Source organism: Nocardioides mangrovi (genome assembly GCF_020073815.1).
Taxonomy (GTDB): domain Bacteria; phylum Actinomycetota; class Actinomycetes; order Propionibacteriales; family Nocardioidaceae; genus Nocardioides; species Nocardioides mangrovi.
Window position 1 is genome coordinate 57672 of sequence record NZ_JAIQZJ010000011.1, and the last position, 55284, is coordinate 112955.

The following is a 55284-nucleotide window of genomic DNA, read 5'->3' on the forward strand; positions in this document are numbered from 1 at the left end:
GACCTCGCGGTACGGCGTCAGCGGGCCGGCGCCGGCGACCAGGTCGGCCCATTCCTCGGTCGAGGTGTCGAGGACGCGTACGTCGCCGAGGTCGAGCCCGTCGAGCAGCGGCCGGTGCTCCGCGTCGGTGACGAGCAGCTGGGCCTCGGATCGACGTAGGTCCTTGAGCAGGCCCTCGCCGCGGCGGGTGTTGTTGATCCCGCAGAGCGTGTAGCCGCCCAGGCCGGCGGCGGCCATGGCGCGCAGCATGTCGGGGGTGTTCCCGAGCAGGGTGCCGACGTGCGCCGGCCGGTCCGGGTCGACCAGCCCGAGCAACGCCGACGCGACCGCGGTCGCCTCCGCGACGTGCTCGCGCCACGTCCAGGTCTGCTCGCCGTGGCGCACCCCGGTGCTGTCGTCCTCGGCACGCTCCCGCAGCAGCTGCTGAAGGGTCTCGGCCACCCTGCCTCCCTCGGTTAGTTGACGCGCGTCAAGTTACGAGACGCCCGCCGAAAGTGCAACGTGTTCCACTTCCGCGTGTCTGACATGATGCTCCTGTGCCAGTCACCCGCGGCTTCCTCGGCAAGCGACGCGCGTCGCGCCCGGACCGGCTGCCCCCGGGGCAGTACGACACCGGCAGCTCCTGGCCCACGCTGACCGCCGAGGCGACGCCCGACCTCGACGTCGAGCGGTGGCAGATGACCGTCGACGGTCTGGTCGAGCAGCCCCACAGCTGGTCGTGGCGGGAGGCGCACGCGCTGCCGTCCTCGACGTACTTCGGCGACATCCACTGCGTCACCACCTGGTCGAAGTTCGACATGACCTTCACCGGCGTCAGCGTCGACACCCTGCTGGAGGTGGCCCGCCCGAAGCCCGAGGCCCGCTTCGTGATGGCCCACTCGACCACCGGCTACACCACCAACCTGCCGCTCGAGGACCTCACCGGCGGCAAGGCCTGGGTGGTCTGGGAGGTCGACGGCAAGCCGCTCCCTCGCGGCCACGGCGGCCCGGTGCGGCTGCTCGTGCCGCACCTCTACTTCTGGAAGTCCGCGAAGTGGGTGACCCGGCTCGAGCTGATGGAGCGGGACCGTCCGGGCTTCTGGGAGCAGAACGGCTACCACGACCGCGGGGACCCGTGGCTCGAGCAGCGCTACCAGGGCGATCCGTGACGGCTGCGGCCGCCGGTGGCGCCCCGGCCGGCGACTGGACGACCGGGACCATCATCGAGCTCGACCACCCCACCGACCGGCTGGTCCGGCTGCGCTTCCACGTCGAGGACCGCGTCGACCACCTGCCGGGCCAGCACTACGTCGTGCGCCTGCGCGCGCCCGACGACTACACCGCCCAGCGCTCCTACTCGATCGCCTCCGACCCCGACGACCCGCTCCTGGAGCTGATGGTCGAGTGCCTGCCCGGTGGCGAGGTGTCCGGCTTCCTCCACGACGTCGCCGAGGTCGGCGACGTCCTCGAGCTGCGCGGCCCGATCGGCGGATGGTTCGTCTGGGAGGGCGACGTGCCCGCAGTGGCGATCGCGGGCGGCTCGGGTGTCGTGCCGCTCGTGGCGATGGCCCGCTACGCGCGCCGGATGGGCCTGCAGGACCAGCTCCGCATCATCGCCGTGGCCCGCACCTGGGACGACCTGCCCTACGCCGCCGAGCTCGAGAAGTACGGCGCCTTCATCGCCCTCACCCGGCAGAACCTCGGTGACCGGGTCGCGGCCCCGCCGTACCCGGAGGAGGTCGTGCCGCTCGTCGCGGGCGCCGAGCGCGGCTACGTCTGCGGGTCGGTCGGCTTCGCGTCGTACGCCACCCGCCTGCTCGGCGAGGCCGGGCTGCGCACCGACACCATCCGGGTCGAGCAGTTCGGAGAAACCGGGTGACCACCCGGGCCGCCGTCGCCCTCTAGGATCTGGCCATGCTCATCCTGGGTCTCATCCTCTTCGGCATGCTCATCGGCGCCGGCGCGCAGCTCATCCTGGGCCGTGACGGCGGCAGCATCGACTGGACCATGGCGATCGTCGCCGGCCTGGTCGGCTCCTTCGTGGGTGGCCTGCTCTTCAGCCTGATCGCGGGTGACGGGATCGAGCTCCGCGCCAGCGGCATCATCGGCTCGCTGATCGGCGCGGTCATCGTGACCGCGATCTGGCGTGCGGTGGCCGCGCGCTCGAAGACCGCGTGATCGGGTGAGCGAGGCCTTCGGCCACTTCCGGGTCGGCTTCGTCACCGGGGCGACCCCCGACAAGTGGGCGCGGACCTGGCGGGAGCGCTACTCCCGCGACCCGCTCGAGCTCGTACCGCTGGCCGAGGAGGAGCAGGAGCACCGGGTCCGCGAAGGCACCCTCGACATGGCGCTGGTCCGGCTGCCGGTCGACCGCGACGGGCTCCACTGCATCCCGCTGTACGACGAGCTGCCCGTGGCGGTGATGGGCGCCGAGCACCTGCTGACGCTCGCCGAGGAGGTCACGACCGCCGACCTCACCGAGGAGCAGCTGGTGCTGCCGGAGCGGTCCGGCTGGACCCCGGACGTCGACCAGCTGGCCTGGCCCCCCATGTCGGTCAAGGATGCCGTCGAGGTGGTCGCCTCGGGCACCGGCGTGGCCGTCGTACCGATGTCGATCGCGCGGCTGCACCACCGCAAGGACGTCACCTACCGCGTCGTCACCGACCTCGAGCCGACGAAGGTCGGGCTGGCGTGGTTGGTCGACAACGAGGACCCGTGGGTGCAGCGCTTCATCGGGATCGTCCGCGGCCGCACGGAGCGCAGCTCCCGGGGGTGAGCGGGCTCACGGGTTTCGCCCGCCGAGCGCCCCGGGTAGGGGTACCCGGTGACTCTGCAGGCAGACCGTCCACCGCACACCCACTCCCCGGGGCGCTCCCCGGACCCCGCTGACACCCACCCGGCCCTCGAGCCGGTGATCGAGGAGGCGGTCCCCGACCGTCCCGGGGTCGACCGGGTCGTCTTCGGCGTCACCGCCGCGATCGCCGTCGGCTTCCTGGTCTGGGGCTTCCTCAGCACCGACTCGCTCGCGACCGCCTCCGGCAACGCCCTCACCTGGGTCATGGAGGACACCGGCTGGCTCTTCGTGACCACCGCGAGCGCCTTCGTGGTCTTCGTGATCTGGCTGGCGGCGAGCCGCTTCGGCAACATCCCGCTCGGCCGGGACGACGAGGAGCCGGAGTTCAAGACGGTCTCCTGGGTGGCGATGATGTTCAGCGCCGGCATGGGCATCGGGCTCATGTTCTACGGCGTCAGCGAGCCGATCACCCACTTCGCCACCCCGCCGCCGGGCACCGGCGAGGCGGGCAACCCGGAGGCCGTCCAGCACGCGATGGCCACCACCCTCTTCCACTGGACGCTGCACCCCTGGGCGATCTACGCCGTCGTCGGCCTGGCCATCGCCTACGGCACCTACCGCAAGGGCCGGCTCCAGCTGATCTCCGCGGCGTTCGAGCCGTTGCTCGGCAAGCGGGCCAACGGCGCGTGGGGCAAGGTGATCGACATGCTGGCGATCTTCGCCACGCTCTTCGGCTCCGCCGCGTCCCTCGGCCTCGGCGCGCTCCAGATCCAGAGCGGCCTGGAGATCGTCGGTGGCATCGGGAAGGTCGGCAACGGCGTCCTGGTCGGGATCATCGCCGTCCTCACCGTCGCGTTCATCCTCTCGGCCGTCTCCGGCGTCGCCAAGGGGATCCAGATCCTCTCGAACGTCAACATGGTCCTGGCGCTCGCGCTGGCCGTCTTCGTCTTCGTCGTCGGCCCGACCGTCTTCATCCTCAACCTGGTGCCCACCTCGATCGGCAGCTACTTCCAGGACCTCGCCATGATGTCCGCGCGCACCGGCGCCGAGGGCGACAAGACCAACGCCTGGCTCGAGTCGTGGACCGTCTTCTACTGGGCGTGGTGGATCTCGTGGACCCCGTTCGTCGGCATGTTCATCGCCCGGATCTCCCGTGGGCGGACGATCCGCCAGTTCGTCAGCGGCGTCCTGCTGGTGCCGAGCCTGGTCAGCCTCGTCTGGTTCTGCATCTTCGGCGGCGCCGCCATCGACCAGCAGCAGGGCGGCACGGACATCGCCGGTGCCGGCGGCATCGAGTCGCAGCTGTTCAGCACCCTCGAGGCCTACCCGGTCGCGACGATCGCCAGCGTCGTGGTGATGGTGCTGGTCGCGATCTTCTTCGTCTCCGGCGCCGACGCCGCGTCGATCGTGATGGGCACCCTCTCCGAGCGCGGGACGCTCGAGCCGTCGCGGAAGACCGTGATCTTCTGGGGCGTCGCCACCGGAGCCGTCGCCGCGGTGATGCTGCTCGTCGGCGGCTCGGACGCGCTGACCGGGCTGCAGACCATCACCATCGTGGCCGCGCTGCCCTTCGTGCTGGTGATGATCGGCCTGGCCGTCTCGCTGGTGAAGGACCTGCGCTCCGACCCGATGATGGTGCGGCGCCGGTACGCCGCGGAGGCGGTCGAGCAGGCCGTCGTCACGGGCGTCACCGAGCACGGCGACGACTTCGTCATCGCCGTGGACCGGGATCCCGCTACGTCCAGCTCGTCGACAGCGGACGACCCTCGGTGAAGCCCGCGGTCGACTGAACGCCGATGACCGCCCGCTCGTGGAGCTCCGCGAGCGAGGCGGCACCGGCGTACGTGCAGGCCGAGCGGACCCCCGAGCAGATCTGGTCGATGAGGTCCTCGACTCCGGGACGCGCGGGGTCGAGGTACATCCGCGAGGAGGAGATGCCCTCCTCGTAGAGGCCCTTCCGGGCCCGGTCGTACGCCGACTCCGTGCTCGTCCGGTTGGCCACCGCGCGGGCGGAGGCCATGCCGAAGGAGACCTTGTAGGAGCGGCCGTCGGAGTCGCGCATCAGGTCGCCGGGCGACTCGTGCGTGCCGGCGAACCAGGAGCCGATCATCACCGACGACGCGCCGGCGGCCAGCGCCAGCGCGACGTCGCGCGGGTGGCGCACGCCGCCGTCGGCCCAGACGTGCTTGCCCAGCTCGGCGGCCGCGGCGGCGCACTCGAGCACCGCGGAGAACTGCGGACGGCCGACGCCGGTCATCATCCGGGTCGTGCACATCGCCCCGGGCCCGACGCCGACCTTGACGATGGAGGCGCCGGCCTCGATCAGGGCACGGGTGCCGTCGGCGGAGACCACGTTGCCGGCTACGACCGGCACCTGCGGGTCGAGGGCGCGTACGGCGCGCAGCGCCTCCAGCATGCGGTCCTGGTGACCGTGGGCGGTGTCGACGACGAGGCAGTCGACGCCGGCCTCGAGGAGCTCCTTCGCCTTCTGCGCCACGTCGCCGTTGACGCCCACCGCGGCGGCGATGCGCAGGCCGCCGGTCGGGTCGACCGCCGGGGCGTAGAGCGTCGCGCGCAGGGCGCCGGTGCGGGTGAGCACCCCGACCAGGTCCCCATCGCGGTCGACGGCGACCGCCAGCGCGGCGTGGGCGTCGTCGAGGGCGTCGAAGACGGCGCGCGGGTCGGTCGTCGAGGGCACCAGCACTGCGGGCGGCTGCATCACGTCGCGGACCTGGGCGAAGCGGTCCACCTCTGCGCAGTCCGCCTCGGAGACGACGCCGACGGGCTTCCCGCCGTCCACCACCACGGCCGCGCGGTGGGCGCGCTTGGGGATCAGTGCCAACGCCTCGGCGACCGTCTGGTGCGGAGTGAGGGCGATCGGGGTGTCGAAGACCAGGTCGCGCGACTTCACGAAGCGCACGACCTCGGCCACCACCGGCACGGGGATGTCCTGCGGGATCACCGTCAGGCCGCCGCGGCGCGCGATGGTCTCGGCCATCCGCTTGCCGGCGATCGCGGTCATGTTCGCCACGACGAGCGGCAGGGTGGCGCCCGTGCCGTCGTTGGTGGCGAGGTCGACGTCGTAGCGGCTCGCGACCGCGGAGTGCCGCGGCACCATGAAGACGTCGTCGTAGGTCAGGTCGTGGGTCGGCGAGGGGCCGTCGAGGAACTGCACGTCAGAGCAGTCTACGGTTCCTGACGTGCCGTCCTCCTCCTTCGTCGCTCCCGGAGACCCCGCCGCGCTCCTCGAGGAGGTGCGGGCCGCGTTCGCGTCGGCGTACGCCGCGCCGCCCGCGGTCGTCGCGCGAGCGCCGGGCCGGGTCAACCTGATCGGCGAGCACACGGACTACAACCGCGGGCTGGTGCTGCCCGTGGCGCTCCCCCACGCCACCTACGCGGCGGTGCTGCCGCGGACCGACGACCGCGTGCGGATCGCCAGCCGCGAGCAGGACGAGCCCTGGGCCGGGACCCTCGACGACCTCGAAGCGACGACCGGCTGGGCCGCGTACGCCGCCGGTGCCATCTGGGCGCTGCGCGAGGCCGGGATCGACGTACCGGGGCTGGACCTGCTGGTCCACGGGACCGTCCCGCTCGGCGCGGGCCTGTCCTCCTCGGCGGCGCTCGAGTGCTCGGTGGCGGTCGCGGCCTGCGCGCTGGCCGACGTCGAGCTCGACCGGCGCACCGTCATCGACGCCTGCATCCGCGCGGAGACCGAGGTCGCCGGCGCGCCGACCGGCGGGATGGACCAGACGGTGTCGATGCTCGCCTCGCGGGACGCGGCACTGCTGATCGACTTCGACTCCGGCGAGAGCCGGGACGTGCCGCTGGACCTCGCCGGCGCCGGGCTGGCGCTGCTGGTCACCGACACCCGGGTCTCGCACGCCCTCGTCGACGGTGGGTACGGCGCGCGCCGGGCCGACTGCGAGCAGGCGGCGTCGGAGCTCGGGCTGCCGTCGCTGCGGGCGGCCACCGCGGAGCAGGTCGCGACCCTGACCGACGACCGGGTCCGGCGCCGGGCCGCCCACGTGGTCTCGGAGATCGGCCGGGTGACGGAGGCGGTCGCGGCCGTCGAGGCGGGCGACTGGACGGCCGTCGGTGGGCTCTTCGCCCGGTCCCACGTCTCGATGCGCGACGACTTCGAGATCTCCTGCCCCGAGCTCGACCTGGCCGTCGACACCGCCGTCGAGGCCGGCGCGATCGGGGCGCGGATGACCGGCGGCGGGTTCGGCGGCTCGTCGATCTCGCTGGTGCCGGTCGAGCGGGTCGAGGCCGTCGCCCGGGCCATCGACACCGCCTTCGCCGCGGCCGGGTTCCGTTCCCCCGCCCACCTGCTCGCGCCGCCGTCCGCGGCCGCCGGGCTGGTCGACTGACCGCTCGCCGTACGGGCGGGATTGGTCACCAACCCCCTCCTGGGAGCGCTCCGAGAGCAGGTTGGTGACCAATCCACCCCCTGGGGGCGCTCAGGTCGCGGAGACGCCGATCCGCCCCTCCCGGAACGCATCGACGAAGAGGGCGTGGTCCTCGCGGACCCGGTCGGCATAGCTGATGCCGAAGTCGGTCACCCAGGCGATGAACTCCTTGCGCCGCCGGTCGAGGCAGTCGGCGATCGCGTCCTCGACCTGGAAGTCGACGAGGTCCTGGTCGCTGTCCTCGTCGGACGCACAGTGGATCTTGGCCGTGGCCCGACCCAGCTGGTCGACGACCGACGCGATGTCGTCGGGCTCGGTGAGTCCCGACCAGTCGAGATCGATCTCGTACGGCGAGAGCTCGGCGACGACGTAGCCGACGCCGTCGATGTCGGTGTGCCCGAGCAGCGGGTCGGTGTGCACCTGCAGCGCGCGCTGGCTGACCACGGTCCGGTGTCCCTCGTGGTCGAAGTAGCGCTCGACGGCCGCACTGTCCACGAAGCGGCTGACCGCGGGGACGTTGGCCTGCTTCATGGTCAGCACGACGTCGTTGTCGAGGGCCTGGCTGAAGCCCTCGACGAGCAGGTTGTAGGCCGGCAGCCCGGCGCTGCCGATGCCGAAGCCACTGCGGCCGACCACGTCCCGCAGCTCGTAGAAGAGGTCCCGGTCGAAGCGCTTCGTGTCCGGGATGGTGTCCAGGTAGGCCGCGAAGGCGCGCTCGACCCTCGCCCGCTCCCGCTTGCCGAGGCGGCGTGCCCCGCCACCCTCCGTGAAGCGCCGCGCACCGTCCTCCACCACGGTGATGCCATCGAGCTGCTCGGCCCGGCGCTGCCCGCGGGCCTCCACGAGCGCGTCGTGGATCGGCCCGTCGGTGTTGTCCAGCCGCAGGGCGTAGTCGTCCTCGTCGGAGCGGCGGTAGTCGTCGACCTGCGCGAGGTAGGACCGCAGGTAGCGGCCGATGAGACGGCGTACGTCGTCCTCGGGCAGCGCCTTCTGCCAGCCCACCAGCGCCAGCGAGGCCGCGAACCGCTGCAGGTCCCAGGTGAAGCGGCCCAGGTAGGCCTCGTCGAAGTCGTTGACGTCGAAGACCAGACGGCCGTCGGCGTTGAGGTAGGTCCCGAAGTTCTCGACGTGGAGGTCGCCGTGGATCCAGATCCGGCCGCTCCGCTCGTCGCAGAAAGGGTCCGCGTCGGCGGTGACGTCGGCGTAGTAGAGGCACGCCGTCCCCCGGAAGAAGGCGTGCGGGTCCGAGGCCATCGTGCGGTACTTGCCCCGGAACGCCGCGGGGTCCGCCGCCACCAGCGGCGCGAACGCCTCGTCCAGCACGTCGATGATCTGGCTCGTCCGATCCGGCATGGACGGAGCATGCCCAGGGGCGTCGGCGGCATGCTTGAATCGCCAGATGGCGAGCAAGAGCGCGTTCGACAGGCTGCAGGAGACCGTCGTCGGCACCGTCCGCGGTGTCGCCAAGGACCCGGTCGGTACGGCGAAGGGGACGATCGCCATCGGTCGCGCCGTCGTCGGCCAGGTCGTCGAGCAGGTGACCCGCGTCGTCCACGACCGCGGCGGCAAGGGCACGCCGCCCCCGTCCGCTCCGCCCGCGAAGCCGGCGCCGCCCGCACCCGTGCCCGTGACCGCCGCGGAGCCTCCGGCGCCCAGTCCCACCGAGGTGGCGAAGGTGGTGGCCAAGAAGGCCCCCGCCACCAAGGCTCCGCCCGCGAAGAAGGCGGCTGCGAAGAAGGCGCCGGCCAAGAAGTCCACGCCCAGCGCCAAGCTGCCGCCCCGGAAGCAGGAGGACTGACGACCGAGCGGCTCCCCGACCCGGCGCTGGTCGTCCTGGTCGGCGCCTCGGGGTCCGGCAAGTCGACCTGGGCGGAGGCGCGCTACCGGCGCGACGAGATCGTCTCCTCCGACGCCCTGCGCGGCGTGGTCGGCAGCGGACCGCACGACCTGGACGCGTCCGCGGACGCCTTCGACCTGCTCGAGCGGATCGTCGCTGCCCGGCTCGGTCGCGGCCTCACCACCGTGGTCGACACGCTCGGGCTCGACCAGGAGCGGCGTACGGCGTGGCTCGCGGCCGCGCGCGCCGCCGGCCTGCCGGCCCTGGTCGTCCACCTCGACACGCCCTCGGACCTGTGCCGGGAACGCAACCGCGGTCGGGACCGCCCGGTGCCGGCGCAGGTGCTCGCCGGACAGCTCCGCAAGGTCGCCGCCGTCGCCACCGCGCTCGACCTCGAAGGCTGGGACGCCGTCCACCGCCTCTCCGAGCCGGGTCGTGCTGCTGAGGGGGCGCCCCAGCGCCCTGTGGGCAGCACGACCGCGGTGGCGCAGCGGCGCAACAGCCAGGGGCTCCGGTTCGTCCTGCAGGTCGGGCGCTTCCCGTGGCGCGAGGATCCGGCGGCGTGGCTGAGCGGGATCGCGCTCGCCGCCGACGAGGCCGGCTTCGCGGGACTGGCGCTGATGGACCACCTCATCCAGATCCCGCAGGTCGGGCGCGCCTGGGAGCCGATTCCCGAGCCCTGGGTGACGCTCGGGCTGCTCGCCGGCCTGGACACCGGGCTCGACCTCGGGACACTCGTGACGCCGGTGACCCTCCGTCCGCCGGGGATCACCGCCAAGGCGGCCGCCACGCTCGACGCGCTCAGCGGAGGCCGCGCGTTCGTGGGCGTCGGCGCCGGCTGGTGGGCGCGGGAGCACGCGGCGTACGGCGTGCCCTTCCCACCACCCCGGGAGCGCCTGGACGACCTCGAGACGGGCATCGCGACCATGCGGGCGCTCTGGGCTCCCGGCACCAAGGCGTCCGGCGACCTGCCGGAGACCACCTGCTACCCGAGGCCAGCGCACGACATCCCGATCGTCGTGGGCGGGTCGGGCGCGCGCACCCTGCGGATCGGCGCCCGCCTCGGGGACGCGGTCAACGTCCGCACCGAGCTCGTCGACCGCGCGCTTGCTGCAACCGAGGGCACCGACGTGCGGGTGACCGTCCTCGACCTGCCGACCATCGGCCTGGACCGCGACGACACCTGGGCCCGGGTCGAGCGCCTGCGCGGCACGACGAAGGCGGCGACGTACGCCGAGCGGTCGCACGCGGGCACCCCGGCCGAGCAGCGCGACCGCTACGGGACGCTGGCCGACCGGGGCGTCGACACGGTGTTCCTGGCGCTCGCGGACCTGGACGGTCCGGAGGACCTGGAGCGGCTGATCCCGCTGACTACTTGAGCTCGGCGCTCGTCAGCCCGAGCACGCGCCGGGCCACGATGAGCAGCTGGATCTGCTGGGTGCCCTCGAAGATGTCGAGGATCTTGGAGTCGCGCGACCACTTCTCCAGCAGCTCGCCCTCGCTGTAGCCGACCGTCCCGGCCAGCTCCACGCACGAGAGCGTGATGTCGGAGCCGACCCGGCCGGCCTTCGCCTTGGCCATCGAGGCCTCCAGCGAGTTGGGCTGCCGGTTGTCGGCCATCCACGCCGCCTGGAGCATCAGGAGGTACGCCGCCTCCCAGTCCGCCTCCATCTGCAGGAACTTGGCAGCCGCGGCGTGCTGCACCTGCGCCGGTCGGTCGTAGTCGACCTCGACGCCGGCCTTCTCCAGCAGCTCGCGGGTCAGGTCGAGCGCGGCGCGGGCGCAGCCGACCGCCATCGACGCCACCAGCGGGCGGGTGTTGTCGAAGGTGGCCATCGCACCGGCGAAGCCCTGCTTCACGTCGATCTCGGGCGAGCCGAGGAGGTTCTCGGCGGGCACCCGGCAGTCCTCGAAGCGGATCGTCGCGGTGTCGGAGGCCTTGATGCCGAGCTTGTGCTCGAGCCGCTCGACGGTCATGCCGGGTGTGCCCTTGGGCACCACGAACGACTTGATCGCCGCGCGGCCGAGGTCCTTGTCGAGCGTCGCCCAGACGACCACCGCGTCCGAGCGGTCGCCGGAGGTCACGAAGATCTTCTCGCCGTTGAGCACGTAGTGGTCGCCGTCCAGCACGGCCGTCGTCCGGATGTTGGCGGAGTCGGAGCCGGTGCCGGGCTCGGTGATCGCCATCGAGGCCCAGACGCCGTCGAAGCGGTCGTGCTGCTCCTCGTCGGCGACCGAGGCGATGGCGGAGTTGCCGAGCCCCTGGCGCGGCATCGAGAGCAGCAGGCCGACGTCGCCCCAGCACATCTCGGCGATCGACATGACCGACGCGAGGTTGGTGCCGTTCTTGACGGAGCCGTCGTCGCCGGCCTTGTCGTCGCGCTTCACGCCGGCGGCGCCGGCGCCCTCGCTCGCGCCGGACTCGGAGAGCCCGTCGATCATGGCGGCGAGCATGTCGAGCTCCTTGGGGTACTCGTGCTCGGCCTTGTCGTACTTGCGGGAGATCGGTCGCAGCATGTTCATCGCGACCTGGTGGGCCTGGCCGACGAGCGGCTTGAACTTCTTCGGGTCGTCGAGCGAGATGCTCATACGAGGACACCGCCTTCCATGACGCCGATGGCCCGGAGGTCGCGGTACCACCGCTCCACCGGGTGCTCCTTCACGAACCCGTGCCCGCCGAGCAGCTGCACGCCGTCGAGCCCGATCCGCATGCCCTTGTCGGCGCACAGCTTGCGCGCCAGCGCCACCTCGCGGGTCGCGTCCTTGCCGGCGGCCACGCGGGACGCGGCCTTCCAGGTCAGCAGGCGCATCGCCTGCAGCTCGATCGCGATGTCGGCGACCATGAACGCCACGGACTGGCGGTGGGCGACGGGCTCGCCGAACGCCTGACGCTCCTTGACGTACGGCGTCACGTAGTCGAGCACGGCCTGGCCGACGCCCACAGCCAGCGCGCACCAGGCGAGGCGGGAGAGGCGCACGCAGGCGGCGTACGTCGACCCGTCGGTGTCGCCGAGGACCGCGTCGGCCGGGACCCGGACGTCGGTGAGCTCGAGGCGGGTCAGACCGGCGGCGCGCACACCCATCCCGGGGTCGGCGACGACCTCCAGTCCCGGCGTGCCGGACTCGACGAGGAAGAGGACCGGGTGGCCGTCGAGCTGGGCGCCGACGACGAACACCTCGGCCTCGGCGCCGCGCGGGACGGCCGACTTCACACCCGAGAGGACGTAGCCGTCGTCGGTGCGGGTCGCGGTCGTGGCGGGGGTCATCGCGTCGTATAGGACCGCGGGCTCGGCCAGCGCCAGGGCGGCCACGGCCGCGTCCTCACCCTCGCCGGTGAAGGCCGGGAGGTAGGTCTGCTGCTGGGCGTCGGTGCCCCAGAGGCCGATCGCGGTCGCGACCGAGCCGGGCGCCAGGGCGGCGACGGCGAGGCCGAGGTCGCCCCTTGCGAGCGCCTCGGCCACCAGGACGCCGGCGACGGCGGACCGCTCGTCGGCGATGCCGCCGAGCGACTCGGGCAGCCCGAGGATCGGCAGGCCGACCTCCTGGCCGGCGGCGAGCACCTCGGCAGGCGCCGCGCACGCGTCGTCGGCGTCGGCCGCGACCGGACGGAAGACCTCGGTCGCGAGCTCGGTGACCACGTCGACGAGCATCTGCTCGTCCTCGGTCGGGGTGAGGTCGAAGACGCCGGAGCGGGGCGCGTCGGTCGGACGGGTGCCGGGGGCGCCCCTCTTGCCCTTCTTGGCGAAGGTGCGACCGGCCGCGGTGATGGTCTTGAAGCCGCTGCGGGTCGTGGTGAAGACCGCCTGCTCGGTCTGCTTGCGCAGCCCGAGGCGGTCGAGGAGGTCGCTCTGGGCGAGGCGGCCGAGGGCGGCGACGGCGTACCCGATCGGGTCGCGGGACTCCGAGGCCGGTACCCCGTTGCGGCCGCCCGGCTTGAGGCTCTGCATCACGGACATGGGCCAAATGTAACTCGGAGTTACACTCAGCGCTACAGCCAACGCTGATCCTGGGCCGTGGAGCGGGTCACACGGTGGCTACCCTCTCCCCATGCCCAGCGAGACCGAGACCGTCCACGCTCCCCACGGCCCGCTCCCCGAGGGTGGCACCGTGCGGCCGATGACCCGGTGGGGCACGCCGGTGATGCACCGCCCGCAGGCCGCGGTGACGGCGTACGACGAGGCGCTCCGCACGCTGGTCGCCGACATGGTCGCCACGATGTACGCCGCGGACGGGGTCGGGCTGGCCGCCTGCCAGATCGGCGTCGACCAGGCGGTCTTCGTCTTCGACTGCCCCGATGCGTCCGGCGAGCGGACCGTCGGGGTCGTCTGCAATCCCGCCGTCACGCTGCCCGAGGGCAAGGACCGCCAGCTCGACGTCGACGACGAGGGCTGCCTGTCCTTCCCGGGCGCGTTCGTCGAGTGCGCCCGGCCCGACTTCGCCTCGGTGACCGGCACCGGCCTGGACGGCGAGCCGGTCGCGTTCGAGGGCGACGGGCTGCTCGCGCGCTGTCTCCAGCACGAGACCGACCACACGCTCGGCACGGTCTTCGGCGACCGGCTGCCGATCAAGCAGCGCAAGAAGCTGCAGAAGGCCCACGACAAGGCGGCGGGCGACTACCCGGCCGAGTGGCCGGCCACCTGACCTGCGGCGTACCCTTCCTTTCGTCGGAAGAGACCCGAGCCAGGGAGGTGAGAGCGGTGCATAGCGACAGTACGCGCGTCCCCCGTCCTCTCCTCACCGACTGCGAGGTCCCGTCATGTCCGACCGCAGCTTCAAGCCGATCCGCTCACTGACCGGCCGGGTCCGCCGACCCGGCTCGCGTCGCACTCCTGCCGCACCCGGCGCCTCGCTCGCCGTCGAGCGCATCGGTGACCGGGTCAGCATCGTCGACAGCGCGATCTACGTCGCCGGGGACCGGGTCGAGTCCCCCACCTCGCTGGCCGACAGCTACCGCTCGCTGCGCGAGCACGAGGGCGCGGTCGCCTGGATCGGGCTCTACCGGCCCGACCACCACGAGCTCGGGTCGATCGCCGACGAGTTCGACCTCCACGAGCTGGCCATCGAGGACGCGATCGTCGCGCACCAGCGGCCCAAGCTGGAGCGCTACGACGACACGCTCTTCGTGGTGCTCCGCGCCGCGCACTACGACGACGCGCGCGAGGAGGTCGACTTCGGCGAGGTGCACGTCTTCGTCGGCCCCGACTTCGTGATCACCGTCCGGCACAGCGAGTCGCCGGACCTCTCCGCCGTACGCCGCCGCCTCGAGAGCAACCCCGACCTGCTCTCGCTCGGTCCGGAGGCGATCCTCTACGCGATCCTCGACCGGGTCGTCGACGGCTACCTGCCGGTGGTCGCGGGCCTGGGGCAGGACATCGACGAGATCGAGACCGAGGTCTTCGGCAGCGCGCCCGAGGTGTCGCGGCGCATCTACGAGCTCTCGCGCGAGGTGATCGAGTTCCAGCGCGCGACGCGCCCGCTCGCGGCCGTGCTCGCCAACCTCAGCGCCGGCTTCGACAAGTACGGCACCGACGAGGAGCTGCGCCGCTACCTCCGCGACGTCGAGGACCACCTCACGCAGGTCATCGAGCAGGTCGACGGCTTCCGCCAGCTGCTCCGCGACATCCTCACCGTGAACGCGACGCTCGTCGCCCAGCGCCAGAACGAGGAGATGCGCGCGCTGTCCGAGGCGAGCATCGAGCAGAACGACGACGTCAAGCGCATCTCCGCCTGGGCGGCGATTCTCTTCGCCCCGACCCTGGTCGGCACGGTCTACGGCATGAACTTCGACCACATGCCCGAGCTGCACTGGGCCGCCGGCTACCCCTTCGCGCTCGTCCTGATGCTGCTGGTCAGCGTCACGCTCTGGGGCGTCTTCAAGCTGCGGAAGTGGATCTGAGCGGGTTGGGGTCGACTGCCGTTGCAACGCCTGAGAAGTGACGGGGTTGCCTGAGAAGTGGCCGGATCCGACCCACGCCGTCCAGCGGGGGGATTGGTCACCAACCCCATGATCTCGGGCCGGATCGACCAGGTTGGTGACCAATCCCCCCGGGGTCAGCGGCGGGCGGTGACGTAGCAGGCGACGGCGGAGGCGGCGGCGACGTTCAGCGAGTCGACGCCGGGGGCCATCGGGATGATGGCGCGGCGGTCGGCGGACTCCTCCCAGCGGGGCGACAGGCCGTGGCCCTCGGACCCCAGCACGAGGGCGACGCGGGCGGCGCCGGCGACGGCGTCCTCGACCGGTACGGCGTCGGGCGCGAGGGTCAGGGCGACGGTGGTGAAGCCGGCGGAAGAGAGAGTCGGCAGGGCGTCGTACCAGTCCGGGAGGCGGGTCCAGGGCATCGAGAACACCGTGCCCATCGCGACCTTGATCGAGCGGCGGTAGAGCGGATCCGCGCACCGGGGAGCCAGCAGCACGGCGTCGAAGCCCATCGCGGCGCCGGAGCGGAAGATCGCGCCGACGTTGGTGTGGTCGACTATCTCCTCCAGCACCAGCACCGACCGGGCGCCTTCGAGCACCGAGGCGACCGACGGCAGCGGGCGTCGCTCCAGGGAGGCGAGCGCACCGCGGTGGACGTGGAAGCCGGTCACCGACTCGATCAGCGCCTCGGGCATCACGTAGCAGGGCGCGTCGGTGCCGGCCAGCGAGTCGGCCAGCCCGTCGAGCCAGCGGGGCGCCATCAGGAAGGACCGCGGGGCGTAGCCGGCGGCCACGGCGCGGCGGACGACCTTCTCCCCCTCGGCGAGGAAGAGGCCGTGCTCGGCCTCGAGGTGCTTGCGCAGCTCGACGTCGCGCAGGTCGCGGTAGTCGGCGAGCCGCGGGTCGTCGGCGTCGGTGACCTCGACGAGCTCAGCCACCGAACGCCCCGGGATGCGCGACCCGCACCACCTCGCCGACCACGATGATCGCCGGCGGCCGCACCTCTTCGGCAACGAGCGCCGAGGCGAGGGTGCCGAGGGTCGCGAGCACGGTCCGCTCGCCGGGCATCGTGCCGTCGCAGACCACGGCGACCGGCGTCGTGGCGGGCCGACCACCGGCGACGAGCGCATCCGCGATCGCGGGCGCGTTCTCGACCGCCATCATCAGCACCACGGTGCCGTGCATCGAGGCGACGGCCGACCAGTTGGTGAGCGAGTCGGGGTGGCCGGGCGGGATGTGCCCCGAGATGACCGTGAACTCGTGGGCCACGCCGCGATGGGTGACCGGGATGCCGGCGACGGCGGGTACGGCGACCGGGCTGGTCAGCCCGGGGATCACGGTGACCGGCACGCCGGCCTCGCGGCAGGCGAGGATCTCCTCGTAGCCGCGGCCGAAGACGAAGTTGTCGCCGCCCTTGAAGCGGACCACCCGCTTGCCGGCGAGGGCGCGCTCGACGATGACCCGATTGATCTCCTCCTGCTGCGCGGACCGGCCGCGCGGGAGCTTGGTGACGTCGACGAGCTCGACGTCGGCGGGCAGGTCGCCGAGCAGCTCGCGCGGCGCGAGTCGGTCCGCCACGACGACGTCGGCGTCCATCAGCGCCTTGCGGCCGGCGATGCTGATCAGCTCGGGATCGCCGGGGCCGCCGCCGACCAGGACCACGCCGGGAGCGTGGTCCCGCTGGCGCCGGGCGGCGAGCGTGCCCTCGCGCAGCTCCTCGACGATCTCGTCGCGGATCCGGGCCGAGCGCTGCGGCTCGCGGTTGCAGAGCACCGCGACCGTGATCCCGTCGTGGCGGCCGGTGGCCGGCGTCCACGCCGTGGCGCGGGTGCCGTCGTCGGCGCGCACGCAGAAGACGCGGCGTACCTCCGCGGCCGCGGAGACCGCCTCGTTCACCGCGGTGTCCGCGGTGGCGGCGATGCAGTACCAGCTGTCGTCGAGGTCGGCGTCCTCGAAACGGCGCTCGTGCCAGGTCAGCTCGCCTGCGCCGACCATGCCCTCGATCGCCGGCGTCACCTCCGGCGAGACGACGTGCACGTCGGCGCCGGCCGCGATCAGGTGGGGCACCCGCCGCTGCGCGACGTGCCCACCGCCCACGACCACGACGCGGCGGTCGGCAAGGCGGAGTCCGGCGGGGTACGTCGGGTAGTCGTCGTCCACGGCCCCATCATCGCGTGTGCGCCAACGGGCCCCTGGGCACGGGTTCGGGGACCGGACTAGGTTCGGTCCCAGCACGCCACTGCGATAGGAGCGACATGACCCTCGACCGTCCCGTGAGCCCTGACCCCTACGAGCTGCTGCCCGCCGTACCGTCGTTCACCGTCACCAGCGCCGACGTCACCGACGGCCAGCCGTTGAAGGACGACCAGGTCGCCGCGGCTGGCAACACCTCGCCCCAGCTGTCCTGGGAGGGCGCGCCGGAAGGCACGAAGAGCTACACCGTCACCTGCTTCGACCCGGACGCCCCGACGCCGAGCGGCTTCTGGCACTGGATCCTGGTCGACCTGCCCGCGGACGTCACCTCGCTGGATGCCGGTGCGGGCGCCGAGGGCGCCGACCTGCCCGGCAACGCCTTCATGTGCCGCAACGACGGCGGCCCGAAGGCGTTCATGGGCGCCGCTCCGCCCGAGGGCGACCAGGTGCACCGCTACTACTTCGTGGTGCACGCGGTGAAGGAGGAGACCCTCGGCGTCGACTCGGACGCCTCGGCCGCGGTCGTCTCCTTCAACCTCGCCTTCAAGACGGCCGCTCGGGCGATCGTCCACGGCACCTACCAGCACTAGCGACCACCGGTGAGCGACCTGCCGGTCGACCTGGTCCTGGTCGGCGCGTCGATCGTCGACATGTCGGGGGGATCCCGCGCGAAGTACGTGCCCGCCGGGCGCCTCGCGAACTTCCGCGCCGCCGGGCTCGGCGCCTCCCCCTCGTGGAGCGTCTTCACCGCGGACGGGGGCATCGCGTTCACTCCCGAGCTCGGCGTCGTCGGCGACCTGCGGATCCGGATGGATCCCGCGGCGCCGCGGGTGGTCGCGCCCGGCATCGGCTGGCTCCCGGGTGACCTCTGCGACCAGGAGGGCCGGCCGACCACGATGTGCGCGCGGAGCCTGCTGCGGCGCACCACCGAGCGTGCGCGCGACGCCGGTCTCGCGGCCACCGTCGGCGCCGAGCTGGAGTGCACGCTGCTGGACGCCGACGGCGGCCATGCGTCGGGAGGCGGCTGGGCGCCGTACGGCCTCTCCAGCTCGCTGGACCGTGCGGCCTTCCTCGTGGACCTCGCCACCGCCGCGGAGAGGGCCGGGCTGGCGCTGGAGCAGGTCCACATGGAGTACGGCCACGACCAGCTCGAGGTCTCCCTCTCCCCTGCCGACCCGGTCCGGGCCGCCGACGACGTGATCCTCGGTCGGGTCGTGATCGGTCGCGCCGCCGCCCGGCACGGCCTGCGTGTCTCCTTCTCGCCGGTGCCCTTCGCGGGCGAGGCGGGCAACGGCGCCCACCTGCACCTCTCGCTGCGGTCCGCCGACGGACCCGTCCTCTCGGGCGGCGCCGGGCACCACGGCCTGACCGACGTCGGCAGCGCCGCGATCGCCGGCGTCCTCGATGCCCTCCCCGGCCTGCTCGGCGTCTACGCCGGATCCGCGGTGTCGGCCGCCCGGCTCCAGCCGGGCAACTGGGCGGGTGCCGCCCTCTGCTGGGGGCTGGAGAACCGCGAGGCGGCGGTCCGCCTCGTCGCAGCCGGGCCGGGCAGCGTCCACGGCGCGAACGTCGAGCTCAAGGTCGTCGACCCGAGCGCCAACCCCTACCTCGCGGTCGCCGCCTTCCTCGGCAGCGCGCTGCGCGGCATCGAGCTCGGCCTCCCGCTGCCGGAGGAGGTCGGGGTGCACCCCTCGGACTCCGACCGCGAGCTCGTCGCGCTGCCGGCCGGCCAGGCGGCCGCGCTCGACGCGCTCGAGGACTCCGCGGTGGCGGCCGAGCTGCTCGGCGCACCGGTGGTCGCGGGCGTCCTCGCCGTACGCCGGCACGAGGTCGCGGCCTACGCCGACCGGCCGCTGGCCGAGACCGCCGAGGCACTGCGGTTCGCATGGAGCTGCTAGAGCACCTCCGCACCGTGCGGCTCGTCGACCACCACGTGCACGGCTGGTTCACCGAGCCCGGCGACCGGGCGGCCTTCGAGGCGGCTCTCAACGAGGGCTCCCCGGGGCCGGTCAGCACCGGCTTCGACCTACCGATCGGGGTCGCGGTCCGGCGCTGGTGCGCACCCCTCCTCGGACTGCCGCCGCTCGTCTCCGCCGACGCGTACTGGGAGGCACGCTCCGCGACGCCGTACGACGAGCTGGTGGGGACGTTCCTGGGCGCGGCCGGGGTCGACCAGTGGCTGGTGGACACCGGGCTGACCCCGGGAGTGGTCACCAACCCGGTCCCGATGAGCGAGGTCGTCCGCCTCGAGACCCTCCTGGAGGAGGCACTGGGCGAGGACGACCCGGTCGGCGCGTTCCGCGAGCGGCTGGACGCCGCGGCCCGGACCGTCGTCGCGACCAAGACGATCGCGGCGTACCGGTGCGGGCTCGACATCGACTGGGCGCGGCCCTCCGACGCCGAGGTCGGGGCGGCGGCCCGGCGGTCGGCGCCGCGGGTGACCGACCCGGTGCTGGTGGCGTTCGCGGTCCACGAGGCCGCTGAGCGCGGGCTGCCGCTCCAGGTCCACACCGGCCTCGGCGACCGCGACCTCGACCTGCACCGGGCCGACCCGATGCTGCTGCTCCCGCTGCTCCGCAGCATCGGCTCACCGGTGCTGCTGCTCCACTGCTACCCCTTCCACCGGCAGGCGGGCTACCTCGCGCAGGCCTTCGACCACGTCCACTTCGACGTCGGCCTGGCCGTCAGCCACCTCGGCGCCCGCTCGGTCGAGCTGGTCGCCGAGGCGATGGAGCTCGCGCCCTTCGGCAAGCAGCTCTACTCCTCGGACGCCTACGGGCTGCCCGAGCTCCACGCGCTCGGGTCGCTTCTGTGGCGGCGGGCGATGGGTGAGGTGCTCGGCGGCTGGGTGGCCCGCGGCGACTGGTCCGAGGCCGACGCCGTCGCGGTCGTCGACCTCGTCGCCGCCGGCAACGCCCGGCGCGTCTACGGCCTCTGAGGTCAGCGACCCTCGGACGCCTGGCGGAGCAGCTCCTCGAAGGGCGTCACCGCGGCGAGCTCGTCGTCGACGGTGCGCCGCTTGGTGACGGCGGTGTCCACCCGGCTGACCTTGCCCATCAGCGCGGCGAGCTCGCCGGCGGCCCGGTCGACCCGGGTCTGGAGGTCGGTGCCGGCGAAGTCGTCGGTGGCCGCGAAGACACCGGTCGGGACGACCACCGCGTGCAGGTAGGCGAAGAGCGGCCGCAGCGCGTGCTCGAGCACCAGCGAGTGGCGGGCCGTGCCGGCGGTCGCGGCGACCAGCACCGGGGTCCCGTCGAGCGTCCCGGTCTCCAGGACGTCGAAGAACGTCTTGAAGAGGCCGGAGTACGACGCGGAGAAGACCGGCGTCACGACGATCAGCCCGTCGGCCTCGCGCACGGCTTCCTGCGCCGCCGCCAGCCCCGGACCGGGGAACCCGGTCAGGAGCTGGTCGGTCAGCTGGTGGGCCAGGTCGCGCAGCTCGACATGGGTCACCTCGACGTCTTCGAGGGCCTCGACGGTGGCGGCGGTGAGCCGCTCCGCGAGCAAGGTGGTCGACGACGGGTTCGAGAGCCCGGCCGAGATCACCACGAGCCTGGTCATACCGTCGCCTCCAGGTAGTCCTCGTCCTGGACGTCGTCCTCGGCCCGGTGGCCGGTGGCGCTGTCGGCCTCGGCGTACACCGTCGAGTCCTTGGCACCGCCCGCGGCCGCGACCAGCGACGCGTGGGTCGGCGCGTCCGGCACGTTCGCCGGGCGGCCCTCGGCCATGCCCTTGCGCAGGTCCGGGAGGATCTCGCCGAGCAGGTCGAGCTGCTCGAGGACCGTCTTCAGCGGCAGGCCGGCGTGGTCGACCAGGAAGAGCTGGCGCTGGTAGTGGCCGACGTAGTCACGGAAGCCGAGCGTCCGCTCGAGCACCTGCTGCGGGGAGCCGACGGTCAGCGGGGTGGCCTCGGTGAAGTCCTCCAGGGAGGGGCCGTGGCCGTAGACCGGCGCGTTGTCGAAGTAGGGCCGGAACTCGTCCACCGCGTCCTGGCTGTTCTTGCGCATGAAGAACTGGCCGCCCAGGCCGACGAAGGCCTCGTCGTACGCGCCGTGGCCGTAGTGCTCGAAGCGGCGGCGGTAGAGGTCGACCATCTGCTGGGTGTGCCCGGCCGGCCAGAAGATGTGGTTGTGGAAGAAGCCGTCGCCGTAGTAGGCCGCCTGCTCGGCGATCTCGGGGCTGCGGATCGAGCCGTGCCACACGAAGGGCGCGACGCCGTCGAGCGGGCGCGGGGTCGAGGTGTAGCCCTGGAGCGGGGTGCGGAAGCGCCCCTCCCAGTTGACGACGTCCTCGGACCACAGCCGGCGCAGCAGCGCGTAATTCTCGATCGCGAGGTTGATGCCCTGGCGGATGTCCTTGCCGAACCACGGGTAGACCGGGCCGGTGTTGCCGCGGCCCATCATCAGGTCGACGCGGCCGTCGGTGAGGTGCTGGATCTTGGCGTAGTCCTCCGCGATCAGCACCGGGTCGGTCGTGGTGATCAGCGTGGTGGCCGTCGACAGGATGAGGTTCTCGGTCTTGGCGCCGATGTAGGCGAGGGTCGCGGTCGGGTTCGACGCGATGAAGGGCGGGTTGTGGTGCTCGCCGGTCGCGAAGACGTCCAGGCCGATGTCCTCGGCCTTCTGGGCGATCGCCACGGTGGCCTTGATCCGCTCGTGCTCGGTCGGCGTCCGGCCCGTGGTGGGGTCCGTCGTCACGTCGCCGACGGTGAAGATGCCGAACTGCATGGCCACTCACTCCTGAGGTAGTTGGTTGAAATCCGAACTATGCCGTCCAACCACGGACACCACACGAGTATTCCTGCCACCAGCCCCCCGTGGAGCGCGTCCCCGCCTGGCTCCCCTTCCTCGTGGTGGTCGGCCGGGGTCGCTGATCGCGCTCGTGGTTGCGCAGTTCTTGCAACCATTTGCAGCCTCGTTGCCGTGCCGTGCACCTATGCTGCCGCCATGACGCGACGACTGGCCGAGGTGGCCGCCCGTGCCGGCGTGAGCGAGGCGACCGTCAGCCGGGTGCTCAACAGCAAGCCCGGGGTCTCCGAGGCGACCCGCAACACCGTGCTCACCGCCCTCGACGTCCTCGGCTACGAGCGACCGACCAAGCTGCGCGGCGAGCGTGCCCGCCTGGTCGGCCTGGTGCTGCCCGAGCTGCAGAACCCGATCTTCCCGGCGTTGGCCGAGGTGGTCGGCGCCCAGCTCGCCCAGAACGGCCTGACCCCGGTCCTGTGCACCCAGACCAACGACGCCAGCGCCGAGGCCGACTACGTCGACATGCTGCTCGAGCAGCAGCAGGTCGCCGGCATCATCTTCGCGGGTGGCCGCTACAGCCAGACCGACGCCGACCACCAGCACTACGAGCGACTCGCCGGCCGCAAGCTCCCCGTCGTCCTCCTCAACGCCGGCATCCCCGCACTGCCCTTCCCCCGCGTCGTCTGCGACGACGCGAGCGCCGCCGAGCAGGCCGTCGACCACCTTCGATCCCTGGGCCACGAGCGCATCGCGCTCGTGCTCGGCCCCCGCGACCACCAGCCGTCGGTGCGCAAGCTCGAGGCGGCACGGGCGGTGCTCGCCGCATCCGGCGCCCCGCTCGACGAGCGGCTCGTGACGCACGGGCAGTTCAGCCTCCAGGCTGGCCAGGCGGCCGCGACCACCCTGCTCGACCGGGGCGCCACCGCGCTCATCTGCGCCAGCGACCCGCTCGCCCTCGGCGCCATCCGGGCGGCGCGGCGCGCCGGCCACCGCGTGCCCGACGACGTGTCCGTGGTCGGCTACGACGACTCGGCGTTCATGTCCTCCGTCGAGCCGCCGCTGACCACCGTGCGCCAACCGATCGAGGCCATGGGGCGCGCCGCCGTGGGCGCCCTGCTCGCCCAGATCCGGGGCGATGAGCTCGGCGCCGAGGAGCTGCTCTTCGAGCCGGAGCTGGTCGTCCGGCGCTCCACGCGGCCGGCAAGTGGGCCCGCTCCCACTGCAAGATCTGAAAGTTAATTACGTGCTGTCAGGTTCTTGCAGCCGTCTGTAAGACAGCCCTAGCGTTCCGGCCGGCGCCGTCGGTGTGACGGTCGCCACGACGACCGGAAGCCGAGGCTGCGCGTGACCCCACCCGACCGACCCACCAGCGGGCCCGTCCCCGAGCAGGACTGGTGGCGCGGGGCGTCGATCTACCAGGTCTATCCGCGCAGCTTCGCGGACGCGGACGGTGACGGCACCGGCGACCTGGCCGGCGTCCGCACCCGTCTGGCCTACCTCTCCACCCTCGGTGTCGACGCGCTGTGGTTCACCCCGTGGTACCCCTCGCCGATGGCCGACGGCGGGTACGACGTCGCCGACTACCGCGCGATCGACCCGCAGTTCGGCAACCTCGCGGAGGCCGAGGGTCTGATCCGCGACGCGGCAGCCGTCGGGATCCGCACCATCATCGACGTCGTCCCGAACCACGTCTCGGACCAGCACGCGTGGTTCCGGGCCGCGCTGGCCGCCGGACCCGGCTCCCCCGAGCGTGAGCGCTTCTGGTTCCGCGACGGTCGTGGCGAGGACGGCGGGCTGGCGCCCAACGGCTGGGTCTCCGAGTTCGGCGGACCCGCGTGGTCGCGGGTGATCGGGCCTGACGGCGTACCCGAGCAGTGGTACCTCCACCTCTTCGCGCCCGGGCAACCCGACATCAACTGGGGCCACCCCGATGTCGTGCGCGACCACGAGGAGATCCTGCGGTTCTGGTTCGACCGCGGCGTCGCCGGCATCCGGATCGACTCCGCGGCCCTGCTGGCCAAGGACGAGCGTCTCCCCGACGTCGTCGGCCGGCCCGACCCGGGCGAGCACCCGTACGTCGACCGGGAGGACCTGCAGGACATCTACCGCTCCTGGCGCCGGATCGCGGAGTCCTACGGCCCCGACCGCGTGCTGATCGGCGAGGTCTGGCTGCCCGACGCCGAGCGGTTCGCCCGCTACCTGCGCCCGGGCGTGCTGCACGCGGCCTTCAACTTCGACTACATGACCGCGCCGTGGGACGCGAAGGCGCTGCGCGCCTCGATCGAGCAGACGCTCGACGTCCACGATCGCGTCGGCGCCCCGGCCACCTGGGTGCTGTCGAACCACGACGTCACCCGGCCCGTGACCCGCTACGGCCGGGAGGACACCGCGTTCGCGTTCGACACGAAGCGGTTCGGCATCCCCACCGATCTGGGGCTCGGCACCCGCCGGGCCCGGGCGGCGGCGCTGCTGGCGATGGCGCTCCCGGGCGCCTACTACCTCTTCCAGGGCGAGGAGCTCGGGCTCCCCGAGGCCGACATCCCGATCGACCGCATCGAGGACCCGATGCACGCGCGGTCGGGTGGGGTCGACCCCGGGCGGGACGGCTGTCGCGTGCCGTTCCCGTGGTCGGGCACGGAGCCGCCGTACGGCTTCAGCCCGCGCCGGGTCGACACCTGGCTCCCCCAGCCCGTCGGCTGGGGCTCGCTGACCGCCGCCGCCCAGGCCGGGGACCCCGGCTCGATGCTCGAGCTCTATCGCTCCGCGCTGCGGATGCGGCGCGAGCTGCCCGAGCTGGGCGACGGCGCGCTCACCTGGCTCGACCTCGGACCCGACGCGGCCGACGTCATCGCCTTCCGGCGGGGCGACCGCTTCGCGGCCGTCACCAACCTCTCGGGCGCCCCGGTGGACCTTCCCGCCGGGGCCCGGGTCCGTCTCGCCAGCGCACCGGTGGAGGGAGGCCGCCTGCCTGCCGACGCCAGCGCCTGGCTCGACCTCGGCTGAGGCCGACCGGACGCCGTACCCATCACCTACCACCACGCAGATCACCACGCACCACCACCAGGGAGAGACCATGAGGATCCACCACCGACGGCTCAGCGCGCTGGCGACCATCGCCTCGCTCGCCGCCGTGTCCGTGCTCGCCGCCGCGTGCGGAAGCAGCGACGACGACAACGAGAGCAGCGGCAAGGTCACGATCACCGTCGAGGGCTGGCGGCCCGGCGACGAGCAGGGCACGATCGACGCGGTCAACAAGCAGGCCGAGGCGTTCATGAAGGAGAACCCCGACATCGTCGTGAAGCCGGTGGAGTGGGAGTGGAACGCCGAGACGTTCGCGACCCAGCTCGCCGGCGGCCAGCTGCCGACGACCTTCCGGGTCCCGTTCACCGACACCAAGGGACTCGCCGAGCGCCAGCAGATCGCCGACGTCACCGACGACGTCAACGCGCTGCCGTACGCCGAGGACTTCAACCCGAGCGTGCTCGCGGCCGCCCAGGGCACCGACGGCAAGATCTACGGACTCCCCACCGACGTCTACGGCGTCGGGCTGCACTACAACCGCGACCTCTTCGAGCAGGCCGGGCTGGACCCGGACCAGCCGCCGACGACGTGGGACGAGGTGGAGGCGGACGCGAAGGCGATCGCCGACAAGACCGACGCAGCGGGCTACGTGCAGATGAGCACCAACAACACCGGCGGCTGGATGCTGACCACCCTCACCTACGCCCTCGGCGGGCGCATGGAGAACGAGGACGGCACCGAGGCGAGCATCGACAACGACGCCACCAAGCAGGGCCTCGAGATGCTCCAGACGATGCGCTGGGTCGACGACTCGATGGGCAGCAACACCAACTTCGAGTGGGGCACCATCAACGAGGCGTTCGCCGCCGGGAAGATCGGCATGTACATGTCCGGCTCGGACGTCTACAACGCCCTGGTGACGACCAACCAGGTCGACCCCGACTCCTACGGACTGGCCGCGCTGCCGCTCTCGGACAGCCCGGACGCCGGCATCCTCGGCGGCGGCTCGGTCGCCGCCGTGAGCGCCAAGGCCTCGCCCGCCGAGCAGGAGGCCGCGGTGAAGTGGAACGACTTCTACCGCGAGCGGAAGAACTACGACCCGGACGCCGCGGTCGCGGACGCCGAGGTGCTCAAGGCGAGCGACCAGCCGATCGGTACGCCGACGCTGCCGATCTTCGACCAGGACACCTGGCAGCAGGTGCAGGACGCGATCAAGCCCTACGTCAACGTGCCGCGTGACCAGATGACGTCGTTCACCGACGGCGTCTTCGACCAGCAGCTCGTCCCCGAGCCGGCGGCCCACACCCAGGAGGTCTACGGGATCCTCGACTCGGTCGTGCAGAAGGTGCTCACCGACGAGAACGCCGACATCGACAGCCTGCTCGCCGACGCCAACGACAAGGCGCAGGCGCTGCTCGGCTGACCGAGCCCCGGGCCGGCCGGACTCACTCCTCGACGAGGGCGGCCGGCCCGGATCCATCCGCGAGCCCGTCTCGAAAGGTCCTCATGTCCTCCCTGCTGGCCCGTGCCCGGGCCGCGGCCCCACCGGTGGTCTTCCTGCTGCCGATGCTGCTCGTCTTCGGCCTCTTCTCGTGGTGGCCGATCGTCCGCTCCTTCGTCATGAGCGTGCAGCAGACCAACCTCGTCACCGACCCGGTCTTCGTCGGCCTGGACAACTTCCGCGCGGTGCTCGACGACCCGCTGCTGGCGACCGCGGTCCAGAACACGCTGTGGTTCGCCCTGCTGGCACTGGTCATCGGCTACCCGGTGCCGCTGGTCCTGGCGGTGATCATGAGCGACCTGCGCCGCGCCCGCGGTCTCTACTCGCTGCTCGCCTACCTGCCCGTCGTCGTACCACCGGCGGTGGCGGTGCTGCTGTGGCGCTTCTTCTACGACGCCGAGCCGACCGGGGTCTTCAACAGCGTGCTCGGGTGGGTCGGCCTCGGGCCGGTGCCGTGGCTCGAGGATCCGTCGTGGGCGATGCCGTCCCTGGTCATCGAGGCCACCTGGGCCGCGGCCGGCGGCACGGTCATCATCTACCTCGCCGCCCTCGTGTCCGTCCCGCCGGAGCTGTACGACGCCGCGGAGGTCGACGGCGCCGGCGTGCTCTCGAAGGTCTGGCACGTCACCCTGCCGCACCTGCGCGGGATCATGCTGATCACCCTGATCCTGCAGATCATCGGGACCTCGCAGGTCTTCCTGGAGCCCTACCTCTTCACCGACGGCGGCCCGGACAACGCGACGCTGACCGTGCTGCTGCTGGTCTACGACTACGCGTTCGCCAACACCACCGGCGGCGACTACGGCAAGGCGACGGCGCTGAGCCTGATGCTCGCCGGCGCGCTCGCACTGATGTCGGTCGTCTACTTCCGGGTGACCCGGAGGTGGTCGGAGTGACCGCGCTGGCCCGGCAGACCCCCGACGTGGCACCCGAGCCGGAGCCCCAGCTCGCAGCGCCGGCGGGCCGCCGACGGCGGCGCCGGCGTACCGAGGGCGAGACCCGCACCATCACCTCGGCCTTCGAACGTCGGCGTGCCGGCGTCCGGTTCAGCCGCGCGGTGCTCAACGGCGCGCTGCTCGTCTTCCTGCTCGTCGTCTGCCTCGGCCCGATCCTCTGGCTGGCGAAGTCCGCGATCACCCCGACCCAGGACACCCTGCGCCAGCCGCTGGCGCTGTGGCCGCACGGCGTCGACTGGGCCAACCTGCGCACCGCGTGGGTCGACATCGACCTCAAGCTCTACTTCTGGAACACCGTCGTGATCGCGGCGGGCTCGTGGGCGGTGCAGATGGTCGTCGCGGTCACCGGCGGCTACGTCCTGGCGGTGCTCCGCCCCCGCGGTGGCCGGATCATCTACGGCCTCGTGCTCGCGACGATGTTCGTGCCCGCGGTGGTGCTGCTCGTCCCGCTCTACCTGACGGTGCTCGACCTGCCCTTCACGCACTGGAACCTGGTGAACACCTACTGGGGCGCCTTCCTCCCGGCGGGCGCCTCGGCGTTCAACGTCGCCCTGGTCAAGCGCTTCTTCGACAACCTCCCGCGCGAGATCATCGACGCCGCGCGCGTCGACGGCTGCGGCGACTTCCGGCTCTTCCTGTACGTCGTCCTGCCGATGTCCCGGCCGGTCCTCGGCGTGGTCTCGGTCTTCGCGGTGCTCGCCGCGTGGAAGGACTTCGTGTGGCCCCTGGTGGTGCTGCCCGACCCGGCCAAGCAGCCGCTGTCGGTGCGACTCCCCCGGTTGGCCGCCGTCACCGAGCTCGACGTCGTCCTGGCGGCGCTGCTTATCTCCTGCGCGCTTCCGATCGCCTTCTTCCTGGTCTTCCAGCGGCTCTTCCTGCGCGGTGGCCTGGAGGGGGCGGTGAAGGGGTGACGGCGGAGTAGCGCGGGAGGCGTCCCTTGATCCGTTCAGGATCGAGTGCTTGTGTCGGAGGACGGGCGGGTACGGCGCCGGAGTACCCGCCAGCCGACTCTCGGAGGACCCCATGACCGACCTGCCCCAGCCCACCGACGGCACCTCGATCGCGACCGGACCCTCGTCGGAGGCCGAGCTGGGCTCGACCACGGACACCGGCGCGCCGGCCCCGAGCGACCGCAACTCCCTGACGGTCGGGCCGGACGGGCCGATCCTGCTGCACGACGTGCACTTCCTGAACCAGATGGCCCACTTCAACCGCGAGCGCGTCCCGGAGCGCAACGTGCACGCCAAGGGGTCGGGCGCCTTCGGTGAGCTCGTCGTGACCGAGGACGTCTCGGCGTACACCAAGGCCGCGCTCTTCCAGCCGGGCGTGACCACCGAGATGCTGGCCCGCTTCTCGACGGTCGCGGGCGAGCAGGGGTCCCCGGACACCTGGCGCGACCCGCGCGGCTTCGCGCTGAAGTTCTACACGACCGAGGGCAACTACGACCTCGTCGGCAACAACACCCCGGTCTTCTTCATCCGCGACACCATGAAGTTCCCCCACTTCATCCGCTCCCAGAAGCGGCGGGGCGGCAACGGCCTGCGCGACAACAACATGCAGTGGGACTTCTGGTCGCTCAACCCGGAGTCCGCCCACCAGGTCACCTACCTGATGGGCGACCGCGGCATCCCGAAGACCTACCGCCACATGAACGGCTACGGGTCGCACACCTACCTGTGGATCAACGAGGCCGGTGAGAAGCACTGGGTGAAGTACCACTTCCACAGCGACCAGGGCGTCGAGGGACTCACCGACCAGGACGCCACGAGGATCGCCGGCGAGGACGCCGACTTCCACCGTCGCGACCTCTACGACGCGATCGCGCGGCAGGACTTCCCGTCGTGGACGCTGTCGGTGCAGCTGATGCCGTACGACGACGCGAAGACCTACCGGATCAACCCGTTCGACCTCACCAAGATCTGGCCGCACGCCGACTACCCGCTCGTGAAGGTCGGCACCATGACCCTCAACCGCAACCCGGAGAACTTCTTCGCCCAGATCGAGCAGGCGGCGTTCGAGCCGTCCGCCCTGGTCCCGGGCATCGGCTTCTCGCCGGACAAGATGCTGCTCGGCCGGGCCTTCGCGTACGCCGACACCCACCGCCACCGGATCGGCGCCAACTACCTGCAGCTGCCGGTCAACCGCCCGCACGTCGAGATCAACACCTACACGCAGGACGGGCCGATGGCCTACGAGCACCGCGGTGACGACCCGGTCTACGCGCCCAACTCCTTCGGGCGCGGCTACGCCGACCACGTCGGCGAGGTCGACCCGGGGTGGGAGACCGACGGGGCAATGGTGCGGCAGGCCTACACGCTGCGCGCGGACGACGACGACTTCAGCCAGGCCGGCACGCTGGTGCGCGAGGTGTGGTCCGACGAGCAGCGCGAGACGTTCGTGAAGACGGTGGCCGGACACCTGCTGGGAGGGGTCGAGGGTGACGTCCTCGAGCGCGCCTTCGCCTACTGGAACGCCGTGGACAAGGAGACCGGCCAGCGGATCGAGGAGCTGGTCCGCGCCGACGCCGACCTCGGCGGTCCGGGCGGCCAGGACGGCAAGGCACGCGAGCACGCCCAGGACCCGGTCGTCGAGTCCGACACCCACGCGGGCTCGTGACGGTGGCGTGACGGCTCAGGAGCGCGGCGTGGCGACCACGACGACGTTGCTCAGGTAGCGCTCACCGTCCCAGTCCTCGCAGGTCACGAGAACGAGGCGGCCGGCGACGTCCTGGCTGAAGAGCCGCTCGGCGTCGTCGGCCACCCGACCCTTGGTGTAGACCCGCTCGGTCCGCACCACGTAGGTCAGGCGGCCGTGGGTGGTGCGCACGACCACGGTGTCGCCGCGGCGGAGCTGCTCGAGGTCATCGAGGGCGCCGCCGCCGGTGTGCACGGTGTGCCCGGCGATCAGCACGCTCCCCCGGGCGTCGCCGGGCCGGGCCCCGTCGGCCCACCAGCCCAGCTCGGTCGGGTCGGACGGCGGCACCAGCGTCCGGTCCGGCGCACGGACCGGCAGCACGGGTGCCGACACGTGGAGCGCCGGGATCGTCACTCGCTCCGGGGCGCCGGGCGTGACCGGGGCGACCTCGGGCGTGGCCGTCGTCCCCGTGGTGTCGGCGCGGCCGGTGGTGCGGGCGTCCTCGGACGCGGCGGACGGGACGGCGGTGCCCGACGTACCGTCCTCCGCCCACCAGACGCCACCAGCGGCCGCCAGCACGACGCCGGCGGCCGCGAGGGCGCTACGACGGAGGTCAGGCACGGGACCGCCGACGGGACAGCACGGCCGCACCGGCCAGGGCGACGCCGCCTCCGAGCAGGGCCAGCGGCAGCGGCGACCGCGCCCACTCCGGAAGGGCCCCGTCCTCACCGGCGTCGACCGACGTCGGCACGGCCGAGCTCGATCCCGCGCTGGTCCCGGCCGTGGTGCCGGTGGTGGTGTCGCTGTCCGGGCTGGCCGAGGCCGAGATCCCCGCGACGTCGCGGTCCGGGCCGGCGGAGGCGTCGGTACCGGTGCCGATGGCCTGGGCCGGGGACGGGGAGGCGGACGGCGCCGGGGTGTCGCTCGCGGTGCCGGTCGCGGTGTCGCACGGCGCGACCCAGAACACCTTGGTCTTGGTGTCGTTGCCGAGCGAGTGGGGCGTCGCGACGGTCACCTTCACGTGGTAGCCCTGCTGCGGGTGCGGGGCGCCGGTGAAGGTGAGGTCGTAGGCCTGACGTCCATCCAGGTCGGTGCCACCGCCGGCGTCATCACCGCCGACGATCACCTGGGACGGCGCCGTGCCGCCGATCGTCACGTCGCCGGTCGGCGCCTGCGGGGTGAAGGTGACGGTCGAGACGACGTCCGAGCCGGCGTCGTAGCCGAACCACTCGATGTCGAACGTGCAGCTCGGGTGCGGGTCGTTGCTCGGCGTACCGACCGCGTCGCCGGGGCCGGCGATCTTCACGGTGCCGTTGTTGCCGGGCGGGTTGTGTCCCGCGCTGCCGCCGTGCGGCGCCTTGCCGTGGCCCGGGTTGGTCGCCCCGTGCCCCTGGCCCTGGCCCTTGCCCTGGCCCTTGGCCCGGTCCGCGTCCTGCCCCTTGCCGTGGCTCTCACCGCTCTTGCCATGGTTCTCGCCGCTCTTGCCGTGGTCCTTGCCCTGGCCGTGCGCGGCACCCTGCTGCCCGGCGTGGCCGGGCGGGTCGACCGCCAGGGCCGTGCCTGCGAGCGGACCGCAGGACAGCGTCACGAGAGTGGCCACGCCCGCCAGGGCGAGGCCGGTGGCCGGCCGAGAGATCGTCATTGCACACTCCGTCGTCGAGGGCCGCACGGGCCCAGTTCCCCCACATCGCGGGGCCGGAAGACCCGGCCTCTGCAGCCCGGTGTGCCCATCGGCCCCGAGCGGCACTCAGGCGGTCTGGACCAGTCGAACGCCACTCGTAACCAGGCGTGGGTCCGGCCGTTGACCCTGCCTCGGTGCACGTTCGTCGCTGGTGGGTACGGAGAGGTCGGAGTAACCCGACGGACCCGAGGAGCAGCGGTTGAGGATCATGCGGACGGCGGCCCTGATCGGCATCGCCAAGAAGGTCTACGACGAGGCGCGCAAGCCCGAGAACCAGGCTCGCATCAAGGCCGCGGTGGCCAAGGTCCAGGAGCGTCGTCGGCGTCGCTGAGGTCCGTCCGACGTACGGTCGGGTCGTGAGGACCTGGCTCGTCGTTGCCGTCACCGCGCTCACGGTCGCCCTGGCACCGGCCGTGGCGGCACCTCCAGCCTCCGCACGCCCCGGGCTGGACCGGCCGGATCGCAAGGAGATCGCGATGGAGCTGGTCTCCAGCGCGGAGAACTCATCGCTGCACTGGCGCCGGCAGTACCGCTACCTCGAGGACATCGGAGACGGCCGCGGCTACACCGGCGGCATCATCGGCTTCTGCTCCGGCACCGGCGACATGCTGCGCCTCGTGCGCGGCTACACCGACCGGCACCCGCACAACCCGCTCGCCCGGTTCCTGCCGGCTCTACGGAACGTCAACGGCACCGACTCCCACGCCGGCCTCGGCCGGCCCTTCCACCACGCCTGGGTGAAGGCCGCCCGCACCGACGGGTTCCGGGCCGCCCAGGACCGGGTCCGTGACCGGATGTACTTCGACCCGGCGGTCAGCCGCGCGAAGCGCGACGGGCTCCGACCGCTCGGGCAGTTCGTCTACTACGACGCGATCGTCATGCACGGGCCGGGCAGGTCCTGGGACAGCTTCGGCGGCATCCGGCGTACGGCGATGAAGCACGCGCGCACCCCGGCCGAGGGCGGATCGGAGGTCCGCTACCTGAAGGCGTTCCTCCAGGCCCGCAAGGAGGTCATGTACTCCGAGGACGCCCACCGCGACACCTCCCGCATCGACGACGAGCAGGCCCGCTTCCTCCGCGAGCGGAACTTCAGCCTGAGCCCGCCGCTGACATGGCACACGTACGGCGACCGCTACCACATCGGCCGCTGAGGGGAACACCCGACTTCTCAGGCTTCCCTGTCACTTCTCGGCCGTTGCGACGCCTGAGAAGTGCAGGATTCACCGGTGCACCGGTGAATCCTGCACCTCTCAGCCGAGCGGCGCCCGCAGCGAGCAGCGGACGGCGTACCGCTCCCCCGCGACGTCGACCTGGAAGCCGCCACCCGCCAGCCAATCGGAGGTCACCGGGCCGTCGTGGCGCAGGTAGCCGAGACCCACGCACGAACCGACGGTCTCGCCCCAGGCGGCGCTGGTCACCTGACCGCACGGCACCCCGTCGCGCAGCAGCAGCTCGCCGCCCCAGAGCATCGGCTCCGGCGACTCGACCACCAGCGACACCAGACGCCGCCGCGGGCCGCCCGCGGCGAGCGCCGCGCGGTGCGCCTCGAGCGCGGACCGGCCGAGGAAGTCCTTCGTACCCGACAGGGCCGTGGCGAAGACCAGGCCGGCCTCGACCGGACCGTAGTCGGGGGTCAGCTCGCGGCCGAAGGCACGGAAGCCCTTCTCCAGCCGCAGCGACTCGATGGCGGAGTAGCCCGCGTCGGTCGCGCCCGCCGCGCTGATCGCGTCGTACGCCGCAGGCGCGTCCGCGACCGGGACCATCAGCTCCCAGCCGAGCTCGCCGACGTAGGTCATCCGGGTGGCGCGCACCTCGACGCCCGCGACGGTCACGAGCCGGCTGGTGGCAAAGGGGAAGCCCTCCTCGGACCAGTCGTCCTCCGACAGCGACGCGAGCAGGTCGCGAGAGCGCGGCCCCATCACGCCGAGCACGGCATGGTCCTCGGTGACGTCCCGCGCCGGGACGCCGTGCCGGGCGAGCCAGTCGAGGTCGCGGATGGTCGTCGCGGAGCTCGAGACGAGCAGGAACGAGTCCGCGGCCGTGCGCGTGACGGTCAGGTCGGCCTCGTAGGTGCCGCGACCGTTGAGGAAGGGCGTGTAGACGCAGTGGCCGACCGGCACGTCGACGTCCGCGGCGCACGCCCACTGGAGCCCGGCGACGGCGTCCGGGCCGGAGACGACGTACTTCGAGAAGGACGTCTGGTCGAAGACAGCGACGTCGGAGCGGGTGGCCCGCTGCTCGGCCGCCGACGCCGCCAGCCACGCCGGCTTGCCCCAGGAGTAGTCGACGCTAGGGGCGAAGACGTTCGGGCGCTCCCAGCCCATCCGGGTGCCGAAGGCCGCGCCCCTGGCGGCCAGCCGGTCGTGCAGCGGCGAGGTGCGCTGCGGCCGCCCGGACTCCATCTCGCGGTTCGGCCACGGGACGGCGTAGTGGAGCCCGAGCACCTCGGACACGCGGGACCGCAACCACGCGTGGTCGCCGTGGAAGGGCGCGAAGCGGCGTACGTCGACCGCGACCAGGTCGTCCTGCGGTTCCCCCGCGACGATCCACTCCGCGAGCGCGCGCCCGGCGCCGCCGGCGGAGGCGATGCCGACCGAGTTGAAGCCCGCGCCGACGAAGTAGCCCGCGAGACCGGGGGCCTCGCCGAGCAGGAACTGGTTGTCGGGCGTGAAGGACTCGGGCCCGTTGTAGAACTTCCGGATGCCGGTCTCCTCCAGGGCGGGGATCCGGACCAGCGCCTGGTCCATCAGCACCGAGAAGTGCTCCCAGTCCTCGTCGAGGAGCTGGAACTCGAAGGGGTAGGGCAGGTCGTCGGGCGAGCGCCACGGCTTGGCCTCGGGCTCGAAGCCGCCGACGACCAGGCCGCCGGTCTCCTCCTTGAAGTAGGTCCAGCCGTCCGGGTCGCGCATGATCGGCAGGTCGGGGTGCGTGCCCGCGACCGTCTCGGTCACGACGTAGAAGTGCTCGGCCGAGTGCAGCGGCAGCGTGACGCCGACCAGGTCCCCGAGTGCTTTGGCCCACTGTCCGGCGCAGTTGACGACGACCTCGGCCTCGACGTCGCCGCGGTCGGTGCGTACGCCGGTGACCCGGCGACCGGCCGGCCCGTCGATGCCGTCGAAGCCGGTCACCCGCACCCGCTCGACGATCCGGGCGCCGCGCTGCCGGGCGCCCTTGGCCAGCGACTGGGTCACGTCGGAGGGGTTGACCTTGCCGTCGCCCGGCAGCCAGATCGCGCCGAGGAGGTCGTCGACCTGCATCGGCGGCCACAGCTCCTGGGCGCGCTCCGGGCCGATCAGCTCGCACGGCATGTCGTAGGCGACGGCGTTGGCAGCGGTCCGCCGCAGCTGCACCATGCGGTCCTCGGTCCGCGCGACGATCACCCCGCCCACGTTGCGGTAGCCGGTCGCGAGGCCGGTCTCGGCCTCGAGGGCGGCGTAGAGCTCCGCGGAGTACTGCACGAGACGGGTGCCGCTCTCCGAGGCACGGAGCGGGCCCACCAGGCCGGCCGCGTGCCAGGTGGTGCCGCACGACAGCGTCCCCTGCTCGAGGAGCAGCACGTCGCTCCAGCCGAGCTTCGTCAGGTGGTAGGCCACCGACGCCCCGATGACACCTCCGCCGACGATCACGACCCGGGCGCGGGATGGGAGGTCAACCACGAGCCACATCCTCCAGGAGCGAGGTGAACACCGGGCCACGGAAGGTCGCCACGGCCTTCTCGAACCGCTCCATGCCCCAGCCGTGGAAGTCGTAGTCGATCGGGCTGGCGGCGGCCTGGATGAAGCCCCAGAGCGACCATCCGTACTCGCTGACCGCCATCTGCAACCGTACGCGTGCGAGGTCGGCCGCGCTCGGCGAGCCGTAGTAGGCCTCGACGTACGCCTCGACCTGCTCCGGTGTCAGGTCGCACTCGGTCGCGGTGTTGCCGAGCTCGAAGGTGGCCTCGTTGTTGCCGGAGTACTCGTAGTCGATCAGGTGGCAGGCCTCGCCGTCGTCGATGAAGTTGGCGGCCAGGAGGTCGTTGTTGCAGGGCACGGTCGGGCGCGCAGCCACCGCGAGGGCGCGCCGCGCGGCTGCCCACGAGTCGGCGTGGTCGTCGTACGTGGAAGGCAGGGCGTAGCCCTCCCGCCTGACGGTCGCGAGGTACGCCGCCTGTCGCGCGAACATGTCGAAGTCGCCGGTGAACCGCGGGCCGGCGTGCAGCCGTCGGGTCGCATCGGCCGCGCGGGCCAGGATCCCGGGGTCCGCGAAGTCGCCGTTGGCCAGCGCCGTGCCCGGCAGGAAGCCGATGACCAGCATCGCCAGCTCAGGGCGGTACTCGACGACCTCGGCCCCCACCCCCGCGTCGTACGCCGCGGCGGTGTTGGCCGCCTCGGCGTCACGGTCGATGCCGAGCAGGCTCGCGTCACCCTTCGACCAGCGCACGACCAGCTCGAGGCCGTCGTCGCACACCACGTGGAAGTTGCGGTTGGTCAGTCCGCCGGGCAGGTCGCCGACCCGCCAGGACCGCCCCGCCAGGCAGGCGAGGCGGTCCAGGGGCGGATCTGCCGCGGAGGCGTCGGTCAAACCGGGTCAGTCGTCGAACGCGTCGACGACGGCCTGGTCGATCGTCTGGACGGGACCGGTGAACCAGTTCCGCGCCGACACCGCCCACCAGATCGCGAGCAGCACGAGCACGCCGACGGTCATGACCGGTGCGTAGTTGACGCTCGCCCAGTCGAACTCGTCGCGCCAGGGCGCTCCGAACGGGGTGGTCGGCATCATCAGCATGACGCCGACGATGATGATCTCCACGACCGCGATCGGGTTCATCCACTTGTACTTGCTGCCGTTGTTCCAGCTGCCGACCTCGAAGCTGTCGCCGGCGCGCCAGCGCAGGAAGATCGGGATCGCGAAGGAGAAGTAGAGACCGATCACGGACACCGAGGTCACCGCGTAGAACGCGGTCGGGATGCCGTTGACGGACTTCAGGGCCGGCAGGGTGATGATGCCGCCGACCACGGCCGCGCAGATCACCGCGTTGGCGGGCGTCCGGCTGGCGTTGACCTTGGACCACAGCTGCGAGCCCGGCACCGCCTTGTCGCGGCTGAAGGCGAACATCATCCGCGAGGTCGAGGTCAGGCACGCGGTCGCGCAGAAGAGCTGGGCGCAGGCGGAGATGAAGAGCAGCGTGCCCGCCCAGTTGGCGCCGAGCGAGGCGTCGAACACGTAGGCCACACCGCCGGCTGGGATGCTGGCGTAGTCGGGCTGTCCGTCGACCTGCGGGATCGCGAAGGTCACCGCGAGCAGCAGGACGTAGCCGCCGACGGCCGAGTAGAAGATGGACTGCCAGATGCCCCGCGCGGCCGTCCTGGCCGCACCCTGGGTCTCCTCCGAGAGGTGCACGGACGCGTCGAACCCGGTGATCGTGTACTGGGTCAGGATGAAGCCGAACGGGATGATCACGAACCAGAAGGCCGCGCCACTGGTCGACCCGCCGTCCCACCCGGATCCGTTGAACTTGTCGGTGAAGACCTGGGAGAGACTCAGGTGCTGGTCCGGCACGAAGATCAGCACCAGGATCAGCACCGACGCGCCGACGACGTGCCACCACACCGAGACGTTGTTGATGATGGCCAGCAGGTGGCTGGAGAAGATGTTGATCAGGGTGATGAGCGCCAGGATCATGATGAAGAAGACGAAGATCCGGTTGAGCGAGAAGGTGTCGTACCAACCCCACTCGAGGAACGTCAGCTCGAAGAAGGTCGCGCACCCGTAGGCCACCGACGCGGTGACCGCCACGAGGCCGATCAGGTTCAGCCAGCCGGTGAAGAAGCCGGCGCGGGCGCCACCCAGCTTGGACGCCCAGTAGTAGATGCCGCCCGAGGTGGGCATCGCGGAGACCAGCTCCGACATGCAGAAGCCGATGATCAGGATGAAGACCGAGATGATCGGCCACGACCACGAGATCGAGATCGGGCCGCCGTTGCCGATGCCGGCGCCGTACGTCGTGAGACAGCCGGCCAGGATCGAGATGATCGAGAACGAGATCGCGAAGTTCGAGAAGCCGGACCAGGATCGGGAGAGCTCCTGCTTGTAGCCGAGCTTGGCGAGATGGGCTTCGTCCTCGCTGAGCGTCGCCACGGGCTCGTGTGCTTCGGGCATGACACACCTTCCGGGGGTGGGTTCGTGCGAATGTGAACCGGACGCTAGACCCGGCCCGATTGGGGTGTAAATACATCTAAGTAAAAATGGTATGAACTCAGACCATTGACCTTGCGCCACGCATTGACTCCGTAGCCGCCGACGACGAAGGATTGATCCCGTGACCGCTTCCCCGCAGGACCACCTGCCGGAGGCGGTGCTGCGCCCGGTGCGCAGCCACCACGCCTTCGAGGCCTGCGTCGAGCAGCTCGCCACGGCCATCCGGCTCGGCGTCTACCCGCTCGGCAGCACGCTGCCTCCCGAGCGCGATCTCGCGGCGATCCTGCGCGTCTCCCGGGCCACCCTGCGCGAGGCCATGGCGGCGCTCCGGGAGGCCGGACTGGTCGAGACCAGGCGCGGCCGCGGGGGCGGCACCGTCGTCACGCTCAAGCCGCGTACGCCGTCCGCGCGGGCCGCCGCCCGGATCTCGCCGGAGCGGCGTGAGGCCTGGCTCGACGCGCTGGAGTTCCGGCGGATCGTCGAACCCGGCGCGGCGTACCTCGCCGCTGGTGCGACGCTCGACGACGAGCAGCGACAGCGGCTCGAGAGGGCGCACGCCGAGGTGCGCGCGGCACGGAAGCCAGCCGAGCACCGGCAGGCCGACTCGCGCTTCCACCTCACCGTGGGCGCTCTCACGGGCTCCCCGCGGACGCTCGAGGCGGTGACGTCGGTCCAGGCCACGCTCCACGAGATGCTGCTGGCGATCCCGGTGCTCGAGACCAACATCAGCCACTCCGACCGCCAGCACGCCGCGCTGGTCAAGGCGATCCTCGCCGGCCACCCGGCACGAGCCCGGGTCGTGATGGAAGAACACTGCGACGACACAGCCGCGCTCCTGCGTGGCCTGGTCGGTTAGGAGACCCATGACCGAGCTGCGCAACGACCGGCACCACACGATGCAGGGCCTGCTGGACCTGATCCAGTCGGGCGACATCGACACCGTGGTGGTGGCGTTCACGGACATGCAGGGACGGCTGCAGGGCAAGCGCCTGCACGCCCGGTACTTCGCCGACGTGGTCGTCGGGCACGGCACCGAGGGCTGCAACTACCTGCTCGCGGTCGACGTCGACATGAACACCGTCGACGGCTACGCCATCTCCTCGTGGGAGAAGGGCTACGGCGACATGGAGTTCGTCCTCGACGAGCGCACCATCCGCCGGCTGAGCCACCTCCCGGCGACCGCGATGGTGCAGTGCGACCTGGTCTGGCCGGACGGCTCGCCCGTCGTCCAGTCGCCGCGGGCGATCCTCCAGCGCCAGCTCGACCGGGTCGCCGAGCGAGGCTGCGTCGCGCTGTCGGGCACCGAGCTGGAGTTCATCGCGTTCGACACGACGTACGAGGCGGCGCACGACGCGGCCTACCGGGGGCTGACGCCGGTGAACCAGTACAACGTCGACTACTCGATCCTCGGCACCACCCGGGTCGAGCCGCTGCTCCGCGCGATCCGCAACACCATGTACGACGCCGGTCTGGACGTCGAGGGCGCCAAGGGCGAGTGCAACTTCGGGCAGCACGAGATCGGCTTCCTCTACGCCGACGCGCTGACCACCGCCGACAACCACGTCGTCTACAAGACCGTGGCCAAGGAGATCGCGGCCGAGCAGGGCAAGGCGATCACCTTCATGGCGAAGTACAACCAGCGCGAGGGCAGCTCGTGCCACATCCATCTCTCGCTGCGCGGCGACGACGGCGACCTCGTCTTCTGGAAGGACGGCGCCCGCACCCCGCTCTACGACCACTTCGTCGCCGGGATCCTCGCGACGGCCGTCGACTTCACGCTGCTCTACGCGCCGAACATCAACTCCTACAAGCGGTTCGCCGACGGCTCGTTCGCGCCGACCACGATCGCGTGGGGCGAGGACAACCGCACCTGCGCCGTCCGGCTGGTCGGCCACGGCGCGGGTGCGCGGCTGGAGAACCGCATCCCGGGCGCGGACGTCAACCCCTACCTCGCGACCGCCGCGATGCTCGCCGGTGGCCTCTACGGCATCGAGCACGAGCTGCCGCTCGAGGACGCGCTCGTCGGCAACGCCTACCACTCCGGCAAGCCCAAGGTGCCCGCCACCATGGCCGCCGCGAGGGAGGCGTTCGCCGGCTCGGCGATCGCCCGGGCCGCCTTCGGCGACGAGGTCGTCGACCACTACGCCAACATGGCCGACGTCGAGCTCGCGGCGTACAACGCCGCGGTCACCGACTGGGAGCTCTTCCGCGGATTCGAGAGGCTGTAAGTGACCGACACGTACACCGTCGTCAACCCGGCGACCGCCACTCCCCTGACCGAGGTACACCTCGCGTCGGTCGCCGAGGCGGACGCCGCGATCGAGGCCGCGCACGCGGCGTTCCCCGCCTGGCGGACGATGCCGCCCGGCGAGCGGGCCACGCTGCTGCGCCGCTTCGCCGCGGTCGTCGACGCGCACGTCGACGAGCTCGCCGAGATCGAGGTCCGCAACGCCGGGCACACGTGGGGCAACGCACGCTGGGAGGCCGGCAACGTCCGCGACTGCCTCAACTACTACGCCGGGGCGCCCGAGCGGCTCTTCGGCCGTCAGATCCCGGTGCCCGGCGGCGTGGACGTCACCTTCCACGAGCCGCTGGGCGTGGCCGGCATCATCGTGCCCTGGAACTTCCCGATGCCGATCGCCGGTTGGGGCTTCGCGCCCGCGCTGGCGGCGGGCAACACGGTCGTGCTCAAGCCCGCCGAGCTGACCCCGCTCACGGCGGTCCGGCTCGGCGAGCTCGCGCTCGAGGCGGGCCTGGCCGAGCACGTCCTCACCGTGATCCCCGGCGCCGGCCCGGTGGTCGGCGAGCGCTTCGTCACCCACCCGCTGGTGCGCAAGGTCTGCTTCACCGGCTCGACCGCGGTCGGCAAGCGGATCATGGCGGGCTGCGCCGAGCAGGTGAAGCGGGTGACCCTCGAGCTCGGCGGGAAGTCGGCCAACATCGTCTTCGCCGACACCGACCTGGCGGCGGCCGCCGCGGCCGCGCCGGGAGCAGTCTTCGACAACGCCGGCCAGGACTGCTGCGCCCGCTCGCGGATCCTGGTCGAGAGGTCGGCGTACGACGAGTTCATGACGCTGCTCCAGCCCGCGGTCGAGGCGTTCCGGGTCGCCGCGCCGGAGGGCGACGAGGCCGCCGAGATGGGGCCGCTGATCTCGGCCGCGCAGCAGGCGCGGGTCCAGGGCTACCTCGGTGAGAGCGAGGTCGCGTTCCGTGGCTCGACGCCTGGCGGCGACGGCTTCTGGGTGCCGCCGACCGTGGTGACCGTGGACGACCCGGGTGCGCGGATCTGGCGCGAGGAGGTCTTCGGCCCGGTCACCGCCGTGATGCCCTTCGACGACGAGGCCGATGCGATCGCGAAGGCCAACGACACCGAGTACGGCCTGTCCGGCTCGATCTTCACCAGCGACCTGGGCCGCGGCCTCCGCGTCGCCCGCGCCGTCGAGGCCGGCAACCTGTCGGTCAACTCGCACTCGTCGGTCCGCTACTGGACCCCGTTCGGCGGCTACAAGCAGTCCGGCCTCGGCCGGGAGCTCGGTCCGGACGCCCCGATGGCGTTCACCGAGGAGAAGAACGTCTTCATCGCCCACTAGACGGTGGTTGAGGTCGAGGAGCGCAAGCGACGAGCCTCGAAACCACCCCACGAAAGGAACATCACGTGGCAGGACGCATCCAGGACCGGGTCGCGGTCGTCACCGGCGGCTGCTCGGGCATCGGTCTGGCAACGGTGCAGCGGTTCGTCGAGGAGGGCGCGAAGGTCGTCATCGGCGACATCGACGACCGGCGCGGGCACGAGGTCGTCGGCCAGCTCGGCGGCGAGAGCGTCGCGACGTACGTCCATGTCGACGTGACGTCGAAGGAGGAGGTCGACGCGCTCTTCAAGACCGCGAAGGACACCTACGGCTCCGTCGACATCGCCTTCAACAACGCCGGCATCAGCCCGCCGGAGGACGACTCGATCCTCCACACCGACCTCGACGCGTGGCGGAAGGTGCAGGAGGTCAACCTGACCTCGGTCTACCTGTGCTGCAAGGCGGCGCTCCCCTACATGCTCGAGCAGGGCAAGGGCTCGATCATCAACACGGCGTCGTTCGTGGCGGTCATGGGCGCGGCGACGAGCCAGATCTCCTACTCCGCCTCCAAGGGCGGCGTGCTGTCGATGACCCGCGAGCTCGGCGTGCAGTTCGCCCGCCAGGGCGTGCGCGTCAACGCGCTGTGCCCCGGGCCGGTGAACACGCCGCTGCTGCAGGAGCTCTTCGCCAAGGACGCCGAGCGCGCCGCCCGCCGGCTCGTGCACGTGCCGATGGGCCGCTTCGGAGAGCCCGAGGAAATGGCGTCGGCGGTCCTCTTCCTCGCCTCCGACGACTCGTCGTTCATGACCGCCAACACGTTCCTGGTCGACGGCGGCATCTCCGGGGCCTACGTCACGCCCCTCTGATGGCCGTTCCGCTCATCGGCCTGACCACCTACCGCGAGCAGGCGGCGTGGGGGGTGTGGGACCAGCGCGCCGACCTCCTGCCGACGCAGTACGCCGCCGCCGTCGAGGCGACCGGCGGCGTACCCGTGTTGCTCCCGCCCGCCACGCAGACCGGCGCGGCGGAGGCGGTGGTGGCCCGGCTCGACGGTCTCGTGATCAGCGGCGGGGCCGACGTCGACCCGGAGCGGTACGACGAGGCCCCGCACGCGCGCACGGCCGGCTGGCGGCCGGATCGCGACGCCTGGGAGGTCGCGCTGCTCGACGCGGCCGACGCGACCGGGCTCCCCGTCCTCGGCGTGTGCCGGGGCATGCAGGTGATGGCGGTGCGGGCGGGCGGCGCGCTCGACCAGCACGTGCCGGACCTGGTCGGGCACGAGCAGCACTCCCCCGGCGGCGACGCCTTCGGCTCGGTCGACGTGGTCACCACCCCCGGGACCCGCGTGGCCGCCCTGGTCGGCGACAGGCTCGCCGTCAACTGCCACCACCACCAGTCGGTGCGGACCCATCCCGGCTTCGCGGCCGTGGCGCACGCCGCCGACGGGACGCTGGAGGCCATGGAGGCCGCGGGCGACCGGTTCTGCGTCGGGGTGCAGTGGCACCCGGAGACGGCGGCCGACGTCGGGCTGCTCGCGGGCCTGGTGCGCGCCGCCGCGGTCTACGCTGACACCCGATGACCCTCGTCAGTGCCCACCGGTGCCTCACCGTCCCCGACATCGAGGCGGCCATCGCGCTGGGCGCCGACTACGTCGAGTTCGACGTCCAGCGCTGCGCCGACGGCTCGCTCGTCCTGCACCACGACCCCGTCGAGGTGGCCCCACCGGGAGCCGTGCCGTACGCCGAGGCGCTCGACCTGCTCGCCGGCCGGATCCGGCTCCACCTCGACCTCAAGGTGGTCGGCGGCGAGGTGCCGATCGTCGCGGCGGCCGTCGCGCGGCTCGGGGCCGACCAGCTGCTGGTGACCACGCTCGAGGACGAGGGCGTCCGCACCGTCCGGGAGTGGGCCGACGCGCAGGGCCTCGAGCTCCTCGTCGGGCTGTCGCTCGGCCGCGGCCTGCGGGACATCCCGGTGCTGCACGGACTCCGGATCCGCCTGACCGAGCTCTTCCCGCGCCGGCGCTACCGCGACGCGGGTGCGACCGTCGTGGTCGCGCACCACTGGCTGGCGCGGCTGCAGGTGCGCCGCTTCGCGCGCCGCCGCGGCCTGCCGCTCCTCGTCTGGACCGTCGACACCCCACGCTCCCTGGCCTACTGGATGCGGCCCGGTCGCGCCTGGCTGGTGACCACCAACGAGCCGGCGCTCGCGATGCGGCTGCGGGCTGACAGACTTCCGACATGAGCAGCGGAGTCTTCGACGGCCTCGTCCCCGACGTCCTCGGCGAGCCCTACCTCGCCGAGACCATCACGCTGCCGCCCGACGACGAGGGCCCGGTCGTCGCCACGCTCGTCGTACGGCGGGCCGAGAAGCCCACCAACCGGGCGGTCCTGCACGTCCACGGCTTCTGCGACTACTTCTTCCAGACCGACTACGCCGAGTGGTGGAACGCCCGGGGCTACGACTTCTACGCCGTCGACCTGCGCAAGTACGGCCGGTCGCTGCTCCCGCACCAGACGCCGAACTTCGTCACCGACCTGCGTGAGCACTTCCCCGAGATCGACGCGGCCTTCCACCGCGTGGTCCACCGGGACCACCACGACCACGTCGTCATGAGCGCCCACTCGACAGGCGGCCTGATCACCTCCCTGTGGGCCAACGAGCGCAGGCCCGCGATCGCCGGCATGGCGCTCAACTCCCCCTGGCTCGACATGCAGGGCGGCGCCCTCATCCACGGCATCGGCACCACGGTCATCAAGCAGATCGGCGCCCGGCAGCCCAAGCGCGTCATCCCACGGACGGTCGGCGGCCACTACGGCCGCAGCCTGCACATCGAGCACGACGGCGAGTGGACCTTCAACACCGACTGGAAGCCGCTCGACTCCTTCCCGGTCACCTTCGGCTGGATGCGGGCGATCCGGCGCGGGCACGACGAGCTCCAGTCCGGCCTCGACGTCGGCTGCCCGGTGCTGGTCATGTCCTCTGCCGGCACCCGCTGGCCCAAGGAGATGGGTGAGGACGCGCACGGCTACGACATCGTGCTCGAGGTCCCGCAGATCCGGCAGTGGGCCACCGCCATCGGCGCCCACGTCACCTACGTCGCCATCCCCGGCGCCCGCCACGACGTCGTGCTCTCCCGCGCCGAGCCTCGCGAGCAGGCGTACGCCGAGATGGGTCGCTGGCTCGCGACGTACGTCGGCTGAGCGAAACCGCTCCGCGGCCCCCGGCTTTGCAGCAGGATCGCGGCATGCCTCGGACCCTCGCTGTCGCCATCGCCGCCCTCGCGCTCGTCTGGGTGCCCTCGGCTGCGGCCGCGCGGCCGTGGACCGGCGCCGATGCCAAGGACGACGTCCAGGTGACCCCGGCCGGCCCGAACGATGCGTGCCCGACCGACGAGACTGCCTCCTCCGAGCACACCGCCACCGGCGACCTCAGGGCGCTCGGCGTCCGGCGGGAGCGCGACCGGGTCGTGGCCACCCTGCGGTTCGCTGACGACAGCACGTGGGTCCGGCGCACCGTCGACGTGCACCTGCGCACCGCCTCGGGCACACGAGACCTCTACGCCTACCAGCCCGCGCCGGCCACCGGCTTCGACCTCACCGTCCGTCACCTTCTCTGGTGGGACCAGGAGGACGTCGACGAGGACGGCGACGGCGAGACGGACTGCCAGCAGTGGGTCGGCTACACCGAGCTCGTGTGGTGCGAGGGTCTCGTGGTCGATCCCGTCGGCCGGACGCTCACCCTCTCCGTCCCGCGCTCCTGCCTGGGCAAGGGGCACTGGGTGAAGGCCGGCGCCGACACGTTCGGCACCGACGACGAGGCCGACGGGGTGCGGCTCGCCGACCAGTGGGGCACCCAGTCGGTCGACGACGACCCGCGCGACGTGGTCTACGGACCTCGCGTCCGCATCCGCGGCTGACCCACCGGCCTCAGAAGGCTGCGCCGTCGAACCGCTCCCGGGTGGCCAGCTCCGCCACCGGCCGCCGGGTGAGCCGGGTCAGCTGCTTGACCGGCTTGCCGAGGGGCACGACCGCGGCCACGGCGTACTGACGCGGGATGCCGAGCAGGTCCTGGACCGCCGGCTCCTCGGCGGCCGCCATCGTGGTGATGGTGCCGCCGAAGCCCTCGTTGCGGGCGGCCAGCAGGATGTTCCAGACGAGCGGGTAGACCGAGGCGCCGCCGATGATCCCGATCCGGTCGAGGTCCTGGTCCATGGCGGCGACGACGCCGAGGTCGACGCAGACCACGAGCACCGCGCCGGCCGTCAGCACCGGCTTCGTGAACCGGTCCCCGACATCGGTCGCGGCGATCTCCTCCGGGCTCGGCGCGGGCGGCTCGATCGGGTTCCACGGGCTCTGCCCGGCCTTGATCTGGGCGACGTAGCGCCGGGCCGCGGTCAGGTTGAGCTCGGCGAGCCGGGCCCGCGTGTCGGGGTCCTGGACGACCACGATCCGGGTGCCCTGCCGGTTGCCGCCACTGGGTGCGAAGCGGGCGTTGTCGAGGATGCGGTGCAGCACCTCGTCGGGCAGCGGGTCGTCGGTGAAGTCGCGCACCGCGGCGGTCGTCCGCATCACGTCGTACAGGTTCATGTCCCGAGCCTGTCACGGGACCGATAGCGTCGCCCGCATGAATCCTGTGATCGGACTCTCCCTCGGCCGGATCGCGGTCGGCGCCGCCGCGGTGGCCGTGCCCGAGATGGTGACGAAGAACCTCGGCGTCGACCCGGTCGCCAACCCGCAGGCGTCCTACGTCACCCGACTCTTCGGCGTGCGTGAGATCGCGATCGGCCTGGCCACGCTCACCACCGGCGGCAAGAGTCGCAAGGGTGTCATCGGCATCGGCGTGCTCGTCGACGCCGGCGACGCGGCGGCCAGCTACCTCGCCATGCAGGAGGGCCAGATCAGCAAGAAGGCCGCCCTCACGCTGCTCGGTCCCGCCGTGGGTGCGGTCGGCTCGGGTCTGCTCGCGCTGGTACGCCGGGGCTGACCCGGGCAGCGGGGCCTCCTCAGGTCGCCAGGAAGACGACGAGCGCGACCAGGCCGACCACGACGATCACCACGCGCAGCACCGCGCTGGGGAGCCGGCGGCCCACGGTCGCGCCGAGCTGGCCCCCGACGACCGAGCCGACGCCGATCAGCAGCACGATCCACCAGTCGACGTCGGCCACCACGGCGAAGATCAGCCCGGCCACGGCGTTGACCAGGCCGGCGAGGACGTTCTTGGTCGCGTTGAGCCGCTGCAGCGTCTCGTCGATGCCGATGCCCATCACGGCCATCAGCAGCACGCCCTGCGCGGCGCCGAAGTAGCCGCCGTAGACGCCCGTGACGAAGACGGCCGGCCACACCCACCAGGCTCCGTGGGCGGGCAGGCCGCCGTGGGAGCCGTGCCGCGCAGCCACCCAGACGGAGATCCGCGGCTGCAGCACCACCAGCACCAGCCCGAGCACGATCAGCACGGGCACGATCGCGGCGAACGCACCGGACGGCAGCAGGAGCAGCAGCACCGCACCCGTCGTACCGCCGAGCAGCGAGGCCACGCTCAGCCGCAGCACCCGCGACCGCTGCCCGGCGAGCTCCCGGCGGTAGCCGATCGCCCCGGACGCCGACCCGGGCACCAACCCGATCGTGTTGGACACGTTGGCCGTGACCGGGGGTACGCCGAACGCCAGCAGGGTCGGGAACGTGATCAACGTCCCCGACCCCACCACGGTGTTGATGGTGCCGGCCGCGACCCCCGCGAGCAGGATCGCGACGACCTCGACGACGCTCACCGAGCCGGGGGCACCTCACCCGGGTCGATGGCGGGGTCGGTGCTGTCCACCGGCGCGGCGTGGGTCGGGCTCGCGGCGTTCGAGGCCTCCGCGATCGCGGCTCGGACGGCCTCGTCGGTCTTGCTGAGCTCGGCGTCGTGGGCCGGCTCGACCGGCTCGCTCGGACCCATGTCGACGCGCTTGCGCGGGCCGTCGACCTGCTGCGGGATGCCCTGGAGGCTGTTCATCGTCGAGCCGAGACCCTCGAGCGCCTTGCCGATCTCGCTGGGCACGATCCAGACCTTGTTGGCGTCGCCCTCGGCGATCTTCGGCATCATCTGGAGGTACTGGTAGGCCAGCAGCGACTGGTCGGGCTGTCCGTCGTGGATCGCCTGGAAGACCGTCTGGATCGCCTGGCCCTCACCCTGGGCGCGCAGGATCGCGGCCTCGCGGTCGGCCTGTGCCCGCAGGATCTGCGACTCGCGCTCGCCCTCCGCGTTGAGGATCGCGGACTGCTTGTTGCCCTCCGCGGTGAGGATCGCGGACTGGCGCTCGCCCTCGGCGGTCAGGATCAGGGCGCGCTTGTCGCGGTCGGCCCGCATCTGCTTCTCCATCGCGTCCCGGATGGACACCGGCGGCTCGATGCTCTTGATCTCGACCCGCTTGGCCTTGATCCCCCACCGACCGGTCGCCTCGTCGAGCACCGCGGACAGACCGGCGTTGATCCGGTCGCGACCGGTCAGCGTCTCCTCGAGGTCCATGCCGCCGACGATGTTGCGGACGGCCGTCGAGGTCAGCTGGTGCACCGCGTCGATGTAGTTGCCGATCTCGTACGTCGCCGCCACGGGGTCGGTGACCTGGAAGTAGATGACGGTGTCGATCGCGACACCGAGGTTGTCCTCGGTGATGACGTTCTGTGGCGGGAACGACACGACCTGCTCGCGCATGTCGATGACGTAGCGGACCTTGTCGATGAAGGGCACGACCAGGTGAGGGCCGGCGCCGAGGCTGCCCTTGTAGCGGCCGAGTCGCTCGACAAGTCCGGTGTGCGCCTGCGGGATGATCCGGATCGACTTCGCCAGCGTCGTCACCACGAAGAGCAGGACGACGACGGCGATGATGAGCAAGATCAGCTGTCCCATGAGGGATCCTCTCGGTGGTGTCTCAGGGCTCGAGTGTCGCGATCGGGTGGACGTAGGCCGTCGCGCCCCGGATCTCGAGGACCTCGACGGTGCTGCCGGCCGGGATGATGAGGTGCTCGTCGTACGGCTTGGCGAGCCAGTCCTCGCCGCCCACCTTGATCCGACCGGGCGCCAGCGCGGAGATGTCCCCCGGCGTGACGGCCTGCAGTCCGATCAGCGTCTGCGGGCCGACCCGGAGCTCGGGGCCGCTGTGCAGCCGGCGGACGACGTTGGGGCGGACCATCGCGAGCATGCCCACGGAGACGACCGCGGCCACGATGACCTGGAGCACCACTGCGCCGCCGGCCGCCGCGGTGACCGCGCCGCCCACGGCACCGACCGCGAGCATGATGAGCACCAGGTCGAGGCTCACCAGCTCGGCGAGACCGAGCACCGCGGCGAGACCCAGCCAGGCCGCCCACGCGTTGTCGCTCAGCCAGTCCATGACGTGACCCTAGCCTCCCGACCCCCACCGATGGGTCAGCGTTGGCGCGTCCGCCTGCGGGCGTTGAAACGGCCGTCCGCGTGCTGCAGCACCAGCGGCATGCCGAAGGTCGACGAGAGCGTGCCGGCGGTGACGACCTCGTCGATCGGCCCGGCCGCCACGACGCCGCCCTTGCGGAGCAGCAGGGCGTGGGTGAAGCCGGGCGGGATCTCCTCCACGTGGTGGGACACCAGGACGGTCGCCGGCGAGTCCGGGTCGGCGGCGAGCACCGACAGGGTGGAGACGAGGTCCTCGCGACCACCGAGGTCCAGGCCGGCCGCCGGCTCGTCGAGGAGCAGCAGCTCGGGGTCGGTCATCAGTGCCCGGGCGATCTGGACGCGCTTGCGCTCGCCCTCGCTGAGGGTGCCGAACGTGCGGTCCACGAGATGCGCCGCGCCGACCTCGGTGAGCAGCTGGCCGGCCCGGTCGTGGTCCAGGTCGTCGTAGTCCTCACGCCAGCGCCCGACCACGCCGTACGACGCCGACACGACGACGTCCTGCACGCTCTCGCTGCGCGGGATGCGCTCCGCGATGGCCGCGCTCGTCAGGCCGATCCGCGGGCGCAGCTCGAAGACGTCGACCGTGCCGAGCACTTCGCCCAGGACGGCGGCGACGCCGCTCGTCGGGTGCATCTGCGAGCTCGCGACCTGCAGCAGCGTGGTCTTGCCGGCGCCGTTGGGACCGAGGATCACCCAACGCTCGTCCTCCTCGACCCGCCAGCTGATCCGGTCGAGCAGGGTGGCCTGTCCTCGTCGCACGGTGACGTCGACGAAGTCCAGGACGGCGCTCATGCGGCCACCCTATCGACCGCCCCTCACGCCCCGGACGCGTATCCTCGCCCGCCGTGACCTCTCCCCTCCCGGCCTCCGCCAGGCTCGCCTGGTGGGGCACGTCGTGGCTGCGCGGCCAGGTCGTGACCGACCTGCTCGTCGACGCCGTGCTCGGCGACGACGCGACCCACGCCGTCGCCGGGCTGCCCGGCAGCGACGTCACCGAGACGCTGGTCGGCGCGCTGGCGCGGCTGCGCTCGCTCGGCGCGACCGCCCTGGGGGCGGCGTTCCCTGCGGAGGGGGACCCGCTCGGGCTCGGCGGTCCGCGGAGGTTCAACGCCGATGCGCTGGAGGCCGGCGAGGCCGTCGTCGTGAGCGGTACGCCGCTCGGGCTGGTGCCCCTGCGCACGGGTGCCGCGACGGTGTGGACCTGCCAGCCGGCCGACCGCCGCCAGCTCCCGGACGTCGGCGAGGCGGACCGCGACCTGCGCGCCGGCCTGATCGCCGCGGCCGAGGCGCTGGCCGATCTCGACGTGGCCCGGTGGCGGCCCGAGGTGGCCGACGAGCTGATGGACCTGCGGCACCGCGACCCGCTCGTGGCGCCCGACGGCGTACCCGCCCGGTGCGTCGAGCTCGCCGCACGGGGCCTGCGCGCGATGACCATCGTCGGGCTGGCGCTGGCCGACGACGGCGGGGCCGTCAGCGCCGGAGAGGCGTCCGCGCGCCGCGCCGCCCTCGTCCCGCTGGACCGCGTCGGCCGTCGGGCGCTGACCGCCGCGTGCTCGCCCGAGGTGTGGCCGCCGGCGTGAGCGCGCCCGCTCCGGGCGATAGCCTCCCGGGTGTCATGACTGCGCCGAAGCCCGAGACCCTGCTCATCACGCTGACCGGCAAGGACCGCCCCGGCGTGACCTCCTCGGTCTTCACCGCGCTCTCCGGGGTCGGCGTCCAGGTGCTCGACATCGAGCAGATCGTGCTGCGCGGCCGCCTCATCCTCGGCGTGCTCGTCACCGCGCCGCGCAACGCCGCGAAGCTGCGCTCCGCCGTCGAGGACACCGCCGGCGCTCTCGGCATGAGCGTCGACGTCGACGCGGGCGTCGGCGACAACCGCTCACGGGGCACCGGTCGCTCCCACGTCACCGTCATCGGCAGCCCGCTCCGGGCCGCGGCCATGGCCGCCGTCGCCGGCCGGATCGCCGACGCCGGCGCCAACATCGACCGGATCGAGCGGATGGCGCGCTACCCGGTCACCGCCATCGACCTGCACGTCTCCGGCGTCGAGACCGCCGCCCTGCGGACCGTCCTGGCCGCGGAGGCCGCCGAGCACGGCGTGGACATCGCGGTGCAGCCGGCGAGCCTGATGCGCCGCGGCACCCGCCTGATCGTCATGGACGTCGACTCCACGCTGATCCAGGGCGAGGTGATCGAGATGCTCGCCGCCCACGCCGGCTGCGAGGCCGAGGTCGCCGCCGTGACCGAGGCCGCCATGCGCGGCGAGCTCGACTTCGAGGAGTCGCTGCGCTCCCGGGTGGCGCTGCTCGCCGGGGTGCCCGTGACCGCGCTGGACGAGGTGTACGACGCGATCGTGCTCGCGCCGGGCGCTCGCACCATGGTGCGCACCCTGCGCCGCCTGGGCTACCGCTTCGCGATCGTCTCGGGCGGCTTCAGCCAGATCACCGACCGGCTGGCCGAGGACCTCGGCATCCACTTCGCCCGCGCCAACGAGCTCGAGATCGCCGACGGCCGGCTCACCGGCGGCATCGTCGGCCCGGTGGTCGACCGGGCGGGCAAGGCCGCCGCGCTGCGGGAGTTCGCCGACTCCATCGGCGTGCCGCTGGCCGCCACGATCGCCATCGGCGACGGCGCCAACGACCTCGACATGCTCAACGCCGCGGGCCTCGGCATCGCCTACAACGCCAAGCCGCTGGTCCGCGACGCCGCCGACACCTCGGTCAACGTGCCCTACCTCGACACGATCATGTACCTCCTCGGCATCTCCCGCGAGGAGGTCGAGGCCGCCGACGCCGAGGCCGGCATCGTCACCCCCGCGCCGCCGGTCTGAGCCGGTGCGGGATTCCTGAGAAGTCCGCCTCAGCCGCGACCGACGTACGACGCGACCAGGTCGGCCGAGCCGGTGGTCAGGTCGGCCCAGGCGCCGTCGTACCCGAAGACCGCGAGGGCACTGGTCGGGAAGTCGCCCTCGAGGGCGTCGCCGGCCCCCGAGGGGCCGTCGCCGGAGTCGAGCAGCTGCGCGAGGTAGGCCATGGTCGGGTTGTGGCCGATGACGAGCAGCGAGTCGACCTCGTCGGGCACGAGCCGGATCAGGTCGATGGCGGTCTCCGGCCCCGCGGCGTAGAGCCCCCGGTCGAAGTCGGGCTCCAGGGTCCACGAGGCCCCGCCGGCCAGTGAGGCCCAGGTCTCGCGGGTGCGGAGCGCGGCGGAGACCAGCGCGTGGTCGGGCACGAAGCCGGTGTTGGCCAGCCAGGCCCCGGCGTCGGCGGCGTCGCGGAGGCCGCGGTCGGCGAGCGGCCGCTCGAAGTCGGTCGGGCCGTCCTGCTCCGCCTTGGAGTGCCGCATCACGACCAGTCGGCCCACCGCGTCACGCTCCCATCGCGTGGAAGCCGCCGTCCACGTGCACGATCTCGCCGCTGGTCGCCGGGAAGAAGTCCGAGAGCAACGCACAGACCGCCTTCGCGGTCGGCTCCTGGTCGGTGTTGTCCCAGCCGAGCGGCGCGCGGGTGCTCCACATCGCCTCGAGGTCCTCGAAGCCCGGGATCGCCTTCGCCGCGAGCGTCTTCAGCGGACCGGCGGAGACCAGGTTGACCCGGATGCCGTCCGGGCCGAGGTCGCGGGCCAGGTAGCGCGAGGTCGACTCCAGACCCGCCTTGGCGACGCCCATCCAGTCGTACGCCGGCCAGGCGACGGTCGCGTCGAAGGTCAGCCCGACCACGGAACCGCCGTCCGCCATCAGCGGCTTGCAGGCGAGCGCCAGCGACTTCAGCGAGTAGGCCGAGACGTGCACCGCCTGCGCCACGTCGTCCCACGGTCCGGTGAGGAACTTGCCGCCGAGCAGCGTCTCCGGGTTGCCGTAGGCGATCGAGTGCACCACGCCGTCGAGGCCGTCGACGTGCTCGCGCACCTGCGCCTCCAGCCCCGCCAGGTGGTCGGGGTCGGTCACGTCGAGCTCGAGCACCGGCGGCTCGACGGGGAGCCGCTTGGCGATCCGCCGGGTGATCCCGAGCGCCCGCCCGAAGTTGGAGATGAGCACCGTCGCGCCCTGCTCCTGCGCGACCTTCGCGGTCGCGAACCCGATGGAGCTGTCCATCGTCACGCCCGCGACCAGGATCCGCTTGCCGTCCAAGATGCCCATGTCAGTGCCCCATTCCGAGTCCACCGTCGACCGGGATGACCGCCCCGGTGACGTACGCCGCGCCGGGGCCGGTCAGCCACAGCACCGTCTCCGCGATCTCCTCGACCGCGCCGTAGCGGCCGAGCGGCACCTGCGCCTTGATCGCGGCCTTCTGCTCGTCGGTGAGCACGCCCGTCATGTCGGTCTCGATGAAGCCGGGAGCGACGACGTTCGCCGTGATCGAGCGCGAGCCGAGCTCCCGCGCGATCGAGCGCGCCATGCCGACCAGCCCGGACTTCGAGGCCGCGTAGTTGACCTGGCCGGCCGAGCCCAGCAGGCCCACCACCGAGGAGATGAAGACGATCCGCCCGCGCTTGAGCCGCAGCATCCCCTTGGACGCCCGCTTGGCCAGCCGGAACGAGCCGGTGAGGTTGGTGTCGATGACCGACGACCAGTCGTCGTCCGACATCCGCAGGAGCAGCGTGTCGGCGGTGATGCCCGCGTTGGCGATCAGCACCTCGACCGGGCCGTGGGCCTCCTCGATCGTCGCGAAGGCGGCCTCGACCTGCTCCGGGTCGGTCACGTCGCACCGCACGTCGAGGGCCCCGTCGGGGGCGCCGCCGCTGCGCGTGGTCACCGCGACCTTGTCGCCCCGGGCGACGAACGCCTCGGCGATCGCGCGGCCGATGCCGCGGTTGCCGCCGGTCACGAGGACCGACCTGGGCTCCTGTGGTTCGCTCACGCCGCGACGCTATCGACTACCGGCGGGTACGCCGAAAGCGGTCCGGATCCCTACCGAGAATCAGTCGTCCTCGAGCCGGAAGCCCACCTTCATGCCCACCTGGAAGTGCTCGACCTGGCCGTCCTTGATCTGGCCGCGGACCTGGGTCACCTCGAACCAGTCGAGGTGTCGCAGGGTCTTGCCGGCGCGCTCGATGGCGTTGCGGACGGCCTCGTCGATGCCCTCCGGGGAGGTGCCGACGATCTCGGTGACTCGGTAGGTGCGGTTCGTCATGGCCCGAGACTAGTCCCGCCCCGGCCTCGCCTTGGGGGACCGGCGTCCCGACGTAAGATGGACCAATGGCCAAGCAGCGGCACCAGGAGCCGGTCCGCATCACCACGGCCGCCTCCAACCGTGCCGACGACATCCGCACGCGGCAGCGTCGCTACCTCTTCTCGATGAGCCTGCGCACCGTCTGCTTCGTGGGCGCGATCGTGGCCGCGCTCAACGGCATCGCCTGGCTGTGGCCGATCCTGATCGCCGCGGCGCTGATCCTCCCGTACATCGCCGTGGTGATGGCCAACGCCGTCGCCAAGAGCGACGCGGTCGACCTCCCACCCGGCGCTTTCAACGCTCGCGAGCTCGGCGGGCAGCCGAATCCGTGGTCGACCGGTGCGGACCGGCACGAGTCCGGTGGCGCGCGTCCTTGACTTCGGGACGCGTGATGACAGAATCGCCGCGCGAGCCGGGTCTCCCCCGTCTCGGTTCGCAGCGGTGCCGGACGGCTTCCCCCGTGGTCGTCTGGCACCGTTCCCATTTCCGGAAGGTGCAGCCGTGACCGACGTGTGCTCCGCGAAGGGCTGCCAGGCGCCCGCCGCCTGGGAGCTCCAGTGGAACAACCCGAAGCTGCACACCCCCGACCGTCGCAAGATCTGGCTGGCGTGCGACGACCACCGGCAGTCGCTGTCGGACTTCCTCGGAGCGCGGGGCTTCCTGAAGGACGTCGTCAGCCACCGATAGCCGACATCGGCCGGTCCGGCTGCAGGAAGGTCGGGTCGTCGATCCCGTGGCCGGCGCGCTTGCCGGCCATCGCGGTCACCCACCGGTCGGCGATCTCCTCGTCGGAGGCCCCGCCGCGCAGCGCGGCCCGCAGGTCGGACTCCTCGCGCGCGAAGAGGCAGTTGCGGATCTGGCCGTCGGCGGTCAGCCGCACGCGGTCGCAGTCGCCGCAGAAGGGACGCGTCACGGACGCGATCACGCCCACGGTCGCCGGGCCGCCGTCGACCAGGAAGAGCTCGGCCGGGGCGCTCCCCCGCGGCTCGTCGGCGGGCTTGAGCACGAACTCCGACTCCAGCGCGGTGAAGATCTCGTCCGCGGTCACCATGCCGTCGCGGGACCAGCCGTGCTGGGCGTCGAGCGGCATCTGCTCGATGAACCGCAGCTCGTAGCCCTCACCGATCGCCCAGCGCAGGAGCTCGGGCGCCTGGTCGTCGTTGATGCCCCGCATCAGGACGGCGTTGACCTTGACCGGGCCCAGCCCGGCGTCGCGGGCGGCCGCGAGTCCGGCGAGGACGTCCGGCAGCCGGTCACGTCGGGTGATCGCGGCGAAGGACTCGGGCC

58 protein-coding genes (2 of these 58 running past the window's edge) are annotated in these 55284 nt (G+C 72.2%); 34 read left to right on the forward strand and 24 right to left on the reverse strand.

The window, feature by feature from the left end; translation table 11 throughout:
* On the reverse strand, nt 1–441 hold the 5' end (the start) of the coding sequence (gene fadD1 / locus K8U61_RS17140) for a fatty-acid--CoA ligase FadD1 (protein WP_224124258.1). Its footprint begins 1149 nt before the window's first position; 441 of the gene's 1590 nt are visible here — the first part of the coding sequence; the start codon lies at nt 439–441; the stop codon falls past the left edge of the window.
* 95 nt (nt 442–536) lie between these two features.
* Here fadD1 and K8U61_RS17145 point away from each other — a divergent pair, with 95 nt between their 5' ends.
* The 5 genes from K8U61_RS17145 to K8U61_RS17165 are packed head-to-tail and all read left to right on the forward strand — an operon-like array spanning nt 537 to nt 4546.
* Complete coding sequence (locus K8U61_RS17145) at nt 537–1148, forward strand: sulfite oxidase-like oxidoreductase (protein WP_224124259.1); 612 nt, start codon at nt 537–539, stop codon at nt 1146–1148.
* Nucleotides 1145–1858: an FAD-binding oxidoreductase gene (locus tag K8U61_RS17150; protein ID WP_224124260.1), complete on the forward strand. Its 714-nt coding sequence runs from the start codon at nt 1145–1147 to the stop codon at nt 1856–1858. Before K8U61_RS17145 ends, K8U61_RS17150 begins: the two co-directional genes overlap by 4 nt.
* A 35-nt stretch (nt 1859–1893) precedes the next feature.
* A complete protein-coding gene (locus K8U61_RS17155; protein ID WP_224124261.1) occupies nt 1894–2157 on the forward strand; it encodes a GlsB/YeaQ/YmgE family stress response membrane protein in 264 nt (87 codons plus the stop codon).
* Nucleotides 2158–2161: 4 nt separating this feature from the next.
* Nucleotides 2162–2755, forward strand: a complete 594-nt coding sequence (locus K8U61_RS17160; protein WP_224124262.1) for a LysR family substrate-binding domain-containing protein — start codon at nt 2162–2164, stop codon at nt 2753–2755.
* A 48-nt stretch (nt 2756–2803) separates the two neighbouring features.
* Nucleotides 2804–4546 carry a BCCT family transporter gene (locus K8U61_RS17165; protein WP_372454284.1) on the forward strand — a complete coding sequence of 581 codons (1743 nt, stop codon included), beginning with the start codon at nt 2804–2806 and terminating at the stop codon, nt 4544–4546.
* On the opposite strand, the gene K8U61_RS17170 is transcribed toward K8U61_RS17165, so the two are convergent.
* Nucleotides 4509–5948 (reverse strand): GuaB1 family IMP dehydrogenase-related protein, encoded by a 1440-nt coding sequence (locus tag K8U61_RS17170; protein ID WP_224124263.1) that lies wholly within the window; start codon nt 5946–5948, stop codon nt 4509–4511. The genes K8U61_RS17165 and K8U61_RS17170 overlap by 38 nt on opposite strands.
* A 25-nt stretch (nt 5949–5973) precedes the next feature.
* On the opposite strand from K8U61_RS17170, the gene galK reads away from it, so the two are divergent.
* Nucleotides 5974–7143: a galactokinase gene (galK, locus tag K8U61_RS17175; protein WP_224124264.1), complete on the forward strand. Its 1170-nt coding sequence runs from the start codon at nt 5974–5976 to the stop codon at nt 7141–7143.
* 90 nt (nt 7144–7233) lie between these two features.
* On the opposite strand, the gene K8U61_RS17180 is transcribed toward galK, so the two are convergent.
* The gene (locus K8U61_RS17180) at nt 7234–8535 is read right to left on the reverse strand and encodes a DUF2252 domain-containing protein (protein WP_224124265.1); all 1302 of its coding nucleotides are present in this window, start codon (nt 8533–8535) and stop codon (nt 7234–7236) included.
* A gap of 46 nt (nt 8536–8581) precedes the next feature.
* Here K8U61_RS17180 and K8U61_RS17185 point away from each other — a divergent pair, with 46 nt between their 5' ends.
* Together K8U61_RS17185 and K8U61_RS17190 are read left to right on the forward strand one after the other, a co-directional pair.
* Entirely contained in the window at nt 8582–8980 is a 399-nt protein-coding gene (locus K8U61_RS17185) for a hypothetical protein (RefSeq protein WP_224124413.1), read from the forward strand.
* Between the two features lie 35 nt (nt 8981–9015).
* On the forward strand, nt 9016–10398 hold the full coding sequence (locus K8U61_RS17190) for an LLM class flavin-dependent oxidoreductase (protein WP_224124412.1): 1383 nt from the start codon (nt 9016–9018) through the stop codon (nt 10396–10398).
* Here the strand turns inward: K8U61_RS17190 and K8U61_RS17195 are convergent.
* Nucleotides 10391–11608, reverse strand: coding sequence for an acyl-CoA dehydrogenase family protein (locus tag K8U61_RS17195; RefSeq protein ID WP_224124266.1), 1218 nt, complete (start codon nt 11606–11608; stop codon nt 10391–10393). The genes K8U61_RS17190 and K8U61_RS17195 overlap by 8 nt on opposite strands.
* A complete protein-coding gene (locus tag K8U61_RS17200) occupies nt 11605–12975 on the reverse strand; it encodes an acyl-CoA dehydrogenase family protein (protein WP_224124267.1) in 1371 nt (456 codons plus the stop codon). Before K8U61_RS17200 ends, K8U61_RS17195 begins: the two co-directional genes overlap by 4 nt.
* A 91-nt stretch (nt 12976–13066) precedes the next feature.
* On the opposite strand from K8U61_RS17200, the gene def reads away from it, so the two are divergent.
* Nucleotides 13067–13660: a peptide deformylase gene (gene def / locus K8U61_RS17205; RefSeq protein ID WP_224124268.1), complete on the forward strand. Its 594-nt coding sequence runs from the start codon at nt 13067–13069 to the stop codon at nt 13658–13660.
* 115 nt (nt 13661–13775) lie between these two features.
* Nucleotides 13776–14915: a magnesium and cobalt transport protein CorA gene (locus tag K8U61_RS17210; protein ID WP_224124269.1), complete on the forward strand. Its 1140-nt coding sequence runs from the start codon at nt 13776–13778 to the stop codon at nt 14913–14915.
* A gap of 155 nt (nt 14916–15070) precedes the next feature.
* On the opposite strand, the gene K8U61_RS17215 is transcribed toward K8U61_RS17210, so the two are convergent.
* Both K8U61_RS17215 and cobA read right to left on the reverse strand, forming a co-directional pair.
* The gene (locus K8U61_RS17215; protein ID WP_224124270.1) at nt 15071–15874 is read right to left on the reverse strand and encodes a TrmH family RNA methyltransferase; all 804 of its coding nucleotides are present in this window, start codon (nt 15872–15874) and stop codon (nt 15071–15073) included.
* Complete coding sequence (gene cobA / locus K8U61_RS17220; protein WP_224124271.1) at nt 15867–17096, reverse strand: uroporphyrinogen-III C-methyltransferase; 1230 nt, start codon at nt 17094–17096, stop codon at nt 15867–15869. The genes K8U61_RS17215 and cobA overlap by 8 nt, the downstream gene beginning before the upstream one ends.
* A 95-nt stretch (nt 17097–17191) precedes the next feature.
* On the opposite strand from cobA, the gene K8U61_RS17225 reads away from it, so the two are divergent.
* Genes K8U61_RS17225 through K8U61_RS17235 form a run of 3 tightly spaced genes read left to right on the forward strand, consistent with a single transcriptional unit; the run spans nt 17192 to nt 20067 of the window.
* Nucleotides 17192–17719 carry a YbhB/YbcL family Raf kinase inhibitor-like protein gene (locus K8U61_RS17225; RefSeq protein WP_224124272.1) on the forward strand — a complete coding sequence of 176 codons (528 nt, stop codon included), beginning with the start codon at nt 17192–17194 and terminating at the stop codon, nt 17717–17719.
* A 9-nt stretch (nt 17720–17728) separates the two neighbouring features.
* Entirely contained in the window at nt 17729–19027 is a 1299-nt protein-coding gene (locus K8U61_RS17230; RefSeq protein WP_224124273.1) for a type I glutamate--ammonia ligase, read from the forward strand.
* Nucleotides 19015–20067: an amidohydrolase family protein gene (locus tag K8U61_RS17235; RefSeq protein WP_224124274.1), complete on the forward strand. Its 1053-nt coding sequence runs from the start codon at nt 19015–19017 to the stop codon at nt 20065–20067. Before K8U61_RS17230 ends, K8U61_RS17235 begins: the two co-directional genes overlap by 13 nt.
* A 2-nt stretch (nt 20068–20069) precedes the next feature.
* On the opposite strand, the gene K8U61_RS17240 is transcribed toward K8U61_RS17235, so the two are convergent.
* Nucleotides 20070–20690, reverse strand: a complete 621-nt coding sequence (locus K8U61_RS17240) for an FMN reductase (RefSeq protein WP_224124275.1) — start codon at nt 20688–20690, stop codon at nt 20070–20072.
* A complete protein-coding gene (locus tag K8U61_RS17245) occupies nt 20687–21856 on the reverse strand; it encodes an LLM class flavin-dependent oxidoreductase (RefSeq protein ID WP_224124276.1) in 1170 nt (389 codons plus the stop codon). The genes K8U61_RS17240 and K8U61_RS17245 overlap by 4 nt, the downstream gene beginning before the upstream one ends.
* 219 nt (nt 21857–22075) lie before the next feature.
* Here K8U61_RS17245 and K8U61_RS17250 point away from each other — a divergent pair, with 219 nt between their 5' ends.
* The 6 genes from K8U61_RS17250 (at nt 22076) to K8U61_RS17275 (ending at nt 29968) form a co-directional block, all read left to right on the forward strand.
* Nucleotides 22076–23113, forward strand: a complete 1038-nt coding sequence (locus tag K8U61_RS17250) for a LacI family DNA-binding transcriptional regulator (RefSeq protein ID WP_224124277.1) — start codon at nt 22076–22078, stop codon at nt 23111–23113.
* 105 nt (nt 23114–23218) lie between these two features.
* Nucleotides 23219–24877 carry a glycoside hydrolase family 13 protein gene (locus tag K8U61_RS17255; protein ID WP_224124278.1) on the forward strand — a complete coding sequence of 553 codons (1659 nt, stop codon included), beginning with the start codon at nt 23219–23221 and terminating at the stop codon, nt 24875–24877.
* 70 nt (nt 24878–24947) lie between these two features.
* On the forward strand, nt 24948–26318 hold the full coding sequence (locus tag K8U61_RS17260; protein WP_224124279.1) for an ABC transporter substrate-binding protein: 1371 nt from the start codon (nt 24948–24950) through the stop codon (nt 26316–26318).
* Nucleotides 26319–26401: 83 nt separating this feature from the next.
* The gene (locus K8U61_RS17265) at nt 26402–27292 is read left to right on the forward strand and encodes a carbohydrate ABC transporter permease (RefSeq protein ID WP_224124280.1); all 891 of its coding nucleotides are present in this window, start codon (nt 26402–26404) and stop codon (nt 27290–27292) included.
* Nucleotides 27289–28263 carry a carbohydrate ABC transporter permease gene (locus tag K8U61_RS17270; protein WP_224124281.1) on the forward strand — a complete coding sequence of 325 codons (975 nt, stop codon included), beginning with the start codon at nt 27289–27291 and terminating at the stop codon, nt 28261–28263. Before K8U61_RS17265 ends, K8U61_RS17270 begins: the two co-directional genes overlap by 4 nt.
* A 112-nt stretch (nt 28264–28375) precedes the next feature.
* Nucleotides 28376–29968, forward strand: a complete 1593-nt coding sequence (locus tag K8U61_RS17275) for a catalase (RefSeq protein WP_224124282.1) — start codon at nt 28376–28378, stop codon at nt 29966–29968.
* A 15-nt stretch (nt 29969–29983) separates the two neighbouring features.
* On the opposite strand, the gene K8U61_RS17280 is transcribed toward K8U61_RS17275, so the two are convergent.
* Both K8U61_RS17280 and K8U61_RS17285 read right to left on the reverse strand, forming a co-directional pair.
* Complete coding sequence (locus tag K8U61_RS17280) at nt 29984–30607, reverse strand: class F sortase (protein ID WP_224124283.1); 624 nt, start codon at nt 30605–30607, stop codon at nt 29984–29986.
* Nucleotides 30600–31628, reverse strand: coding sequence for a hypothetical protein (locus tag K8U61_RS17285; protein WP_224124284.1), 1029 nt, complete (start codon nt 31626–31628; stop codon nt 30600–30602). Before K8U61_RS17285 ends, K8U61_RS17280 begins: the two co-directional genes overlap by 8 nt.
* A gap of 238 nt (nt 31629–31866) precedes the next feature.
* Between K8U61_RS17285 and K8U61_RS25135 the strand changes: the two genes are divergently transcribed.
* Together K8U61_RS25135 and K8U61_RS17290 are read left to right on the forward strand one after the other, a co-directional pair.
* Nucleotides 31867–31998 (forward strand): hypothetical protein, encoded by a 132-nt coding sequence (locus K8U61_RS25135; protein WP_263427332.1) that lies wholly within the window; start codon nt 31867–31869, stop codon nt 31996–31998.
* Nucleotides 31999–32023: 25 nt separating this feature from the next.
* Nucleotides 32024–32818: a chitosanase gene (locus tag K8U61_RS17290; RefSeq protein ID WP_224124285.1), complete on the forward strand. Its 795-nt coding sequence runs from the start codon at nt 32024–32026 to the stop codon at nt 32816–32818.
* Between the two features lie 99 nt (nt 32819–32917).
* Here K8U61_RS17290 and K8U61_RS17295 read toward each other — a convergent pair whose 3' ends face one another.
* From K8U61_RS17295 to K8U61_RS17305, 3 genes are read right to left on the reverse strand one after another with little or no spacing between them, the layout of a single operon-like run.
* Nucleotides 32918–35332 carry a GcvT family protein gene (locus K8U61_RS17295; RefSeq protein ID WP_263427333.1) on the reverse strand — a complete coding sequence of 805 codons (2415 nt, stop codon included), beginning with the start codon at nt 35330–35332 and terminating at the stop codon, nt 32918–32920.
* Nucleotides 35316–36230, reverse strand: coding sequence for a phosphotransferase (locus K8U61_RS17300; RefSeq protein ID WP_224124287.1), 915 nt, complete (start codon nt 36228–36230; stop codon nt 35316–35318). The genes K8U61_RS17295 and K8U61_RS17300 overlap by 17 nt, the downstream gene beginning before the upstream one ends.
* A 6-nt stretch (nt 36231–36236) precedes the next feature.
* Nucleotides 36237–37808, reverse strand: coding sequence for an amino acid permease (locus K8U61_RS17305; protein ID WP_224124288.1), 1572 nt, complete (start codon nt 37806–37808; stop codon nt 36237–36239).
* A gap of 160 nt (nt 37809–37968) precedes the next feature.
* Here K8U61_RS17305 and K8U61_RS17310 point away from each other — a divergent pair, with 160 nt between their 5' ends.
* The 8 genes from K8U61_RS17310 to K8U61_RS17345 all read left to right on the forward strand — a co-directional run bounded on the left by K8U61_RS17310 (nt 37969) and on the right by K8U61_RS17345 (nt 45332).
* Nucleotides 37969–38703, forward strand: coding sequence for a FadR/GntR family transcriptional regulator (locus K8U61_RS17310; protein WP_224124289.1), 735 nt, complete (start codon nt 37969–37971; stop codon nt 38701–38703).
* A gap of 7 nt (nt 38704–38710) precedes the next feature.
* A complete protein-coding gene (locus tag K8U61_RS17315) occupies nt 38711–40075 on the forward strand; it encodes a glutamine synthetase family protein (RefSeq protein WP_224124290.1) in 1365 nt (454 codons plus the stop codon).
* Nucleotides 40076–41437, forward strand: a complete 1362-nt coding sequence (locus K8U61_RS17320) for an aldehyde dehydrogenase family protein (RefSeq protein ID WP_224124291.1) — start codon at nt 40076–40078, stop codon at nt 41435–41437.
* A 65-nt stretch (nt 41438–41502) separates the two neighbouring features.
* Nucleotides 41503–42282: a 3-oxoacyl-ACP reductase gene (locus K8U61_RS17325; protein ID WP_224124292.1), complete on the forward strand. Its 780-nt coding sequence runs from the start codon at nt 41503–41505 to the stop codon at nt 42280–42282.
* Nucleotides 42282–42995, forward strand: a complete 714-nt coding sequence (locus K8U61_RS17330; protein ID WP_224124293.1) for a gamma-glutamyl-gamma-aminobutyrate hydrolase family protein — start codon at nt 42282–42284, stop codon at nt 42993–42995. Before K8U61_RS17325 ends, K8U61_RS17330 begins: the two co-directional genes overlap by 1 nt.
* The gene (locus tag K8U61_RS17335; protein ID WP_224124294.1) at nt 42992–43657 is read left to right on the forward strand and encodes a glycerophosphodiester phosphodiesterase; all 666 of its coding nucleotides are present in this window, start codon (nt 42992–42994) and stop codon (nt 43655–43657) included. Before K8U61_RS17330 ends, K8U61_RS17335 begins: the two co-directional genes overlap by 4 nt.
* Nucleotides 43654–44616 carry an alpha/beta hydrolase gene (locus tag K8U61_RS17340; RefSeq protein ID WP_224124295.1) on the forward strand — a complete coding sequence of 321 codons (963 nt, stop codon included), beginning with the start codon at nt 43654–43656 and terminating at the stop codon, nt 44614–44616. The genes K8U61_RS17335 and K8U61_RS17340 overlap by 4 nt, the downstream gene beginning before the upstream one ends.
* Before the next feature lie 44 nt (nt 44617–44660).
* Nucleotides 44661–45332 (forward strand): hypothetical protein, encoded by a 672-nt coding sequence (locus K8U61_RS17345; RefSeq protein ID WP_224124296.1) that lies wholly within the window; start codon nt 44661–44663, stop codon nt 45330–45332.
* 10 nt (nt 45333–45342) lie between these two features.
* Here the strand turns inward: K8U61_RS17345 and K8U61_RS17350 are convergent, their stop codons facing one another.
* Nucleotides 45343–46002: a nitroreductase family protein gene (locus K8U61_RS17350; protein ID WP_224124297.1), complete on the reverse strand. Its 660-nt coding sequence runs from the start codon at nt 46000–46002 to the stop codon at nt 45343–45345.
* Between the two features lie 37 nt (nt 46003–46039).
* Here K8U61_RS17350 and K8U61_RS17355 point away from each other — a divergent pair, with 37 nt between their 5' ends.
* Nucleotides 46040–46399 carry a hypothetical protein gene (locus K8U61_RS17355; protein ID WP_224124298.1) on the forward strand — a complete coding sequence of 120 codons (360 nt, stop codon included), beginning with the start codon at nt 46040–46042 and terminating at the stop codon, nt 46397–46399.
* 19 nt (nt 46400–46418) lie between these two features.
* Here the strand turns inward: K8U61_RS17355 and K8U61_RS17360 are convergent, their stop codons facing one another.
* From K8U61_RS17360 to K8U61_RS17375, 4 genes are read right to left on the reverse strand one after another with little or no spacing between them, the layout of a single operon-like run.
* Nucleotides 46419–47183 (reverse strand): sulfite exporter TauE/SafE family protein, encoded by a 765-nt coding sequence (locus K8U61_RS17360; protein WP_224124299.1) that lies wholly within the window; start codon nt 47181–47183, stop codon nt 46419–46421.
* Nucleotides 47180–48304, reverse strand: coding sequence for an SPFH domain-containing protein (locus tag K8U61_RS17365; RefSeq protein WP_224124300.1), 1125 nt, complete (start codon nt 48302–48304; stop codon nt 47180–47182). The genes K8U61_RS17360 and K8U61_RS17365 overlap by 4 nt, the downstream gene beginning before the upstream one ends.
* Nucleotides 48305–48326: 22 nt before the next feature.
* Nucleotides 48327–48788 carry an NfeD family protein gene (locus tag K8U61_RS17370; RefSeq protein ID WP_224124301.1) on the reverse strand — a complete coding sequence of 154 codons (462 nt, stop codon included), beginning with the start codon at nt 48786–48788 and terminating at the stop codon, nt 48327–48329.
* Between the two features lie 35 nt (nt 48789–48823).
* Nucleotides 48824–49618 carry an ABC transporter ATP-binding protein gene (locus K8U61_RS17375; RefSeq protein ID WP_224124302.1) on the reverse strand — a complete coding sequence of 265 codons (795 nt, stop codon included), beginning with the start codon at nt 49616–49618 and terminating at the stop codon, nt 48824–48826.
* A 53-nt stretch (nt 49619–49671) separates the two neighbouring features.
* On the opposite strand from K8U61_RS17375, the gene K8U61_RS17380 reads away from it, so the two are divergent.
* Both K8U61_RS17380 and serB read left to right on the forward strand, forming a co-directional pair.
* Nucleotides 49672–50406, forward strand: coding sequence for an Rv1486c family protein (locus K8U61_RS17380; RefSeq protein WP_224124303.1), 735 nt, complete (start codon nt 49672–49674; stop codon nt 50404–50406).
* A 35-nt stretch (nt 50407–50441) separates the two neighbouring features.
* The gene (serB, locus tag K8U61_RS17385) at nt 50442–51656 is read left to right on the forward strand and encodes a phosphoserine phosphatase SerB (protein ID WP_224124304.1); all 1215 of its coding nucleotides are present in this window, start codon (nt 50442–50444) and stop codon (nt 51654–51656) included.
* Between the two features lie 29 nt (nt 51657–51685).
* On the opposite strand, the gene K8U61_RS17390 is transcribed toward serB, so the two are convergent.
* Genes K8U61_RS17390 through K8U61_RS17405 form a run of 4 tightly spaced genes read right to left on the reverse strand, consistent with a single transcriptional unit; the run spans nt 51686 to nt 53958 of the window.
* Complete coding sequence (locus K8U61_RS17390; RefSeq protein ID WP_224124305.1) at nt 51686–52189, reverse strand: SixA phosphatase family protein; 504 nt, start codon at nt 52187–52189, stop codon at nt 51686–51688.
* A gap of 4 nt (nt 52190–52193) precedes the next feature.
* Entirely contained in the window at nt 52194–52964 is a 771-nt protein-coding gene (gene fabI, locus K8U61_RS17395) for an enoyl-ACP reductase FabI (protein WP_224124306.1), read from the reverse strand.
* A gap of 1 nt (nt 52965) precedes the next feature.
* Complete coding sequence (locus K8U61_RS17400; RefSeq protein ID WP_224124307.1) at nt 52966–53685, reverse strand: beta-ketoacyl-ACP reductase; 720 nt, start codon at nt 53683–53685, stop codon at nt 52966–52968.
* 60 nt (nt 53686–53745) lie between these two features.
* Nucleotides 53746–53958 (reverse strand): dodecin, encoded by a 213-nt coding sequence (locus K8U61_RS17405; protein ID WP_224124308.1) that lies wholly within the window; start codon nt 53956–53958, stop codon nt 53746–53748.
* A gap of 65 nt (nt 53959–54023) precedes the next feature.
* Here K8U61_RS17405 and K8U61_RS17410 point away from each other — a divergent pair, with 65 nt between their 5' ends.
* Together K8U61_RS17410 and K8U61_RS17415 are read left to right on the forward strand one after the other, a co-directional pair.
* Nucleotides 54024–54374 carry a DUF3099 domain-containing protein gene (locus tag K8U61_RS17410; RefSeq protein WP_224124309.1) on the forward strand — a complete coding sequence of 117 codons (351 nt, stop codon included), beginning with the start codon at nt 54024–54026 and terminating at the stop codon, nt 54372–54374.
* A gap of 124 nt (nt 54375–54498) precedes the next feature.
* On the forward strand, nt 54499–54684 hold the full coding sequence (locus K8U61_RS17415) for an acetone carboxylase (protein ID WP_224124310.1): 186 nt from the start codon (nt 54499–54501) through the stop codon (nt 54682–54684).
* On the opposite strand, the gene moaA is transcribed toward K8U61_RS17415, so the two are convergent.
* Nucleotides 54671–55284, reverse strand: the 3' portion of a protein-coding gene (gene moaA, locus K8U61_RS17420) for a GTP 3',8-cyclase MoaA (RefSeq protein WP_224124311.1). 379 nt of this gene lie beyond the right edge of the window; only the last 614 of its 993 coding nucleotides appear in the window; its start codon lies beyond the right edge, outside the window — the gene reads right to left on this strand; the stop codon is at nt 54671–54673. The two genes, K8U61_RS17415 and moaA, sit on opposite strands and share 14 nt — an antisense overlap.

Bases quoted from the DNA above. Each gene is read 5' to 3' on its own strand.
- serB (WP_224124304.1), top strand. From the start codon at position 50,442: ATGACTGCGCCGAAGCCCGAGACCCTGCTCATCACGCTGACCGGCAAG.
- K8U61_RS17200 (WP_224124267.1), bottom strand. From the start codon at position 12,975: ATGTCCGTGATGCAGAGCCTCAAGCCGGGCGGCCGCAACGGGGTACCG.
- K8U61_RS17340 (WP_224124295.1), top strand. From the start codon at position 43,654: ATGAGCAGCGGAGTCTTCGACGGCCTCGTCCCCGACGTCCTCGGCGAG.
- K8U61_RS17335 (WP_224124294.1), top strand. From the start codon at position 42,992: ATGACCCTCGTCAGTGCCCACCGGTGCCTCACCGTCCCCGACATCGAG.
- K8U61_RS17345 (WP_224124296.1), top strand. From the start codon at position 44,661: ATGCCTCGGACCCTCGCTGTCGCCATCGCCGCCCTCGCGCTCGTCTGG.
- K8U61_RS17305 (WP_224124288.1), bottom strand. From the start codon at position 37,808: ATGCCCGAAGCACACGAGCCCGTGGCGACGCTCAGCGAGGACGAAGCC.
- K8U61_RS17245 (WP_224124276.1), bottom strand. From the start codon at position 21,856: ATGCAGTTCGGCATCTTCACCGTCGGCGACGTGACGACGGACCCCACC.
- K8U61_RS17315 (WP_224124290.1), top strand. From the start codon at position 38,711: ATGACCGAGCTGCGCAACGACCGGCACCACACGATGCAGGGCCTGCTG.
- K8U61_RS17330 (WP_224124293.1), top strand. From the start codon at position 42,282: ATGGCCGTTCCGCTCATCGGCCTGACCACCTACCGCGAGCAGGCGGCG.
- K8U61_RS17210 (WP_224124269.1), top strand. From the start codon at position 13,776: ATGTCCGACCGCAGCTTCAAGCCGATCCGCTCACTGACCGGCCGGGTC.
- K8U61_RS17265 (WP_224124280.1), top strand. From the start codon at position 26,402: ATGTCCTCCCTGCTGGCCCGTGCCCGGGCCGCGGCCCCACCGGTGGTC.
- K8U61_RS17275 (WP_224124282.1), top strand. From the start codon at position 28,376: ATGACCGACCTGCCCCAGCCCACCGACGGCACCTCGATCGCGACCGGA.
- K8U61_RS17405 (WP_224124308.1), bottom strand. From the start codon at position 53,958: ATGACGAACCGCACCTACCGAGTCACCGAGATCGTCGGCACCTCCCCG.
- K8U61_RS17195 (WP_224124266.1), bottom strand. From the start codon at position 11,608: ATGAGCATCTCGCTCGACGACCCGAAGAAGTTCAAGCCGCTCGTCGGC.
- K8U61_RS17285 (WP_224124284.1), bottom strand. From the start codon at position 31,628: ATGACGATCTCTCGGCCGGCCACCGGCCTCGCCCTGGCGGGCGTGGCC.
- K8U61_RS17410 (WP_224124309.1), top strand. From the start codon at position 54,024: ATGGCCAAGCAGCGGCACCAGGAGCCGGTCCGCATCACCACGGCCGCC.
- K8U61_RS17185 (WP_224124413.1), top strand. From the start codon at position 8,582: ATGGCGAGCAAGAGCGCGTTCGACAGGCTGCAGGAGACCGTCGTCGGC.
- fabI (WP_224124306.1), bottom strand. From the start codon at position 52,964: ATGGGCATCTTGGACGGCAAGCGGATCCTGGTCGCGGGCGTGACGATG.
- def (WP_224124268.1), top strand. From the start codon at position 13,067: ATGCCCAGCGAGACCGAGACCGTCCACGCTCCCCACGGCCCGCTCCCC.
- K8U61_RS17365 (WP_224124300.1), bottom strand. From the start codon at position 48,304: ATGGGACAGCTGATCTTGCTCATCATCGCCGTCGTCGTCCTGCTCTTC.
- K8U61_RS17355 (WP_224124298.1), top strand. From the start codon at position 46,040: ATGAATCCTGTGATCGGACTCTCCCTCGGCCGGATCGCGGTCGGCGCC.
- K8U61_RS17370 (WP_224124301.1), bottom strand. From the start codon at position 48,788: ATGGACTGGCTGAGCGACAACGCGTGGGCGGCCTGGCTGGGTCTCGCC.
- K8U61_RS17350 (WP_224124297.1), bottom strand. From the start codon at position 46,002: ATGAACCTGTACGACGTGATGCGGACGACCGCCGCGGTGCGCGACTTC.
- K8U61_RS17225 (WP_224124272.1), top strand. From the start codon at position 17,192: ATGACCCTCGACCGTCCCGTGAGCCCTGACCCCTACGAGCTGCTGCCC.
- K8U61_RS17235 (WP_224124274.1), top strand. From the start codon at position 19,015: ATGGAGCTGCTAGAGCACCTCCGCACCGTGCGGCTCGTCGACCACCAC.
- K8U61_RS17250 (WP_224124277.1), top strand. From the start codon at position 22,076: ATGACGCGACGACTGGCCGAGGTGGCCGCCCGTGCCGGCGTGAGCGAG.
- K8U61_RS17260 (WP_224124279.1), top strand. From the start codon at position 24,948: ATGAGGATCCACCACCGACGGCTCAGCGCGCTGGCGACCATCGCCTCG.
- K8U61_RS17180 (WP_224124265.1), bottom strand. From the start codon at position 8,535: ATGCCGGATCGGACGAGCCAGATCATCGACGTGCTGGACGAGGCGTTC.
- K8U61_RS17295 (WP_263427333.1), bottom strand. From the start codon at position 35,332: ATGTGGCTCGTGGTTGACCTCCCATCCCGCGCCCGGGTCGTGATCGTC.
- K8U61_RS17240 (WP_224124275.1), bottom strand. From the start codon at position 20,690: ATGACCAGGCTCGTGGTGATCTCGGCCGGGCTCTCGAACCCGTCGTCG.
- K8U61_RS17375 (WP_224124302.1), bottom strand. From the start codon at position 49,618: ATGAGCGCCGTCCTGGACTTCGTCGACGTCACCGTGCGACGAGGACAG.
- K8U61_RS17155 (WP_224124261.1), top strand. From the start codon at position 1,894: ATGCTCATCCTGGGTCTCATCCTCTTCGGCATGCTCATCGGCGCCGGC.